Genomic DNA, 57671 nt, shown 5'->3' with positions numbered 1-57671 from the left:
CACGGGCTGGCCATCCGCAACGACATGGACGGGGTCCCGGACGTCACGCAGGCCCCGATCCCGGCGGGGGACGAGTTCGTCTACGACTTCATCCCGCCCGACCCGGGAACGTACTGGTATCACACGCACGGCGATCTCCAGCGCGGCCGCGGGCTGTACGGGGCGCTGATCGTCGACGACCCCGCAGCACCCGCGAACTACGACGCCGAGTTCGTCGTCGTGCTGTCCGACTGGCTGACCGATCGCACGCCGACGCAGGTCTTCGACGAGCTGCGGGGCGGGCGGATGGCGTCCATGCCCGATATGACGTCGGCCGCGCTCGGCGGCGACGCCGGCGACGTCCGGTATCCGGTGTATCTCGTGAACGGCAGAACTCCCGCCGACCCGGTGGTCTTCACCGCCCGAGCGGGGCAACGCGCCCGCATCCGGCTGATCAACGCCGGCGACGACACGGCGTTCCGGGTCGCGCTGGGTGGCCACCGGCTGACCGTCACGGACACGGACGGTTTCCCCGTCGAACCGGTCGACACCGATTCGGTGCTGATCGGCATGGGCGAGCGGTACGACGCCGTCGTCACCCTGCAGGACGGGGTGTTCCCGCTGGTCGCGGTCGCCGAGGGGAAGGGGGCGCAGGGATTCGCGGTGGTCCGCACCGGGGGCGGCGCGGCACCCGCCCCCACTGTGATGCCCGCCGAACTCACGGCACCGCCGCTCACCGTGGCCGACCTGCAGGCCACCGAGGCCGCGCGGCTACCGGTTCTCGACCCGGCCGTCACCCTGGAGGCGTCGCTCGGCGGCGACATGAATGCCTACTCGTGGACCGTGAACGGCCAGGCGTATCCCGACCACACACCCCTGACGGTGCACTCGGATCAGCGGGTACGGCTGGTCTACACGAACAAGACGATGATGTGGCATCCCATGCACCTGCACGGGCACACGTTCGCGGTGGCCCGGATGGACGGCTCCGGACCGCGGAAGGACACCGTGATCGTGCTCCCCGGCCAGACCGTCGCCGCCGACATCGACACGACCAATCCAGGTCAGTGGATCACACACTGCCACAACGACTATCACCTCGCCGCGGGCATGGCGACCATCTTCTCCTACGTCGACTGAGCCCGGGCCGTCAACCCCGGAGCGCCTCCGAGGGCGCCACACCGTACTTGCGGCGGTACGCCGCCGCGAACCGGCCGGTGTGGGTGAAACCCCACCGCATCGCGACTTCGGCGACCGTCTGTGCACCGTTCGCGCGCAGCAGGTCGTCGTGGACGCGTTCGAGTCGCACGTCCAGCAGGTAGTCGCGGGGGCTCACCCCGACATAGTCGCGGAACCCCTCCTGCAACCGGCGCACGCTGACCCCGGCGACCTCGGCCATGTCGGCCGCCGTCCAGGCGCGGGACGGGTCGGCGTGGATCTCGTCGACCACCCGCTTCACGATCCGCGGACGCGCGCATCCCACCCCGGCCCCGTCGTCCGGGACCGCGGCGAGCACCAGCGCGGTGGTGACCGCCCCCGACAACTGCTCCGCGACGAGCGCGTTGTTCAGCACCCCGTCCGACTCCAGCATCTGCTTCAGCAACGACCGCACCAGAGCGAGCCAACTCGCGCCGTTCTCGGTGGTCACGTCGATCTGCGGGGGTAGCTGGATGTCGGGCCGGGCCAGGATCCGCGACATTTCCCGGTGCAGGTGGTCTCGGTCGACGCGGACCCCGATGATCGAGCACTCCTCGCTCCAGTTGGTGATGAGCGTCGACGTGTCGGGCGGGCAGATCGTCCCGGAACCCGGCGCCGACAGCACCTCGTTCCTGCCGGTCACCGACTCGAGGTGCCCCGACAGCGGGACGTTGACGGCGTACGCGCCGGGGTGGTCGGACCGGATCGACACATCCGCACCCCAGCCGATGTGCGTGATCTTCACCGGGCCCAACTCCACGGCCTCCGCGACCGTATTGGTGGCCTTCGACCTGCTCAGCGGCGTGAGGGTGTGCGGAAAGTACACGTCCGACACGACGTGCGACGCCTCGTCCCAGTCCTCGGGGCGGGAAATCTTCGACGTGGCCGACATGGCACCAGTGTGACCGCGCACACTTCGCAATGCAATCGAGGCCCCCGCCTCAACTCGCCGCGCAAAGCGGATCACCTCCGCGCTCAGCGGATCGACGCCCCGTTCCCGCGGTCGTACGTTTCTCCGTACCTCAACAGCGCCCCGGACAGGAAGGGAGGCTCCGAAATGGAGCAGCGCGAACTCCGGAACATTTTCGGGCAGTTTGCCAGCGGAGTCACGGTCATCACGTGCGCCAACTCCGACGGTCTGCCGCACGGAGCGACGGTCACCGCCTTCACCGCCGTCTCGATCGAGCCGAGGCTGTGCCAGATCACCCTGACCCGAAAGTCGAAGGCCTGCAACTACTTGAGCAAGTCGCCGTTCGCCGTCAACATCCTCGCCGCGGACCAGGTGGACACCGCGATGCATTTCGCCGGACGCCCGCAGAACCCCGAACCCGTGTGGGCCGACGGACCGACCGCCCCCGTCCTCTGCGGCGCCGCCGCCACGCTGTCCTGCGAACCGTGGGCGGAGTACGACGGCGGCGACCACATCATCTTCATCGGTGAAATCGTGGCCGCCGAATCGAGCGGCAAGGATCCACTGCTGTTCTACCGGAGCACGTTCCACGACCTCGGTTCCCCGTCGGCGTCGGCCGCGTGGAACGGATCGATGGACGATCCGAACAGCGGATGGTTCGACTCCACCACCTCCTTCGCCCCCTTCCACCTTCAGCCCGTCCACTGACCGCCGAATCCGAAAGGACCCACCATGACCACCACCGAAAGCGCTCCCGAGACCACGCTCGACCCGACGAAGGTCAACCCTGCCGCGGACTGTGAAGCCAACCGCACCGCGAACTTCGCCACCCGCCCGATGACCGGTGACGAGTACATCGAGTCCCTCAAGGACGACCGCGAGATCTGGCTGCACGGCGAGCGCGTCGAGGACGTCACGACGCACCCGGCGTTCCGGAACCCGATCCGGATGACCGCGCGTCTCTACGACTCGATGCACACCGGTGAGCACGTCGACAAGGTCACCACGTCCACCGACACCGGCAACGGCGGCGTCACGATGCCGTTCTTCAAGGCCCCCACCTCCTCGGACGACCTGCTGAAGGAACGCGACGCCATCGCCACCTGGGCGCGGATGACGTACGGCTGGATGGGTCGCTCCCCCGACTACAAGGCCTCCTTCCTCGGTACCCTGCACGCGAACAAGGAGCTGTATTCGCCGTTCCAGGACAACGCCGAGCGCTGGTACAAGGAATCGCAGGAAAAGGTCCTGTACTGGAACCACGCCATCATCAACCCGCCCGTCGACCGGCAGCTCCCGCCGGACGAGGTCGGTGACGTGTTCATGAAGGTGGAGAAGGAGACCGACGCCGGCCTCATCGTCTCCGGCGCGAAGGTCGTGGCCACCGGGTCCGCCATCACCAACTACAACTTCATCGCCCACTACGGGCTGCCGATCAAGAAGAAGGAATTCGCGCTCATCTGCACCGTCCCGATGGACGCGCCGGGCGTGAAGCTGATCTGCCGGTCCTCGTTCACCCAGAACGCGGCCGTGATGGGCTCCCCGTTCGACTACCCGCTGTCGAGCCGGATGGACGAGAACGACACCATCTTCATCTTCGACAAGGTGCTCGTGCCGTGGGAGAACGTCTTCATGTACGGCGACGTCGACAAGATCAACGGCTTCTTCCCGCAGTCCGGGTTCCTGCCCCGCTTCACGTTCCAGGGCTGCACGCGTCTCGCGGTGAAGCTCGACTTCATCGCCGGCATGCTGATGAAGGCCCTCGACGCCACCGGCGCCGGCGGATTCCGCGGTGTGCAGACCCGCGTCGGCGAAGTCATCGGCTGGCGAAACCTGTTCTGGTCACTCACCGAATCGATGGCACGCAACCCCGAGCCGTGGATCGGCGACACCGTCATCCCCAAGCTCGAGTACGGCCTCACGTACCGCATGTTCATGATCCAGGGCTACCCGCGGATCAAGGAGATCATCGAGCAGGACGTCGCGTCCGGCCTGATCTACCTCCCCTCGAGCGCACGCGACTTCAAGAGCCCCGACGTCCGCCCGTACCTCGACAAGTACGTTCGCGGCTCCGACGGCATGACCGCCGTCGAACGCGTCAAGATCATGAAGGCCCTGTGGGATTCGATCGGCAGCGAATTCGGTGGCCGCCACGAACTCTACGAGCGCAACTACTCCGGCAACCACGAAAACGTCAAGGCCGAGCTGCTGTTCGCCGCCGAGAACCGCGGCGACGTCGCCTCCATGAAGGGACTCGCCGAGCAGTGCCTGGCCGAGTACGACCTCGACGGCTGGACGGTGCCCGACCTCATCGGCAACGACGACGTCTCGTACTTCGGCAACAAGTAGCCCCACACACGCGCACTCCCCGTCAGAAGCGAACGAGCTCTGACGGGGATTTGCCGTACCTACGGCGGTACGCGGCGGAGAACCGGCCCGCGTGCGTGAAACCCCATCGGGCAGCGACTTCGGAGACGGTGACACTCGAACCCAGCGCCTTCAAGTCTTCGTGAGCGCGGCTCAGCCGGATGTCGAGGAGGCATTCGGAGGGGCTGCGCCCGACGTACTGGCGGAACCCTTCCTGCAGGCGGCGGACACTGGTGCCCGCCAACTCGGCCATGTCGGCCGCGGTCCACGCCCTTGCCGGATCGTCGTGAAGTCCGTCGAGGACCCGTTTGACGATCCGCGGTCGCGGGGCGCTGGGGTGGGCCTCCTCGTCGGGGGTGACGGCGAGGATGAACGCCGACGTGATCGCGCCGGCGAGTTGCGGGCCGACCACCGGGTTCGCGAGAAGGTCGGCCGGCTCCCGCAGTTGCGCGGTCAGTGAGCGCACCAGACGGAACCAGCTGTTTTCGGCCGCACCGGTGAGATCCAGCTGTGCGGGCAGGCGCAGCCCGGTCCGCAGCTCGGAACCGAGGATCCGGTCGGCCTCCTGTTCGAGGAAGTCGCCGTCGAATTTGACGCCGAGCACCGAGCAGTCGCCGCTCCACCGGGTGATCAGGGTCGGCTCGTCCGCCCGGAAGACGGTGGCCTGCCCCGGCCGCGACACCACCGTGCCTCCCGGCGAACGGGACTCCAGCGAACCGGACAGCGGGATGTTGACCTCGTACGCACCCGGGTAGTCACATTCAATCGACACGTCCGCGCCCCAGCCCAACCTGCCGAGCGTGACGGGACCGAAGTCGACGGTCCGCATCGACAAGGTCATCGCACCGCCCGACGACAGGTCGGTCAGCGTATGGGGAAAGTACGCACCGGCCACCGCTCTCGACGCCGCATCCCAGTCCCGGGTCTCGGTGATCGTCGATGCCATCGTCATGCACCTGCCTCGCTGAAGAATCGATTCCGACCAATTGAAGCTGCGCCGGGACTCCGGGTCGAGGATAACTGAGATGCCGATCACAACTTGTCGCGCACATCGTCCAGACCCCGCGCAGAGTGGCTAGACGACCCGCCGACCTGCGCAATACGTTCTCCCCACGCCGCCACGGCCGCGAAAGTTGTTTCCGAAGAGGAGAATTGACATGACCGCCACGCTGTCCTGGATCGACGAGATCACGATGACGGAGCTCGAGCGCAACCCGTACCCGGTCTACGAACGGCTGCGCGCCGAGGCGCCCCTGGCGTACATTCCGGTTCTCGGGTCGTTCGTCGCGACCACCGCCGACCTGTGCCGCACCATCGCCAACAGCCCCGACTTCGAGGGGATCATCACGAAGGCCGGCGGACGCACGTTCGGCCACCCGGCGGTGATCGGAGTCAACGGTGAAATCCACCGTGACCTGCGGTCGATGGTCGACCCGGCGCTGCAACCGTCGGAGGTGGATCGGTGGGTCGACGGGCTCGTCCGGCCCATCGCGCGGCGCTACGTGGAGCAGTTCGAGAACGACGGCACCGCCGATCTGGTGTCGCAGTACTGCGAGCCGGTCAGTGTGCGCGCACTCGGTGATCTGCTGGGTCTGAACGACGTCAGCTCGGACACGTTGCGCGACTGGTTCCACCGGTTGTCGAACTCCTTCACCAACGCGGGCGTGGACGCGAACGGAGAATTCACGAACCCGGAGGGCTTCGTGCAGGGCGACGAGGCGAAGGCCGAGATCCGGGCCGTCGTCGATCCGCTCATCGACAAGTGGACCGTCGACCCCGACGACAGCGCCATCTCGCACTGGTTGCACGACGGCATGCCCGAGGGGCAGGTCCGCGACCGCGAGTACATCTACCCCACCCTGTTCGTCTACCTGCTGGGCGCGATGCAGGAGCCCGGCCACGGCATGGCGTCGACGCTCGTGGGTCTGTTCACCCGCCCCGAGCAGCTGGAGGCCGTCGTCGACGAGCCGGCGCTGATTCCGCGGGCGATCTCCGAGGGAATGCGCTGGACCTCCCCGATCTGGTCGGCCACCGCCCGCATCAGCACCCGGGACGTCACGCTGGGGGACGTGTTCCTTCCCGAGGGATCCGTGGTGCTGCTGTCCTACGGTTCGGCCAACCACGACACCGCCGTCTACGACGCCCCCACCGACTACGACATGACGCGTCCCCCGCTCCCCCACCTGGCGTTCGGTTCCGGCAACCATGCGTGTGCGGGCATCTACTTCGCCAACCACGTGTGCCGGATCGGCCTGGAGGAGCTGTTCGAGGCGATCCCGAACCTCGAACGCGACGCCGGCGCAGACGTCGAGTTCTGGGGCTGGGGTTTCCGCGGTCCGACCGCTCTGCGGACCACGTGGGAGGTGTAGCCGTGACCTTCACCGTCTCGGTCGGCACCGACAGCGTGGAATGCCGCCCCGACCAGCCGATCCTGGACGCCCTCCTCCGGGGCAGCGTGTGGATGCCGAACTCGTGTAATCAGGGCACGTGCGGGACGTGCAAGCTGCGGGTGGTGTCGGGGTCCGTCGACCACGGGCGCTCGCCCGAGAACACCCTGTCCCCGGCCGAGCGCGAGCAGGGGTTCGCGCTGGCCTGCCAGGCGACCCCGTGCAGCGACACGGTGGTCGAACGCCTGGACGCGTCGCCCGCGGGCGACGTCCACGCACTGCGGGACGTCGTCGGCACCGTGAGCGCGATCGAGGACGTCGCCCGCGACACGAGGCGTGTTCTCGTCACGCTCGACAGCCCGCTCGAATTCTCCGCAGGGCAGTATGTCGAACTGCGGGTCCCCGGCACCGGCCATGGTCGCCAGTACTCGATGGCGAACACGCCGGGCGAGTCGAAACAGCTCGAGTTCCACATCCGCAGGCAACCAGGCGGAGCGGCGACGGACGGCTGGGTGTTCAGCTCGATGTCCGTCGGTGAGCGCGTGGACATGGTGGGCCCGCTCGGCGACTTCCGTCTCGACCCGGAGGACGAAGGTCCCATGATCCTGCTCGGCGGCGGAACCGGTCTCGCCCCGCTGAAATCGATAACTCGCCAGGCACTCACGAAAGAACCGGACCGGGCGGTCCACCTGTATCACGGCGTGCGCGGGGAAGCCGACCTGTACGACGTGGACCTGCTGCGGGAATGGGAGCGGGCGCACCCAGGGTTCCGATACGTTCCGTGCCTGAGTGACGAGGCGTGGTCCGGGCGGTCCGGTTACGTCACCGATGCGTTCGTGGAGGACTTCGACACCTGTCGCGGCCACTCCGGATACCTGTGCGGGCCGCCCGCGATGGTCGACGCCGGGATCAAAGCGTTCAAACGCAGGCGGATGGCTCCGCGGCGCATCTTCCGGGAGAAGTTCACCCCCGCCGGCTGATCACGGGATCGATGCACGCCGGGGCCCCCGAGACCCCGGCGTGCGCATGCCGAACACGTCCTAGCCAGTACTCGGTAAATGCCTAGTGTGATGCAGCGCACAGGCTGCAAGAGTGGAATCCATTGCCGGACCCGGGCGCCCCCGCAGGGCGCAAGCCCCCGGAGATCTTGGAGGATCCCATGACTGAAACCCTGTACTCAGCGCCGTCCGAGGACGTGCGCGCCAAGCTGGCCGACGCACTCATCGAAGACTCGGAAACCGGCCGCTACCAGGTGCGACGAAGCGTCTTCACCGACGAGGACCTGTTCGAACTGGAGATGAAGCACATCTTCGAGGGCAACTGGATCTACCTGGCCCACGAGAGCCAGATCCCGAATGTCGGCGACTACTTCACCACGTACATGGGCCGCCAGCCGATCGTGATCTCCCGCAACAAGGAGGGCGAACTCAACGCCCTGGTGAATGCGTGCAGCCACCGCGGCGCGATGCTCTGCCGGCGCAAGACGGACAACCGGACCACATTCACCTGCCCGTTCCACGGCTGGACGTTCAACAACTCCGGCAAGCTGCTCAAGGTCAAGGACCCGCGCGAGGCCGGCTATCCGGAGCAGTTCAACAAGGATGGCTCCCACGACCTCACCAAGGTCGCGCGGTTCGAGAACTACCGCGGATTCCTGTTCGGCAGCCTCAACGCCGACGTCCCGCCGCTCGAGGAACACCTCGGGGACACCACGAAGATCATCGACATGATCGTCGACCAGTCGCCCGACGGACTCGAGGTGCTGCGCGGTGCGTCCACGTACACCTACGACGGCAACTGGAAGCTGCAGACCGAGAACGGTGCCGACGGCTACCACGTGTCCGCCACCCACTGGAACTACGCGGCGACCACGTCGCGGCGCGAATCCGGTGAGTCCACCAACGCCACGAAGGCGATGGACGCCGGCAAGTGGTCGAAGCAGCAGGGCGGCTACTACTCGTTCGACAACGGCCATCTGCTGCTGTGGACCAAGTGGGCCGACCCCGCCAACCGTCCCCTCAACGAGCGCCGCGACGAACTGGTCGCCGAGTACGGCGAGGACCGCGCCGACTGGATGATCGGGGTGTCCCGCAACCTGTGCCTGTACCCGAACGTGTACCTGATGGACCAGTTCGGTTCGCAGATCCGGCATTTCCGTCCGATCTCCGTCGACAAGACGGAGGTCACCATCTACTGCATCGCCCCCAAGGGTGAGAGCCGGACGGCACGCGCCGCCCGCATCCGCCAGTACGAGGACTTCTTCAACGCCACCGGTATGGCCACCCCGGACGATCTCGAGGAGTTCCGCTCCTGCCAGAAGACGTACCAGGCCGGCGCCGCACCGTTCAACGACCTCAGCCGCGGTGTCACCCATCAACTCCGGGGCCCCGACGAGGACGCGAAGAAGATCGGCATCAACCCCATCTCCAGTGGTGTGAAGACCGAGGACGAGGGCCTCTACCCGATCCAGCACGGCTACTGGGTGCAGACGCTCACCAAGGCGCTCGACGCCGACGTTGCCGCGAACAACCGCTGAGGGAGACGATCACCATGACTGCAGTAGCCGAAAGCACCGTCACCCAGCACGACATCGAGCAGTTCCTCTACCGTGAGGCCCGCTACCTCGACGACCGCGAGTTCGAGAAGTGGATCGAGTGCTATCACCCCGACTCCGAGTTCTGGATGCCGGCGTGGGCCGACGACGGTGAACTGACCACCGACCCGATGACCGAGATCTCCCTGATCTACTACGCCAACCGCGGCGGCATCGAGGACCGGGTGTTCCGCATCAAGACCGACCGGTCGAGCGCGACGAGCCTCCCGGAACCGCGCACCGGGCACAACATCTCGAACGTCGAAGTGATCGAGCGCCGCGGCGACGTCGTGGACATCCGGTTCAACTGGTTCACCCTGTACTTCCGGTACAACACGGTCGACACGTACTTCGGGAACTCCTTCTACACGATCGACTTTTCCGGTGAGCAGCCTCTGATCATGAAGAAGAAGGTCGTGCTCAAGAACGACTACATCCACCACGTGGTCGACATCTATCACATCTGATCTCCTTCCATTCTTCGCGAATCGAGCTGTTTTCCATGACTTTCCAAGTTGCACTGAGTTTCGAGGACGGGATCACCCGCTTCATCAAGTGTGACGGCGACGAGACGGTCGCCGACGCGTCCTACCGCGCACGCATCAACATTCCCCTCGACTGCCGAGACGGGGCGTGCGGCACCTGCAAGTCGCTCTGCGAGTCCGGCACGTATGACGGCGGCGACTACATCGAAGAAGCGCTCACCGACGACGAGGCGGAGCAGGGTTACTGCCTTCCGTGCCAGATGATGCCGGAAAGCGATCTGGTGCTGCAGATCCCGACCACCTCGGATGTCGCCAAGACGGCGGCGGGCACGTTCACGTCGACGATCACGGAGATCCGGAAGTTCTCCGACACCACCATCGGGTTCACCATCGACATCACGAACCGGGACGACCTCGTCTTCCTCCCGGGGCAGTACGTGAACATCACCGTTCCCGGGACCGAGGCGACGCGCTCGTATTCGTTCAGCACCGGACCCACGTCGAAGGAACTGTCGTTCCTGGTCAAGATCACCGACGGCGGCCTGATGTCGGAGTACCTCCGCGACCGCGCACGGGTCGGCGACGCACTCGAGTTCACCGGCCCGATGGGAAGCTTCTTCCTGCGTGAGCAGAAGCGCCGCGCACTGCTGCTCGCCGGCGGCACCGGGCTGGCCCCGCTGCTGTCGATCCTCAACAAGATGCGCGCCGACGCCGTCGACCACCCCGTGCACCTGATCTACGGTGTGTCGTCCGACGCGGACCTGGTGGAACTGGACAAGCTCGAGGAGTACACGAAGTCGCTGCCGCAGTTCACGTTCGACTACTGCGTGTCCGACCCGGCGAGCAGTGCCCCGAACAAGGGGTACGTGACCGGCCTGTTCGAACCCGCGCACCTGAACGACGGCGACGTGGACGTGTACCTGTGCGGCCCGCCGCCCATGGTCGAAGCGGTGCGCGACCACCTGAAGGCGGAGGGCGTCACGCCGGCGAACTTCTACTTCGAGAAGTTCAATAACGCGGCGACACCGAGCGGGTCCGAGCCATCCGCACCGCCGGCGGCGGACGCGGCCCCGGCGGCACCCGGGTACGAGATCGGCGAGGAGCACCAGCCGCTGTCCGAGTCGGATGCGCAGTTCGACGCCCGCATGGCGCTCGAACTCGGCGCGATGGAACTGACCATCGGCCGGATGACGCGGGAACAGCTGTCCGAGTACCGGATCCTCGCCGAGACCTCCTGCGAATCGATCGAGAACGACCACTTCACGGACGCCGGCGCGTTCACCGACACCAACGCCTCGTTCCACGAGTTCCTGTTCCGGTGCACCGCCAACGACGTACTCCTGGAGGCGTACAACCGCCTCGAGGTCACCCAGCTGATGACCAAGGTGCTCCGCACCGCGGACTGGGTGGACGAGCACATCCAGCACGACCACCTTGACATCGTCGCCGCGTTCGAGAGGGGTGACCGCGCCGCCGCCCACGACCTGATCGTCAGCCACAGCGCGCACGCGAAGGCCACCATGTGCCGCGCCATCGAGAGGAGTGCCGTCGCATGAGTGGATTCGTCACTCCGCACCGATTCGACGGCAAGGTGGTCGCGGTTACCGGCGCAGCGCAGGGCATCGGCCTGACGGTCGCCACCCGACTCGCGGCCGAGGGTGCGTCGCTGATCCTGATCGACCGCGCCGACCTCGTACACGACGTCGCGAAGGGCTTGCGGGAGAACGGCACCGAGGCGCACAGCATCACCGCCGACCTGGAGCAGTTCGCCGACGCCGAGGCGGCGATCGACGAGGCGCGGCAGCAGCACGGCCGGCTCGACGTGCTGATCAACAACGTCGGCGGCACCATCTGGGCCAAGCCGTACGAGCACTACACCGCCGAGCAGATCCAGGCGGAGGTGCAGCGCTCGCTGTTCCCGACCCTGTGGACGTGCCGTGCCGTCCTCCCCCACCTCATCGCGCAGCAGTCGGGCACCATCGTCAACGTGTCGTCGGTGGCCACCCGGGGTGTCAACCGCGTGCCCTACGCGGCGTCGAAGGGCGGGGTCAACGCCCTCACCGCCTCCCTCGCGCTCGAAGCGGCGCAGTACGGTATCCGCGTGGTGGCCACCGCTCCCGGCGGCACCGAAGCGCCGGCGCGTCGTGTCCCCCGCGGTCCCGGCGCGGACACCGATCGGGAAAAGGCCTGGTATCAGCAGATCGTCGACCAGACGGTCGACTCGTCCCTGATGAAGCGGTACGGCACTCTCGACGAGCAGGCCGCCGCGATCGTCTTCCTCGCCTCGGGCGAGGCTTCGTACATCACCGGCTCGGTCCTGCCCGTCGCCGGTGGCGACCTCGGCTAACCCCCACAGATCTCGACCGCCTCATCGGCGGGGCGCATTGCACCGTCTCGCCGATGAGGCATTTCTCTACCCGAATTCAACTGTGACACAACGCACTTTCATATAAGACCCGGTTCCCCGTCACACCCACCGAGCGGAGATCACCATGACTCAATCCACCCCCGGCACCTGGGCAAGTCCGAGACACCGAAGCGCCGTCACCTGGATCGTCGCGATCGCCACGATCGCGATCATCTTCGACGGCTACGACCTCGTCGTGTACGGCACCATCCTCCCGACGTTGATGAACGATCCCGGCCAACTCGGCGAGATCTCCGCCCAGCAGGCCGGCGCATTGGGCTCGTACGCGCTGATCGGCGTCATGGTGGGCGCACTCACCGCAGGCGCGGTGGGCGACTACCTCGGCAGGCGCCGGATGATGCTCGTCAACATCGCATGGTTCTCCGTGGGCATGGGACTCGCCGCGCTGGCCACGAACGTCACCATGTTCGGCCTGCTGCGGTTCTTCACCGGCATCGGCGTCGGGGGCCTCGTCGCCACCGCGGGCGCGATGGTGGCGGAGTTCGCCCCTCCCGGAAAGCGGAACCTGTACAACGCGATCGTCTACAGCGGCGTCCCCGCAGGCGGAGTGCTCGCCTCCCTCCTCGCGATCGTCCTGCGCGACACGATCGGGTGGCGCGGGCTCTTCTGGATCGGCGCACTGCCCATCGTGATCCTCCTTCCGTTGGCGCTCGCGAAACTGCCGGAGTCGCCGAAGTGGCTCGTCGCCCGCGGGCAGGAGGACAAGGCCCGTCGCGTCTCCGAACGGACGGGTATCCCGATGCCCGGCGCCGAGGAGATCGCCGCGGAACGGGCGTCGATCGAGAAGGTCGGCTTCGCGGCACTCGCGACGCGCCGTTACGCCTGGGGCACCGCACTTCTCGGCCTGATGAGCTTCTCCGGCCTGCTGCTCACCTACGGCCTCAACACGTGGCTTCCGAAGATCATGGAGGACGCCGGGTTCAACGCGAAGGGTTCGCTGTCATTCCTGCTCGTCCTCAACGGCGGCGCCATCCTCGGCGGCCTGATCGCCTCGAAGGTCGCCGACGGTATCGGACCGCAACGCGTCGTCGCCACCACGTTCGGTCTCGCCGCGCTGGCCCTGATCCTCCTGACGCTCGGCTTCCCGCTTCCGGTGCTCCTCGCGTCCGTCGCCGTCGCCGGAGTCGGCACCATCGGCACCCAGGTCCTGATCTACGGATTCGTCTCCAACTACTACTCGACGTCCGCGCGCGGCGCCGGGGTGGCCTGGTGCGCCGGATTCGGCCGGCTGGGCGGCATCTTCGGCCCGCTGATCGGCGGCGCCCTGATCAGCGCCGGTATCAGCAGCCAGGTGGCGTTCTACGTCTTCGCAGGCATCGCCGTCCTGGGCGGGATCGTGACGTTCTTCGTCCCGCGCCAACGGGATGCGGTTGCGACCACGAGCGAGGAGTCCTACTCCACCGTCCAGGTGTCGTGACCGGTCAGCAACCGCTGCAGCGAACCGTCGTCGACCGGGTCCGTCTCCCGCGCGATCTCGTTCTGCAGGCGCACCATGTCGTCGTACGTGTCCCGCGCGACGCTGCGGAACACACCCGTCACGGTGTGCGTCAGGTCCTGATCGGACAACCTCGACAGAGCGTAGGCGTAGTCGGGGTCGTCGGTGTGGGCGTCGTGCACCACGATCTCGTCCCGGTCGACGTCGTCGGTCGCGACGACCTTCAGACCGAAACCCGATCGGACGACACAGTATTCGCCTGAACCCCCGAACACGATCGGCTCACCGTGGACCAGCGGGATCAGGCGCTGCTCCGAACCGTCCTTGCGCAGGACGTCGAACGAGCCGTCGTTGAAGATCGGGCAGTCCTGGTAGATCTCCACGAAGGACGTGCCGCGGTGGGCCGCCGCCTGCCGCAGCACTTCCGTCAGCCCCTTGCGGTCCGAGTCCATCGCGCGGGCCGCGAACGTCGCCTCGGCGCCCAATGCGAGGGACAGCGTGTTGAACGGGTGGTCCACCGACCCCAGCGGCGTCGACTTGGTGACCTTCCCGACCTCCGACGTCGGCGAGTACTGGCCCTTCGTCAGCCCGTAGATCCTGTTGTTGAACAGCAGGATCGTCAGGTTGACGTTCCTCCGGAGGGCGTGGATGAGATGGTTGCCGCCGATCGACAGCGCGTCGCCGTCGCCGGTCACCACCCACACCGACAGGTCCGGGCGCGTCACCGCGAGGCCCGTCGCGATGGCGGGCGCGCGGCCGTGGATCGAGTGCAGACCGTACGTGTCGAGGTAGTACGGGAACCGGCTCGAGCATCCGATGCCGGAGACGAACATCAGGTTCTCACGCCGAAGTCCCAACTCCGGAAGGAAGCTTCGGATCGTCGCGAGAATGACGTAGTCTCCGCACCCCGGACACCAGCGGACCTCCTGGTCCGACGTGAAGTCCTTGGCCTTCTGCGGTTCGTCGGTCCGGGGCACGTGCGCCGTGGCGCTCAGGCCCAGATCCGTACCAACCCGACTGATCATCCGTGTCACGCCGACTCCTCCTGCCGGGGTCCGGTCGATCGATAGGTCGCCGACGCGAGCGCGTCGGCGGTCTTCGCGAGTTCGTGCTCCCGCAACGTCCCGGCCAGCGCGGAGTCGATCACCTCGTGCAGTTCGTCGCCGAGGAACGCGAGGCCCTTCACCTTGGTCACCGACTGCACGTCGACGAGGAACCGTGAGCGGAGGATCATCGCGAGTTGTCCCAGATTCATCTCCGGGGCGACGACGGTCGCGTAACTGCGCAGCACCGCACCGAGGTTCGCGGGCAGTGGGTTCAGGTTGCGCACGTGCACGTGGGCCACCTTCTTGCCCTCTCGGCGAGCACGCCTGCAGGCCTCGCCGATGGGCCCGTACGAACTTCCCCACCCGACGAGCAGCAGGTCGGCCTCCCCCGACGGGTCGTCGACGACGGCGTCGGGAACGGTGATTCCGTCGATCTTGGCCTGGCGCAACCGGACCATCAGGTCGTGGTTGGCGGGATCGTAGGAGATGTCGCCGCTGCCGTCGGCCTTCTCCAGACCGCCGATGCGGTGTTCGAGCCCAGGAGTTCCCGGCAGCGCCATGGCACGCGCGAGCGTCTCCCGGTCGCGGACGTACGGTGCGAACTCGCCGTCCACCGGCGGTGCCGTGTCGACACCGGGATCGATCCGGTCCAGTGCGGACACGTCCGGGACGGCCCACGGTTCACTTCCGTTCGCGATCGCACCGTCCGACAGCAACAGCACCGGGGTGCGGTACGTGAACGCGATCCGGGCGGCATCGACTGCGGCATCGAAACAGTCCGCGGGTGAGCACGGTGCGATCACGGCCACCGGCGACTCGCCGTTGCGCCCGTACATCGCCTGCAACAGGTCCGACTGCTCGGTCTTCGTCGGAAGACCGGTGGACGGACCACCACGCTGGACGTCGATGACGAGCAGCGGAACCTCCGTCATCACCGCCAGCCCGATCGCTTCGCTCTTGAGCGCCAGCCCAGGCCCGGACGTGCTCGTCACCCCGAGGGCACCGCCGATCGACGCGCCCAGCGCCGCGCCGATCCCGGCGATCTCGTCCTCCGCTTGGAACGTGGTGACGCCGAGATTCCGGTGTTTGCTCAGCTCGTGCAGGATGTCCGACGCCGGGGTGATCGGGTAGGTGCCGAGGAAGACGTCCCGCGAGGCCAGCTGCCCCGCGGTCACCACCCCGTAGGCCAGGGCCGTGTTCCCGGTGACCTGGCGGTACGTGGCCGGTGGGAGCGTCGCCGCCGACACCTCGTACGTCGTCGCGAAACTCTCCGTCGTCTCCCCGTAGTTCCACCCGGCCTTGAACGCGAGCAGGTTGCCCTCCGCGATCTGCGGCTTCTCCGCGAACTTGATCTGCAGGAACCGTTCGATGCCGTGGGTGGGGCGGTTGTACATCCAGGACAGCAGCCCGAGCGCGAACATGTTCTTCGCCCGCTCGCCGTCCTTCCGGCTCAGCCCGGCCGGTTCCACCGCACCCGCCGTCAGCGTCGACATCGCCACCGGATGCACCACGTAGTCCTCGAGGGAGTCGTCGTCGAGCGGGCTCGTGGCGTAACCGACCTTCGCGAGATTGCGCTTGGTGAACTCGTCGGTGTTCACGATGATCATGCCGCCGCGCGGCAGATCGGCCACGTTCGCCTTCAACGCCGCCGGATTCATCGCGACCAGGACGTCCGGGCGATCTCCGGCCGTGAGAATGTCGTAGTCCGCGATCTGGATCTGAAACGACGACACCCCGGGCAGGGTGCCCTGCGGCGCCCGGATCTCGGCGGGGAAGTTGGGCTGGGTGGCGAGGTCGTTGCCGAACGCCGCCGCCTCCGACGTGAACCGGTCGCCGGTCAACTGCATACCGTCGCCCGAGTCTCCGGCAAAGCGGATCGCCACCCGCTCCAGCTTCGTGGAGTTCGCCTCCGTCATGAATTCACCGAATCCTTCGACTCGTGTTCGCTCTGACCAGCAGCTTCTCACCTCACGTTACAAGCGTTCCCAATTTTCGCCAGGAAGACGCCGAAATAGCGCGTCGCGATACGGTGAGTGACGTGAGTGACCCAGGGAATATCGAGTTCGTCGGACGTTCCCGCGAGCTCGCCGAACTCGAGGCGGCCCTGCACGAGACCGCCCAGGGTGTGCCCGTCGTCGTGGTCGTCGAAGGTGTGCCGGGCATCGGCAAGACCACTCTGGTGGAACACTTCCTCGCCGCGCATTCCGACGTGCCCGCGTTCTCCGCGGTGTGTGCCCCGTGGGCGTCGAGCCGCCCCTTCGGAGTCGCCGAACAGCTACTGGGTGCGGCCGTCACGGCGCAGGAACCTCTCGACGTCGCCCGTGAATTCGTCACGGCGGCGGCTCCGCGCGCCGGTGACGCGCCGTTCGTCGTCGTGGTCGACGACGCGCACTGGGCAGATCTGGCGTCGCTGCAGTCGTTGACCTCCGCCGTGCATCTACTCGACCGCCCGGCCGTGATCGTTCTCGTCACGAACCCGGATCCGCCCGACGGTGTTCCCGCGGACGTCCTCGATGTTCTCGACCGGCACAGTCGCCATCGGGTTCGTGTCCGCCCACTCGATGCGTCCGACACTCGCGCCCTCGCGAGCAGCCTCGCGCACGTCGACCTTCCCACCCCGGTCGCGCACCAGCTCGTCCAGCACACGGCCGGGAACCCGCGGCACCTCACGCAACTCCTCCAGGAGGTCGATCCTGTTCTGTGGGGACGCTGGCAGGCGGTCCTCCCGGTGCCGCACACGTTCGCGGCGAAGGTACGGTCGCAGCTGTCCGAGGCCTCACCGCAGGCCCGTGCGCTCGCCGAAGCGGCCGCAGTCCTGGCCGGGGATCCGAGATTCGCCGACGCCTCCGCACTCGCCGGCATCGAACACCCGGTGGACGCGCTCGACGAACTTCACCGGGCAGGCCTCCTCACCGCCGGTGAGCACCGCGGCGTGACCGTGCTGACCTTCCCGTCGCCACTCACCCGCGCCGCCGTGTACCACAGCCTCGGGCCGATCCGACGGCGCGACCTGCACGATCACGCCGCGCGGATCGTCGAGGACGAGGGCAGACGCCTGGACCACCGCGCCGCGGCCGCCCCGTTCGCCGACCCGGCGCTCGCGGACGAACTCGACCGCTACTCCGCGAGCAGGGCGACGGTCGGGGCGTGGTCGGCGGTCGCGGACGCACTGATCAAGTCGAGCCGCCTCACCGCGGACCGGGGGGAACGCGAGCAGCGGCTGATTCGTGCCGTCGACGCCCTCCTCGGCACCGGAAATCTCTCCCAGGCAGTGGCTTTCGCTCCGGAGATCGAGAGTTTCCCGGAGAGCCCGTTGCGCGACGCCGTGCTCGGCTACCTCGCGATCCAACGCGGCCGTCGCGCGGAGGCCGATGCACTGCTCACCCAGTCCTGGACCGCTTGCGACTCGGAGACCGATCCGGCCACCGCCGCCTTGATCTGCCAGCGGCGCGTCCTCGACTCGCTGGCCCGCTGGCACGGACCGGACCTCGTCGAATGGGGTTCCCGGGCAGTCGCTCTCGTCGATTCGGCTGATCCGTCGGCCGTCGAATCAGCGGCGATCATGGGGCTCGGACTTGCAGCCACCGGCCGGATCGCGGAGGCGCGGGCACACTACGACACACTGTCCGCGAAGATCGCCCTCGGCGCCCAGTCCCAGCGTTTCGACATGGCTCGGGGCTGGCTCGACCTGGCGCTGGACGATCCCGAATCGGCGCGCCAGGAACTCGAGAGTGCCGTGCCGACGGCCTTCCGGATGGGCTCCACCCGCATCTCGCTGTGGGCGCAAGCCTGGCTGGCGCGAACACAATTCGCGCTCGGCGATTGGAACGGCGCCATCGCCACGGTCGACCGTGCCGCACACCAACTCGAGGATGCCACGCTCGACCTCCTGCGGCCCCTCGTCCATTGGACCGGCGCGCAGACGCACGCGCTGCGCGGGAATTGGCCCGCCGCACACGAGCATCTCCGCCTCGCCGCCGCGAGTTCGCACGACTACCCGATGATGTTCATCCCGTCCTCACTGGCGCGCGCCCAATGCGCCGAAGTGGAGGCCGACTACGCCGCCGTCATCAGGGCGCTGGAGCCCCTCACCCGCCTGGAACCCCGCGAGGGCGTCGACGAGCCCGGGTTCTGGCAGTGGCCCGACGTCTACGCGAACGCGCTCGTGATGGCCGGGCACGTCGACGACGCGGACGCCTTCCTCACCCCGCACGAGGAACGGGCCGCGGAACGCGGGCACCGGTCCGCGATGGCGCGTCTCGGCTACGCCCGCGGTCGCATCGCCGGTGCGCGCGGCGACATCGACACCGCCAGGGACGTGTTCGAGAACGCGCTGACCCAACTCGACACCCTGCCCCTCCCCTACGACCGCGCCCGGGTGAACTTCGCGTACGGCCAGACCCTGCGCCGGGCAGGCAAACGACGCGAAGCCGACGCCGTCATGCAGGCCGCCCGCGAAGGGTATTCCGCGCTCGGCGCCACCTCCTACGTGCAGCGGTGCGACCGCGAACTGAAGGCAGGCGGCCTCAACGTCAAACGCAGCAGGTTCACGCTCGAGGAACTGACCCCGCAGGAACGGGCGGTGACCGAACTCGTCGCGGGCGGAGCCAGCAACAAGGAGGCCGCGGGCGAGCTGTTCCTGTCCGTCAAGACCGTGCAGTACCACCTGACCCGCGTCTACGCGAAGCTCGGCATCCGCTCGCGCAGCGAACTCGCGGCGCAGTTCCGCGACCAGGAGTGACGTCCCGGGTGGCGGGAACCCACCCCGAGGGTGCCTGTTCCGGGCACCGCCGACCGGCCAGGCTGGATCTCGACCGATGAAGCCGACCCACCGGAGTACCGAGATGGATGACACGATCGACGCAGTACGAGCCGACCGCGACCTGAAGACCAAACACCGCGCCATGTGGGCCCTCGGCGACTACCCCGCCCTGGCCACCGACATCATCGCCGGCCTCGGCCCCGCCCTGGTCCGGGCGAGCCGGGTCAGGCCCGGCGACCGTGTCCTCGACGTCGCGGCCGGTTCCGGCAACGCCGCCATCCCCGTGGCGCTGTCCGGTGCGAGCGTCGTCGCCGGTGACCTCACCCCGGAACTGTTCGACGCCGGACGCCGCCGGGCCGCCGAACTCGGCGCCGAGGTCGAGTGGCGCGAAGCGGACGCCGAGGCCATGCCGTTCGCCGACAACGAATTCGACACCGTGATGTCCTGTGTCGGCGTCATGTTCGCCCCGCACCATCAGGAGAGCGCGGACGAACTCGTCCGTGTCTGCCGGCCGGGCGGGACGATCGGACTGCTCAGCTGGACCCCCGAGGGGTTCATCGGTCAGATGTTCGCGACGATGAAACCGTACGCACCCCCGCCCCCTCCCGGCGCGCAGCCGCCGCCGCTGTGGGGTCGCGAGGACCACGTCCGGGCGTTGTTCGGCCATCGGGTGACCGATGTCGTGGCAAGGCGGCACACCGTCCGCATCGATCAGTTCCGGACGCCCGAAGACTTCCGCGACTACTTCAAGACCCGCTACGGTCCGACCATCGCGGTGTATCGGTACATCGCCGACGACCCCGCCCGGGTGGCCGAGCTGGACCACGAACTCGCCGACCTTGCACGGCGTTTCGACCACGGCACCGGCAGCACCGTGATGAACTGGGAGTACCTCCTGCTCACCGCGCGGAAGTGGTAGCGAGCAACCACGCGCCGGTCAGGCGTGCTGGGTGAATCCGACCTGGCCGGGACGGCGGTTCGGGGCGTAACCGAGCTTGGCGAGGGTCTCGTCGGCGTCGGCGTAGGTCTGACCGATCCGGTAGATGTCGCGGGCCTCCTTACCGGTGGCCACCTCCCGGCCCAGCTCCCCGGCCACCCGGACCAACTGCTCGACCTGCGCGACCGACGTCATCTTCTCGCCCTTGCGACCCCAGATCGTGTCCTCGTTCCCGCACCGCGGATGCAGACCCATCGCGATCGCCATCGCGTTGACCGGCAGCACACTGCGCATCAACGTCTCGAGGGTCAGGCACGCACCGTCCGGCACCCGCTGCACGAAATTCATGATGTTGTACGGATTCGGGCCGTCGAAACCGCCACCGATACCGACCCAGGTCAAATTCAGCGGACCGGTGTACACCCCACGCCGGATCAACCGCTCCACCGTCTCGAGCTGCGGAATGCTCGACAGCTGGAAATGCGGCTGGATCCCGGCCGCCTGCAGACGACGCAGATGCTCCTCCACCCACGCCGGACCGGCCGGGACCGTCATCTCCCGGTACGCCTCGGCCAGCTCGGGCCGCTGCATCGAGGTGCCCGCGATGTCGTCGGCGGTCATCAACTCCATGATGTTCATCTGCGAGGTGTTGATCGCGATCGTCACCTGATCCGGTGCCGGATCGAGGTCGGCGAGCATGTGCCGGGTGTCGTCGGAGAGCCACTTCGCGTCCGCACCCTCACCCTCGGGGGCGAACGAGATCGAACCGCCGACCTGCAGGATCATCTCCGGCACCGCCTGCCGCAGTCCGGCGAGCAGTTCGTTGAACTTCGACAGCCGCTTGGAGCCCTTGCCGTCGAGTTCGCGGACGTGGATGTGCAGCACGGTGGCGCCGGCCTCGTAGCAGTCCACCGCCTTCTGCACGTGCTCGTCCATCGTCAGCGGCAGGTCCTCGCGGAAGTCGTCCGGCTCCCACTCCGGACCGTACGGGGCACACGTGATGACCAGCTTCTCCTGGTTCTCGGGGAAGAGGGCGTCGTCGTGGAAATGCATGGGTGTTCTCCGTTCGAAAAGATTGCGGACGGCGGGACTGTGACTCAGCTGACATAACGGTAGCCACGGGATGCCATCCAGACTTACCCTGACGGGACATATTTGTTTCCTGTTCGGGACACCCAGGCCGAGTGGGACGCCTGCGACGGAAGGTGACGCGAATGGCCAAGCCCCTCGCCCGGTATGCCGCGCTGACCGGCTTCGTCGAACTGGGCCGCACACTCTCACTCGACCCGGTGAAGCTGCTGACGAGCGTCGGACTCGACCCGGCCGGGCTGGACCTGCAGGACCGCTGGGTGCCCGCGTCGTCGGTCGCCCGTCTGCTGGAGTTGTCCGCGGCAACGTCGGGTCGCCAGGACTTCGCCCTGAAGCTGGCCGAGCGGCGGCGCCTGTCCACCCTCGGCCCACTGAGCGTCGGTATCCGGGACGAGCCCGACGCGCGAAGCGCACTCCGGATGCTGATCCGCTTCCAGCACACGTACAACGAGGCGCTACACATCCGGCTGTCCGAGCGCGACGGTCTCGCGACGATACGAATCCGCTTCGATCCCGGCGAACCCGTGCCGGTCCGGCAGTCCGTCGAACTGGCGGTCGCGGTGACCCACCAGCTGTTGCGGCAGCTGCTGGGCGAGCGGTGGCATCCGGTGTCCGTCAGCTTCGAACACGGACGTCCGGCCGACGACTCCACGCACCGGCAAGTTTTCGGCGCGCCACTCCACTTCGACGGCGAGTACTCCGGAATCCTGGTCTACACAGGCGATCTGGACGAGCCGAACAGATTGTCCGACCCGCTGCTGCGGTCCTATGCGCAACAGATCCTCGACACGCTCACCACGCCGGAGGAACCCACCCTCACAAATCGCGTGCGCGAACTCGTCGAACTGCTGCTGCCGAGCGGGCGCTGCTCGATCGAGCAGGTCGCCCGCAGCCTCGGCGTCGACCGCCGGACGGTGCATCGGCACCTCGCGAAATCGGGAGAGACCTTCACCTCGGTCCTCGACTCCACCCGCGCCGAACTCGCGAAACGCATGGTTACCGGGCGGCGCTACTCGTTGACGGAAATCTCCGAGATGCTCGCCTTCTCGACGCCGAGCAGTTTCTCCCGGTGGTTCCATCAGCAGTTCGGCATGAGTCCTCGCGAGTGGCGCAAACAAACCACGGGATAGGTGGCCGTGCGACCGATGTCCCGAAATGCAAAGAATTCCGTCCCGTAGGGGCAACTAATCAACTCACCGGCCACGTAGCGTGATGCAGGCCACTATCGGGTCGGGCCGTAGCCCGCATCACACCCGATTCGTTCTCCGTGAAACGAGCCGCCATGACCGCTGAGCCGATACCCACCCCGACACTCGACCGAATGAAGAGTGCGGGAAGCTGGAATCCTCTGTGGGACACCTTGTCCCAGTGGGATCCGGAGTGGACCGAGCAGTTCATGGCCATGAACGCCACTCCCGTGCAGCGTGGGGTGTTCACGCCCGAGTTCGTCGAACTGCTCAGCATTGCCATCGATGCCGCCGCCACCCACATGTACGCGCCGGGAGTGCGCAGGCACATCCGGGCCGCACTCGAACTCGGTGTGTCCAAGGAGGAGATCCTCACCGTCCTCGAGATGGTGAGCGTCCTCGGGATCCACGCCTGCAATCTCGGTGTACCGATCCTCGCGGAGGAACTCGACGCGTACGAGTCCCGGCGCCCGGCACACTGAACGCCGCTCCCCCACTCTCTCCCTCTCCACCCGCACCCTCAGGAGCATCCATGGGACCGAATCCCACCACGTCCGAACTCGAGATCGCAGTCGCCGCCCCGTCGAGTTCCGTGCCGACCGCCGACCGCCGCACCCGACGCTCCTCGTTCTACCCCTGGCTCGTTTTCGCCCTCGCGTTCGCGTTGCTGCTCTCCGACTACATGTCCCGCCAGGTTCTCAGTGCGGTCTTCCCGTTCCTGAAGGCCGACTGGGCACTGACGGATTCCCAGCTCGCATCCCTCACCAGCATCGTCGCGCTGATGGTCGGGTTGCTCACCCTCCCGCTGTCCCTGCTGGCCGACCGATGGGGGCGCGTGAAGTCCCTGGTGCTGATGGCCACGCTGTGGAGTGTCGCGACCCTGCTGTGCGCGATCGCCTCCAGCTACGAGCAGATGCTCGCCGCGCGCTTCCTCGTCGGTGTCGGCGAGGCCGCGTACGGAAGTGTCGGAATCGCCGTGGTTCTCAGCGTCTTCGCGCCACGGGTCCACTCCACACTCAGCGGCGCGTTCATGGCCGGCGGTTCCTTCGGCTCGGTCGTCGGCGTCTCGCTCGGCGCGGTCATCGCCGTGCACCTGAGCTGGCGCTGGTCGTTCGCCGCGATGGCGGTCCTGGGACTCATCCTGGTCCTGGCATTCCGCACGATTGTCACCGAACGCCGCCTGGCCGAGCACGCTGCGACCGACGACACCGCCGAATCCGCCCGCCCCGACGAACCCGCGATCCGCGTGCCGGTGTCGACACTGTTCACCAACCCGACCGTGTGGTGCGCGTACCTCGGCGGCGGACTGCAGATGTTCAACGCGGCCGTGCTGCTCGCCTGGGCCCCGAGCTACTTCAACCGCTACTACGGCATGGCCCCGGACAAGGCCGGCGCCGTCGCGTCGGGGTTCGTGTTGCTGATCGCCATCGGCATGATCGTCTGCGGCATGATCACAGACCGGGTCGGCCGCAACAACGCGGCCGCGAAGTGGACCAGCGCAATCACCTACTGCACGATCTCGCTGGTCTCGCTCGGAATCGCACTCCAGCTGGAAACCGGTGCGTCCCAGCTGATTCTGCTGGGTATCGGCGCCTTCTTCGCTGCCGGCTCGTCCGGCCCCACCGCCGCCATGGTCGCGGGTTTGACCCACCAGTCGGTGCGGGCCTCGGCCCTCGGCAGCCTGACCGTGACCAACAACGTCCTCGGCCTGGCCACCGGACCCTTCGTCATCGGCATCCTCGCCGACCGCCTCGGCCTGCTCGGCGCACTGCAGCTGGCACCGCTGGTGTACGTGCTGGCGATCGTGGCCCTGTTCCTCGGCAAGCGGATGTACCCGGCCGGGCTCGCGAAGCTCGCGGCGCAGAGCGCCGCCGCCGCGGCGAAGGTCTAGGTTTCGCCGGACCACATCAACTCGGCAAGTCCCGGTGGCAGCCGCCGCCGGGACTTGCCGGATGTCATACACCTCGACGATGCACTGGCCGGTCCCGCGCCCTGGACCACCAGCTGGCGAAACACCGGACCGCGCACCCGTGACCGGTTACATCACGAAGCGCTGGAGGCACCAACTCCACCGGATCATCCAGGTCGAGGATCCGCAGGTCATCGGGCAACGCGAACACCCCCCAGCGCGCGCCGCGAACCCGGCAGCAGCGGGAACGCGAGTCCGACTCCGGGTTGCTTCGGGCTATCCTCGTCGCCGTGAGATCACCCAACCGCGGCGCGCTGGAGGCCATGGTCGCGGAGGCGACGATCGACTGCTACAACGACAGCGAATGCGTCACCGGCTTCTACACCATGCTCGACGAGAACCTCGACCTGCCGTTGCCGGCACCGCCACCCGACGGTGCCGAGTGGATCGAGGCATACCGCCACTGGCTGAGATAGGTGAGGACACGAGCATGAACACCGGCGACACTGCACCCCCGAGCGCGACCGGGGAGCACCGGATACGAATGACCGAACAGGAGGCCATATCGAATCTGCACACGGTGCTGCACCTCTGCGCGGCCGGTGAATTGCGGTGCAGCGAGAAGACCCACCGCCCCTCCGCGGCGACGGTCGCTGCCGTGGGCTCACAGCTCGCGCACGGCGACTTCTACCTCGACGACCCGATCGCGTCGTTCGCGTGGCCGCTGATCATCCAGGCCGGTGGGCTCGCCACGATCGAGAGCGGGCGCCTGCGGCTGACCCCGAAGGGCCGTACCGCCCTGCGTCGGCCGGCGGCCGAGGCCATCTCCCAACTGTGGCGGCGCTGGCTCACCCACGCGGTGATCGACGAGTTCAGCCGAATCGAACAGATCAAGGGTCAGCGCGCACACAACGTCCTCACCTCGGCCCGGACCCGCCGGCAGACCGTCGCTGCGGCTTTGGCCGGCTGCCCACCCGGAGAGTGGATCGGCATGGATTCACTGTTCACGGCAATGCGACGGAAAGGCATGAGCCCCAACGTCGCACGCAGCGAGCGCGCACTGTGGAAGCTCTATCTCGTCGACCCGCAGTACGGCAGTCTCGGCTACGACGGTTACCACCGGTGGGAGATCCTCGAGGGCCGCTACACGATGGCGGTGCTGTTCGAGTACGCCGGCACGCTGGGCCTGCTCGACCTCGACTACCTCCACCCCACCGGCGCACGGTCGGACTTCCACGCCAACTGGGGCGGTGACGACCTGGACGCGCTGAGCAGGTATGACGGACTGCAGGCGATCCGGCTCACCGCCCTGGGCTGCTACACCCTGGGCCTGACCGACACCTACGAGCCGCCCGCCGACAACCCTCCACCCCGGGTTCTGAAGGTCCTGCCCAACCTCGACATCGTCGCCACTGGAACCCTGTCCCCCGGCGATCAGCTACTGCTGTCCGGCTACGCCGAGCACACCGCGGACCGGGTCTGGACCCTCTCCGCCGCGAGCCTGCTGGCCGCGATCGACGGTGGCCACCACCTCGAGGACCTCACTACCTTCCTCGCCGCGCGCACCGACCATGAGCTGCCCGGCACGCTGCGGACCGTCATCGACGACGTCACCCGCCGAGCCACCCAGCTCACCGACCACGGCCACGCCCGGGTGATCGAATGCACCGATGCCGCACTCGCTGCGCTCATCACCCGCGACCGCGCACTCCGCACACTGTGCCGTCCGATCGGCGACCGCCACCTCGCGGTCCCCGTCGAACACGAACCGAAGTTCCGCAGGGCCCTACACAAACTCGGCTACGCCCTGCCCAGGCCGAACACCCCCTGACCGAAGACGTCAACGCCGCGACACACAGGGCCGGGCGGCGGCCTGCGCCGGCGACCGGTGGCCGAATCGACTAGTAGTCAGATCCAGTCGATGTGGACGGAGTCGATGTGGTCGAAGTGGAATCCGAAATTGGTTGCAGTACATGTCGAAGCCCTTGTTCTCGCATCCCTCGTCGGCACCGTTGCGGACCATGACCCGGCTCTTGACCCGGATGACCGCCCTCTTCGGTGTTCCGGGTAGAGCCCGCCAATTCCTCGCCGACAAGGGCATCCGCGTGGGCCGACGGTCAGCGCCTGCCCCTCCGCGGGGGCAGCGCCTGCGATTCGGGTATTGCCCTGCCTCGCGTCTCCAGCTACAATCGAACGTATATTCGAATAACCTTGGGGGAGGTTGGTTGTGGGGGCAATGCTTCTCGAGGAATTGCGCACATTCACGGCGCGACTGCAATGCGCCGAGGCGGCGAGTGGGGATCCGGGGTTGGGCATCGACCTGCTCGATGCGATCGAGACGTTGAAATCGGTCGGGTGCGCGGTACAGGCGGTGATCACCGACGATGTCGCGGCGAGCATCCGTGCGGACCGCAGGGCTCGGAAACGTCCACGATCCGAGTGGGGTCGGGGTATCGCGTCGCAGATTGCGCTGGCGCGCAGAGAATCCCCGAACCGGGGCGGCCGGCATCTGGGGTTCGCGCAGGCGCTGGTGCACGAAATGCCGCATACGTTGGCCATGCTGCAGACCGGTCGGCTGAACGAATGGCGAGCCACTCTGTTGGTCCGGGAGACAGCCTGCCTGTCCGCGACCGATCGGGCTATCGTGGATCGTCGGTTGTGTTCGGACCCATCAACACCCGACGGCGTCGGCGACCGCGGTCTGATCGCGCGGGCCAAAGCCCTGGCGGTCGAACTCGACGCCGCCTCGGCCGTCCGGCGGCATCGCAAGGCCGTGTCCGAGCGTCGGGTCACGACCCGTCCGGCCCCGGATTCGATGGCCTATCTGAGTGCGCTGATGCCGGTGGAGCAAGCGGTGTGCCTGCAGGCCACGCTGGGTCGGGATGCGGACAGTCTCATCGCGACCGGAAAGGGGCGGGGTCTCAGCCGAAATCAGCTGATGGTGGACTTGTTGTTCGAACGCGGCACCGGAGCGTCGGTGGCGTCGGGTGTGCCGGTGACGGTGAACCTGGTGCTCTCGGACGAGACGCTGCTGGCAGGCGGTCACGAGGCGGCGCAGCTTCAGGGGTTCGGGCCGGTGCCGGCCGGGATCGCGCGACAGCTGGTGGCCGACGCCCTCGATGATGACACCGAGACGTCGTTGCAGCGCGTGTATTCGTGCCCGCAGTCGGGGTCGTTGACGGCGATGGAATCGCAGTCCCGGACGTTCCCGAAAGGTCTGCGAAAACTGATCGATCTGCGGGATCAGACGTGCCGCACCCCGTGGTGTGACGCGCCGATCCGACACCACGACCACATCCGCTCACGGCGGCGGCGGGGTGCCACGACGGCGCACAACGGATCCGGCCTCTGCGAGGCCTGCAACTACGCGAAGGAAGGCGACGGTTGGACGGCCCGCCCCGTCCACAGACCCGGCCGCACCCACCTCGTCGACCTGGGCACCCCGACCGGGCACCACTACCGATCTTCGGCACCACCACTCCCGGCCGCCGCGCGGCAATCCGAGGTCGAGGCGGTGCTCATCGCACACGTGCGTGCGTCGTGACAGCACGATCACGCCTGGACGACACCGACCACCGGGACTTGCCGAATCAGCTTCGTGAACGCTTCACAAGTGCCACGCTTGAGACCATGGACAGCATCAATTCGATGAGTGATCGGTAATGGCCCGGCCGGTGCGCGTCGTCGTGCTCGGCGCCGGTTCGTGGGGAACGACGGTGGCCGGTCTCGCCGCCCACAACACACCGACCCTGCTGTGGGCGCGGAATTCGGATACCGCGGACGAGATCAATACGGAGCATCGCAACTCCCGCTACCTCGGCGAGCGGGCACTCCCCGACTCCATGCGCTCGACAGCCGACCTGGTGGAAGCGGCGCAGGAGGCCGACGTTCTCGTGGTCGGGGTGCCGTCGCACGCGGTCCGCAGCACCCTTACTCAGATCGCCAACGAGGTGCGGGCGTGGGTGCCGGTGCTGTCTCTGGCGAAGGGGCTGGAGCCGGGAACACGGTTGCGGCCCACCGAGGTGATCGCCGAGTGCCTGCCGGGGCATCCGGTCGGGCTTCTCGCCGGTCCCAATATTGCGCGGGAGATCGTCGACGGACTTGCGGCGGCGTCGGTCGTCGCCACCCAGGACGTGCGGGTCGCCACCGCGTTGCAGCCGTTGTTCGCGTCCGCGGTGTTCCGCGTGTACCGGAATACCGATGTGCTGGGCTGCGAACTCGGCGGTGTGCTGAAGAACATCGTGGCCATCGCGTCGGGGATGGCCGACGGGCTGGATGTCGGCGACAACACGCGCGCGATGGTCCTCGCACGCGGGCTGGCCGAGATGACCCGGCTGGGTGAGGCGATGGGCGCGAACCCGCGGACGTTCGCCGGGCTCACCGGGGTCGGAGACCTGATCGCCACGTGTATGAGCCCGAGTTCCCGCAACCGGCGGGTGGGCGAGTTCATTGCCCGCGGCATGACCGTCGAGGAGGCTGTCGCCAAGCTGGGGCAGGTGGCCGAGGGCGTCAAGACCGCCCCCACCGTGATGGAGTTGGCCCGCGACTACAACGTGGACATGCCCATCGCCGCGGAGGTCGAGGCGGTCGTCGCCGGACGGCAGACGCCGGAAGGCGCCTACCGTGGCCTGCGGAAAGTCGCTGCCGGCAGTGAGGACGAGGTGGCGTGATCGCACAACTGCAACCGGAAGTAGCACTATCTAGACGTTTCTAAGCAATCTCCTAGAAAACTGGGGCAGACTCCTGAAGGGAGGCACCCCAGCGAGCAGCGTCGTGCGGGGACGGATGCGTGAGAGAAGTCAGCGATGAGTTCACCGACCCCGATTGGTCCCGGAGACTCGCCGGCGCGCGCCTATCCGCTGTCGCCCGCACAGATGGGGATGTGGCTCGCGCAGCGCGTCGACCCTGCCGTTCCCGTGTCGGTCGCCCAGTACGTCGACATCCGCGGCGCGCTGAACCGTAGCGCTCTCGCGTCGGCGTGTGCTCGCGCTGCCGCCGAGTTCGAGTCGTTCTTCCTGCAGATCACCGAGGTCGGCGGTCAGCCGCGGCAATGGGTGGACCCGAGCCTCGACGCGACCGTGGGCTACATCGACTTCCGCGACGTTCCGGATCCCGAGACTTCGGCGCACGCGTGGATGCGCGCCGAGTCCACCGAACCGATCGACCTCCGGCATGACCGCCTGACCGTCTCGTACGTTCTCCACGTCGGGCACGACCACTACTTCTGGTATTCGCGCGCCCACCACGTCGCGATGGACGGTTTCGGGTCCATCACGCTGGTCTACCGGATCGCCGCGCTCTACACGGCAGCGGTGCACGGACTGCCGCCGCCCGCGAGCAGAACCCTCGGCCTGCGACGGATTCACGACCTCGAGATCGACTACCGCGACTCGGCGCGCCGGGACGCCGACCGGGAGTACTGGACCGACACCATGCGTGGCGTCACCCACCCGAGCACCCTCGCGCGCGGCCCCGCGCCTGCGGCCGCCGGTTCCCGGGACGTCAGCGGAATATTGTCCACCGAACTGGTCGATCGGCTCGAGAAATGCGCGGCGGCGCACGGGGTCAATCCTGCGACACTCACGGTCTGCGCGGTCGCCGGCTTTCTGGCGCGCACGACCGGCCAGGACGACGTCACGCTCAGCCTGCCGGTGTCGGCTCGCACGACGGCGGCGCTGCGCCGGTCCGGCGGGATGGTGTCCAATATTGTGCCGCTTCGGATCCCGGGTGCAGGGACGGCGACCGTCGGTGATCTGGTGGCCCGCACGCGTCTCGTGATGTCGGGTGCCCTGCGGCATCAGCGGTACCGGCACGAGGACATCCGCGCCGATGTGGGAGACGCTCTGTCCGGGCCGCGGCTGTTCGGCCCCGCCGTCAACATCATGCTGTTCCCGGAGGAACTCGAACTCGGTTCCCTGCGGAGTCAATTGCACGTGCTGTCTTCGGGTCCGATCGAGGACCTGCTGGTGAACCTGTACCGCTCCGGTCCCCACGGACGCGTGCATCTCGACTTCAAGGCGAATCCGCGACTGTATTCGCAGGACGAGCTGGACGGTCACCACACCAGATTCCTGCGGTATTTCCAGCGCTTCCTAGACGCCGAGACCGCGCACCCGATCGGTGATCTCCCCGTCCTCATGGAAAACGAAACCGCGGCGCTGGTCCCCTGCCCCGGACCGCCGGGCAGTGTGCCGGTCACTCTCGCCGACGTGTTCCGCGCTGCTGCCGCCCGGGACCCGGACGCGACGGCCGTCGTCGACGCCGGCCGGGAGGTCACCTACCGGGAACTCGACGAGTGGTCGGATCGGATCGGATCGACGCTGGCACGGTTCGGCGTCGGGTCCGGCGACGTGGTGGCGCTGGCGTTCCCACGGTCCTTCGACTATCTCTGCGCGGTCTGGGCCGTCGCGAAGACGGGTGCCGCATTCCTGCCGGTGGACCCGACGTACCCGGCGCCGCGTGTTCGGCACATGCTCGACGACTCCCGCGCGGCGATCGGGTTGACCTCCGCGGAGTTCGTCTCCACGTTGCCGGACGGCACCGAGTGGCTGCTGCTCGGCGAGGCCGCCCGCTCCGGAAGCCACGGTTTCCGCACGCCGGCAACACGACTCGACGACGCCGCGTATCTCATCTACACGTCCGGGTCGACCGGCGCCCCCAAGGGGGTGGTGGTCACGCACCGCGGGATCGCGAATCTGGTCTCCGCGCAGCGCACCCGACTGGACCTCGACGGGTCGGCGAGGGTTCTGCACGTCGCGTCGCCGAGTTTCGACGCCTCGGTCTTCGAGATGCTGATGGCCTTCGGTTCCGGTGCCGCACTGGTCGTCGCCCCGCCCGCGGCATACGGCGGATCCCTGCTGGCGCAGCTGATGACCACCGAAACGGTCACCCATGCCGTGCTCACCCCGTCGGTGCTGGCGTCGATGGAGCCCGCCGACGTCGAAGGTCTGCGCACCCTGGTCGTCGCCGGGGAGGCGTGCCCACCGGAACTGGTGTCGCGGTGGGGGTCCCGGTGCCGGATGATCGACGCCTACGGCCCGGCGGAGACCACCGTCATGGCGACCGTCAGCGGTCCCCTCCGCGGCTCCGCACCGGTCACCGTCGGCCGGCCGATCGACGGCGCGAGGGTAGTGGTCCTCGATCACCGGCTGCGCCCGGTTCCCGTCGGCGTGGCGGGCGAACTGTACGTCGCGGGACCGGCCCTCGCCCGCGGGTATCACCGCAGGGCCCGGCAGACGTCGGAACGGTTCGTCGCCGATCCGTACGGACCACCGGGTACCCGCATGTACCGCACCGGCGACACGGTCCGCTGGACCTGCGACCACGAACTCGAGTATCTCGGGCGCAGCGACGCGCAGGTGAACCTGCGGGGCCTGCGCGTCGAGCCTGGGGAGATCGACGCCACGCTCCGCCGGCATCCGGCGGTTCGGTTCGCCGTCACCGTGATTCGCTCGCAGGCCGCCGGTGATCAGCTCGTGTCGTACGTGGGCGCCGACACCGTGACGGAGCGTGAGTTGCTGTCGTTCCTCACCGCCGAGCTGCCCCCGCATCTCGTGCCTGCCGACGTCGTCGTGCTCCCCCACCTTCCGCTGACCCCGTCCGGCAAGCTGGATCGCGCTGCCCTTCCCGAGCCGCACACCCGGTCGGCTACCAGGGTCGCTCCCGAGGGCGCCCGGGAACGGACGCTCCACGCCCTCTACGCCGACATCCTCGGGACGTCCGATTTCGGTGTGGACGAGTCGTTCTTCGCGCTCGGCGGCGACAGCATCATGGCGATTCAGCTCGCCGCCCGGGCGCGGAGCGCCGGAGTGTCGTTCACCCCGCGTGACGTGTTCGAGCAGCGGACAGTGTCCCGACTCGGCGTCGTCGCCGGCGACGACCCGAGTGGACCGACCCTCGAGGAACTCCCCGGCGGCGGGATCGGCGAGATGCCACTCCCCCCGGCTGCCCGGTTCCTCTTCGACCGCGTCGGGGTCGTCGACCGGTACGCACAGGCTGTGGTGGTGGAATTGCCGCGGGGTGTGGACGCGCAGAAACTGCACACGGTGATCGGCGCCGTCGTCGATCGGCACGACGCGCTGCGGGCGCGCCTCGGACGCCACTCCGACGGGACGGCATTCCTCACGGTGAGCCCGGCCGGCGCTCCGCTGCCGGACGGCACGATCACGCGGGTCACGCTGCCCGCCGACGCGGACGCCGACCCCGACCCCGCGCAGCGGACGCGGGGCGAGCACGAGTCGGCGGTTCGACGGTTGAATCCGGTTGCGGGCGTGATGATGCAGTGCGTCTGGCTCGATCCCGGAGCGGAAGAGACCGTGCGTCGTGGACGGCTGCTCTTCGTCGCGCATCACCTGGTGGTCGACGGGGTCTCGTGGCGGATCCTGATCGGCGACCTCGCCGCGGCGTGGGCGCAACTCGAGGTCGGAGCGTCGCCCAGCCTTTCTCCTGTCGGCACGTCCCTGCGCCGGTGGTCACACGGACTGGCCGAGGAGGCGCAGCGCCCCGGCCGCAGGTCCGAACTGTCGTTCTGGCGCGCTATGACGTCGGTCGAGGATCCGCCGCTCGGCACCCGGCCACTCGACCCACGACGTGACATGAATTCGACGGTGGACCGGATCCACACGAGAACATCGGCAACGCACGCGCTGCTCACCGACGTTCCGGCCGCCTTCCGCTGCGAGGTCAACGACGCACTGCTCACCGCCCTCGCCCTCGCTCTCGCGCAGTGGCAACGCCGCCGCGGACGACCGGCCACGGTGCCGGTGATCCGGCTCGAGGGCCACGGCCGCGAGGAGGCGGTGCTGCCCGGCGCCGATCTGTCCCGCACCGTCGGGTGGTTCACCAGTATTTTTCCGATCCGCCTCGACCTGGGGGACCTCGACCTGGACGACGCCGGCACCGCCATCACGGTGGTCAAGGAACAGTTACGGGCGGTGCCCGACAAGGGCATCGGTTACGGCCTGCTGCGTCGTCCGGGGGACGAGACCGGCCAGATCGCGTTCAATTACCTCGGACGGCTCGACAACACTGATTCCGAGCATGATTGGCGGCCGGTGCGGGACGGCCCCGCCGTGTTCTCCTCCGCCGAACCGTCGATGCCGGTCACCGCGCTGATCGACATCACCGCGTTCACCACCCACGGCGCCCTCGACGCCACGTTCGACTTCCCGACGGGTGCGATTGCGGCAGAAGACGTACGGGCTCTGGCCGATCTGTGGGAGCAGGCGCTGACAGCCCTCGCCGCGGTGGCGCGTTCCCCACACACGAGTGGGCTCACGCCGTCCGACCTGTCGCTGGTCGCCGTGGACCGCGAGGACATCGAGGAATGGGAACGCGACCGTCCGGGTCTGCTCGACGTGTGGCCGCTGACACCGTTGCAGTCGGGGCTGCTGTTCCACGCGGCGCTCGCAGGCGCGGAGGGCGATCCCTACGCGATGCAGGTGGTCCTGACCCTGTCCGGGCACCTCGACCGGGACCGGCTCCGAAGCGCGTGCGGCGCCGTCCTCGCGGGGCACGCGAATCTGCGCACCGCCTTCGTGCGCGACGGTCGCGGCGTCCCGGTGCAACTCGTACTCGGCGACGTGCCGCCGCGGTGGCGGCACGTCGACGTCACCGATACCGGTGCCGAGCAGATCCTGCTCGACGACCGCGCCACGCGCTTCGACCTGTCGGCCCCACCGCTGATTCGGTTCACACTGCTGTCGCGGGGTCCGGACCGTGCCGAACTGGCGATCACCGCCCACCACATCGTGCTGGACGGCTGGTCCATGCCGCTGTTGGTGCGTGAACTCCTCACCGCCTACCGAGGCGGTGACTCCCGCACCGAGCGGCCGGATTCGAGCCCCTATCGCGACTTCCTGGAGTGGCTCGCGGCGCGGGACACCGACGCCTCGGCGCGGGCGTGGGTCGCGGCGCTCGACGGCATCACCGAGCCGGCCGCGCCGGCGGACGACACCCCCACCACGTCCGAGTCGGTGCTGGAACTGAGTGAGCAGGACACCCGCAGGCTGACGGCCCGCGCGAGCGAACTCGGAGTCACGCTGAGCACCATCGTCCAGGCGGCCTGGGGAATCGTCCTCGGGCGGGCGACCGGACGCGACGACGTCGTGATCGGCGAGGCCGTCTCCGGCAGGCCCCCGGAACTCGCCGGCGTGGAGAGCGCGGTGGGATTGTTCGTCAACACCGTCCCCGTGCGGATCCCCCTCGATCCCGGCATCGACGTCGCCGCGCTGCTCACCCGCCTGCAGGCCGAGCACGTTCACCTGCTCGAACACCACTGGCTGGGCCTCGCAGACATTCAGCGGGCGGTCGGGGTCGCGCCCCTGTTCGACACACTGGTCGCGTTCGAGTCGTACCCTGTGGACCGCACCGCGCTGCCGGAACCCACGGACGGACTGACCTTGGACGGCGTTCACGCACACGACGCCTCGCACTACGCCGTGACGCTCGCGGTGACGGCGGCCCCGACCCTGCGGCTGACGGCGAAATGCCGGTCACCGCGCTACGACGGCGCGGCCCTGCTCGCACGGGTCGGCCGCGTGCTCGACTGCATGGGCAGGGATCCGCACGTCGCCCTCGGCAGCCTCGACCTTCTCGGTGCGGCGGAGCGGGAGCGGGTGCTGCGCACCTGGAACGCGACGGACGCACCGGTGCCCTCGACCACCCTGGTGGATCTGGTCGACGCGCAGGTCCAGCGTTCGCCCGGTGCCGTGGCGGTGGAGTTCGGCGCGGATCGGTTGACGTACGCGGAGTTCGACGCACGGGTGAACCGGCTGGCCCGGTATCTCGTGGCGAGGGGCGTCGGACCGGAAAGCGTCGTCGGGGTGGCGGTTCCCCGTTCGATTCGGCTTCTCGTCGCGCTGCACGCGGTGCTGAAGGCCGGCGGCGCCTATCTACCCGTGGATCCCGGGCACCCGCCCGGACGGACCGCCCTCGTACTCGACTCGACAGCACTGGTCCTCACGTCCGGTGCCGGGAACGGCACGGTCCCGGACGGAGTCGCTGTCGTGGACCTCGACCGGCTGGACGTCGCCGGGTACGACCCACGACCGATCACCGATTCCGAGAGACGTGCACCGTTGCGCCCGGCGAACGCCGCGTACGTCATCTATACATCCGGTTCCACGGGACGGCCCAAGGGCGTGACGGTAACGCACGAGATGATGGTCAACCAGTTTCGGTGGGCGCAGACGCTGACGCCGCTCGACGGCACCGATGCGGTGCTGCACAAGACCCCGCTCACGTTCGACATCTCCGCGTGGGAACTGCTCTGGCCCTTACACACCGGCGCACGGGTGGTGGTCACCGAACCCGGCGGACACCAGGACCCCGCCTATCTGGCGCGGACCGTCGCGCAGCAGTCGATCACGACGCTCCACGTCGTTCCGTCGATGCTCGACGCCCTCCTGGCGCAGTGCGGGCCGCAGGTGCCCTCGACTGTGCGTCGCGTGTATTCGGCGGGCGAGTCGCTGTCCGCGGCGACGGCAGCACGATTCGCGGAACGCAGTGCGGCTGCGCTGTACAACTGGTACGGCCCGTGCGAGGCCGCGGTGGCGACGTCGGAGTCGATCGACGGCAACGAGATCGGCGCGGCGGTCTCCCTCGGCGGCCCCGTCCACAACGTACGTACGTATGTGCTCGACCGCCGGCTGCGACCGGTGCCGGTCGGGACGAGCGGCGAGTTGTATCTTGCCGGTGCGTACCTGGCGCGCGGTTACGCCGGACGCCCCGACCTGACGGCCGAACGCTTCGTCGCCGAACCGTTCGGCGGAACGGGCGGGCGGATGTATCGCACCGGCGACGTGGTGCGGTGGAACGGGGCGGGCAGGCTCGAGTACCTCGGGCGCAGCGACTTCCAGGTCAAACTTCGCGGCCAGCGCATCGAACCCGGCGAGATCGAAACCGCGTTGACGTCCGACCCGGCGGTGACCCGAGCGGCGGTCACCGTGCACCGCGACCGGGACGCCGGAGACCGGCTGATCGCGTACATCGTGGCCGCGGACGGTGCACCGCCGGACGAGCGGCGGATCGCCGGCCGTCTCGCCGGACTGCTCCCGGCCTACATGATTCCGTCCGCCTTCGTCCCGCTTCCCGAACTGCCCGTCACGTCCAGCGGAAAGCTGGATCGCGCCGCCCTGCCGGAACCCTCGCCCGCGAGGCCTGCGTCCGATCCGCCGGCCACACCCACCGAGGACGTGATCGCGTTCGTGTTCGCGGAGGTGACCGGCACCGCGTCCGTGGGACGGTGCGACAACTTCTTCGCCGCCGGAGGAAACTCGCTGACCGCGGCGCAGGCCGCCGCCCGCGTCGGAGCGGCGCTGGGAACCACCGTCGACCTCCGTGCACTGTTCGACCACCCGACGGTCGCGGAACTGTCGGCGTATCTCGCGGATCGCGCACACGAGACCGCGCAGGCTCCGCTGGTCGCCCGCGCCCCGGCCGCCCACGTGCCGCTGTCCCTCGCCCAGCAACGTCTGTGGTTCCTGAACCGGCTCGACGGACTCTCGGCCACCGACAGCATTCCCGTCGTGCTCCGCCTCACCGGCACCGTGGACGAAACGGCGTTGTGTGCGGCCGTGCGTGACGTGATCGACCGCCACGAACCCCTGCGCACCGTCTATCCCGAGCACGACGGGATACCGTGCCAGCACGTTCTCCCCGCGACCGCCGTTCCGCCGTGCACGGTGTGGAAGACGCCGAACCCGGCCGGCCGGGTGCGGGAACTGCTGTCGGCGGGATTCGACCTCACCGCCGAACCCCCGGTACGCGCCGAACTTCTCACGGTCGGTGCCGGCGAGTGGGTGCTCGCCCTGGTCGTCCATCACATCAGTGCCGACGGGTTCTCGCTGGGACCGCTCGCCCGGGACGTGATGACGGCGTACCGCGCGCGGGTGCAGGGTGGCACACCGGTGTGGACGCCACTGCCGGTCCGTTACGCCGACTACGCCCTCTGGCAGCGTGAACTGCGGGACCGGCAGCCGGGTCTGGCGTACTGGAGACAGACCCTGTCCGGGATGCCCGAACTGCTCACCCTGCCGTTCGACCGTCCCCGCCCGCCGGTCGCGACGCATCGCGGCGCCGACGTCGCGTTCACCCTCGACGCGGAGGCGCACCGGCAGATTCGTGCCCTCGCGCGCACCCACGACGCCACTCCGTTCATGGTCGTGCACGCGGCGCTGGCCGTTCTCGCGGCCAGGCTCGGCGGTACCGCGGACGTCGTGATCGGCACTCCGATCGCGGGGCGCGGGCCGCGCGCACTCGACGACCTCGTCGGGATGTTCGTCAACACCCTGGTGTTGCGGACGAACCTCGCACTCCACGACTCGTTCGCCGGCACCCTCGCCTGCGTGCGGGACGTCGACCTCGCCGCCTACTCCCACTCGGACGTCTCGTTCGAGGAGATCGTGGAGGCGGTCGCGCCGGAGCGGTCGCGTGGTCGCAATCCGCTGTTCCAGCTGGCGCTCGCCTATCACAACACGGCACCGGTCGTGGTCGATCTGCCGGAGGTCACCGCCGCTGTCGTCGAGATCGACACGCACACGGCGAAATTCGACCTCCAGCTCACCGTCTCCGAATCGCTCGACGGCGACGGCGGCCCCGGACCCCTCTCCTGCGTCTTCACCTACGCCACCGACCTGTTCGACGAGGCCACCGTTTCCGGGTTCGCGGACCGGTTCCGGCGGGTGCTCCACACCGCACTCGCCCATCCGCGCGTGGTGATCGGTGACATCGACGTCCGGGGCGGCGAGGAGAAGGCGACACGCCACGCCGGTGCGCCGTCGTTGCCGCCGCGGACGCTGCCCGACCTGATGTCGGCGGCCGCCGAACGGAATCCGGCGGGTCCGGCGCTGACGGCGGACGGGCGGACCATGACGTATCGCGAACTGGATGCCGCGTCGAATCGTCTCGCCCGGGCGCTGATGCGGCGCGGGGCCGGACCCGAGACGATCGTCGCTCTCGCGCTGCCGCGCTCGGCGCTGTCCGTCGTCTCGGTGTGGGCCGTCGCGAAGACGGGGGCCGCGTTCGTGCCCGTGGACCCGCGCTACCCCGCCGCGCGGATCGAGTACCTGCTGGACGACTCCGGCGCCGCACTCGGGCTGACCACCGTCGCGGAGCGCGCGGCCCTGCCGGACGGGACGGACTGGCTGCTGCTCGACTCCCCGGACTTCCGAACCGAATGTCGCGGTTACTCTTCGGCCGCGATCGCGGACTCCGAACGTTCGCGGCCGCTGGAGGTGCGTCACCCCGCATACGTGATCTACACGTCCGGTTCGACGGGAAAACCCAAGGGCGTGGCGGTGACCCACACCGGTCTCGCCGATTTCACGGCGGAACAGCGGGAGCGCTATGCGGTGACGGCGGCCTCGCGGACACTGCATGCGTCGTCCCCCGGCTTCGACGGCGCGGTGCTGGAGATTCTGCTCGCTCTCGGTGCGGGCGCCTGCATGGTGCTCACACCTCCGACGGTGCAGGGCGACGATCCGCTCACGGACGTGCTGGCCGGGGAGCGGGTCAGCCACGTGTTCACCACGCCGACGGTGCTGGCGACGGTCGACCCCCGCGGCCTGCACGACCTGCAGGTGGTCGTGGTGGGCGGCGAACCCTGCCCGCCGGACCTCGTGAAAGTGTGGGCGCCGCTGAGACACATGTCGTTGTTCAACGGATACGGCCCGACCGAGACGACGGTGATGACGACGATCAGCGACCCGTTGGTGGCCGATCAGCCGGTCACCATCGGCCACCCGGTCCGCGGCGCCGCGGTAGTCCTGCTGGATGCGCGTCTGCACCCGGTTCCGACGGGGGTGGCCGGCGAACTCTACATCTGCAGTCCCGGCGTCGCGCGCGGCTACCATCGCAGGCCCGCGCTCACCGCCGCACGGTTCGTCGCCTGCCCGTTCGGCAGCGCCGGGGACCGGATGTACCGGACGGGCGACGTGGGCCGGTGGTGCCGCGACGGGTCGATCGAGTACCTGTACCGCAACGACGCCCAGATCGAACTGCGGGGTGTGCGAATCGAACTCGGCGAGATCGACGCGACCCTCCTCACCCACCCGGGCGTGCGGTTCACGGCGACGGATGTGCGCGAACTGCGCGACGGTGTCGACGCACTCGTCTCGTACGTGCTCCCGGAGCGGGGCGAGACGGTCGATCCGGAGCAGCTGATCCGCTTTGCGTCGACGCGCCTGCCCGCACTACTGGTACCCGCGATCGTGGTCGTCGTGGACGCCGTGCCGCTCACCGTCAACGGGAAACTGGACCGCTCGGCGCTGCCCGACCCCGTTCCGGCCGCAACCGACTTCGAGGCCCCGCACACACCCGCCGAGCGGGTGGTGGCGACAGCGTTCGCCGAGGTCCTCGGGCTCGACCTCGTGGGACGCGACGAGAACTTCTTCGCCCTCGGTGGCACATCGCTGTCCGCGACACGCGCCGTGTCCCGGATCGGTGCCGCGCTGGAGACGTCGGTGCCGGTACGCGCAGTCTTCGACACCCCGACCGTCTCCGCACTCGCGGCGGCCGTCACCGAGCAGACCGACGGCGCGGCGCACGTGCCCCTGACCGTGCGTCCGCGCCCGCCCCGCGTACCGCTGTCGCCTGCGCAGCAACGACTGTGGTTCCTCGCCCGCCTCGCACCCGGCTCCCCCGAATACAACATCCCGATGGCGCTGCGGCTCGACGGAACACTCGACGTCGCCGCCCTCACCGCGGCCGTGGCGGATGTGGTCGGCAGGCACGAACCGCTGCGCACCCTGTATCCCGACAGTGACGGCGTCGCGTACCAGCAGGTGATCCCGGTTGCTCGGGCCACCCCGTCCCTCCGGCCGATATCCGTGGCCAGGGGCGACGTCGCCGCGCGGGTCGCGACGTTCGCGTCGCAGGGTTTCACCCTGGGCGCCGAACCGCCGATCCGCGCCCGGCTGTTCGCTCTCGCCACCGACGAGTGGGTGCTCGCCGTCATGGTCCATCACATCAGCGCGGACGGGTTCTCGGTGGCGCTGCTCGTCCACGATCTGATGACCGCCTACAAGGCCCGGGTCGCGGGCGAGGCGCCGCGGTGGGCCCCACTGCCCGTCCAGTACACGGACTACACCCTGTGGCAGCACGAACTGCTGGGCGAGAGCGACGATCCGCGGTCCGTCGCGGCGCGGGAACTGTCGTACTGGAAGGACACGTTGTCCGGTGCGCCGGAACAGTTGTCGCTACCCACCGACCGGCCGCATCCGGCCATCGCGTCGCACCGCGGCGGCACCGTCGAATTCGCGCTCGACGACGCGCTCTACCGCGCCGTCGAGCACACCGCGTCGACGTGCGCCGTCACCCCGTTCATGGTGGTGCACGCCGTGTTCGCCGTGCTGCTCGCGAAGCTGAGCGGGTCCACGGACATCGTGATCGGTACCCCCGTCGCCGGACGCGGAGATCAGGCGCTCGACGAACTGGTCGGCATGTTCGTCAACAACCTGGTTCTGCGCACCGAGGTGAGTCCCGCGGAAAGCTTCGCGGACCTGCTCGGCCGGGTGCGGGAGGACGACCTCGACGCGTTCGCGCACTCCACCGTCCCGTTCGAGACCGTGGTCGAGGCGCTCGACCCCACCCGGTCACGCGCCCGCAATCCCCTGTTCCAGGTGGCCCTGGCGTTCCAGAACCTCGACCACACCCCGCTCACCCTGCCCGGACTGCGGGTGTCGGCGACGACTCCCCCCACCCGGTCGGCCCGATTCGACCTGCAGCTCACCGTGACCGCCGATCCCGGCCCGTCGACGGAACGCACCCGGCGCACGGCTGTGTTCACCTACGCCACCGACCTGTTCGACCATCACACGGTCGTGGACCTGGGGGAACGATTCCTCCGGACGTTGAGCGAGGCTGTCGCGCAACCGCATCGGGCTGTCGGCGACCTCGCCCTCGTCGATCCGGACCCGGATGTCCCGGTCGCGGCGCCGTCTTCCGGTGAGACCCTCGTCGATCTGTTCGAGCGGCACGTCGCCACGTCGCCGGACGCCGAAGCGGTCGTCGCCGGCGACCGCGTGCTCACCTACGGTGAACTCGACCGTCAGATCAATCGGCTCGCCCGCCACCTGATCCACGCAGGTGCAGGCCCGGAGTCTCTGGTGGGATTGGCGATTCGCCGCTCCGCCGATCTCCTCGTCGCAATGTATGCCGTCGCGAAAACGGGCGCGGCGTACGTGCCGATCGACCCCGACCAGCCCGCGCAGCGCAACGCCCAGATCATCCGCGCCTCGGACGCGCGGGTCGTCCTCACCACCGAACGCGATCGGTTCGACCTCGCCGACGTCCTGCCCGCGGACACACGGCTCGTCGTCGTCGACCGGGTGGACCTGTCCGGGGTCGATCCGTCGCCGATTTCCGACCGCGACCGGACCGCTCCCCTGAGGGCGCAGAACCCCGCGTACGTGATCCACACGTCGGGATCGACGGGCACCCCCAAGGGGGTCGTCGTGACCCATGCGGCCGTCGTGAGCTTCCTGACCTGGCGGCAGGACACCGACCCGCTCGGTGCCGGCGACACGGTGATGCTCAAGCTGCAGTACACGTTCGACGCCTCGGTCCGCGAATTCTGGTGGCCGCTGATCGCCGGTGCGCGGCTGGTGATCGCCCGCCCGGACGGCCACCGCGACCCCCGGCATCTCGCCGAGCTGATCGGTCGGCACCGGGTGACCGCCGGATACTTCCTTCCGCTGATGCTGGCCGAGATCCTCGCGATCCCCGACGCGGATCTCACGTCACTGCGGCAGGTGTCCTGCGGCGGCGAGGTTCTGCCGCCGGACACCGCCCACCGTTTCCACGCACGGTGCCCGGTCACGGTGCTCTACAACGAGTACGGCCCGACCGAGACGGCCGTCGCCGTGACCCGCACGGTCGTCGGTCCTGTCGATACGACCGTCCCGATCGGTGTGCCGCAGAACGGTGTCGGTGCACTCGTGCTGGATTCGCGGCTGCATCCGGTGCCTGCCGGCGTCCCGGGTGAGCTCTACCTGTCGGGCGCCCAGTTGGCCCGTGGGTATCTCGGGCAGCCGGGGACGACGGCCTCCCGATTCCCGGCCAATCCGTGGGGACCGCCCGGTCAGCGGATGTACCGGACCGGCGACGTGGTCAGTCGCCGGCGCGACGGCACGATCGACTACCTCGGCCGGCGGGATCTCCAGGTGAAGATCCGGGGTCAGCGCGTCGAACTCGAGGAGATCGAGACGGCGCTGCGCCGCAACACCACCGTCGCGCAGTCCGCGGCGGCCGTCTACGAATCCCCGGCCACGGGGTCCCGGCTGGTCGGCTACGTCGTGCCGCGTCCGGGCGCGGTCGTGGACACCCGTGCCGTGTCGGCGGAACTGGCGCAGCGACTGCCCCGGTACATGGTGCCCAACCAGATCGTGGTGCTGGAGGCACTGCCGTCGACACCCCACGGCAAACTGGATCGGCGGGCGCTCCCCGATCCGGGTGTGCCACGGGCGCAGCGGTTCCGTCCCCCGACGACCCGCACCGAGAAACTGGTCACCGCGGTGTTCGCGGACGTGCTGGGCACCGGTCTGGTGGGGCTGGACGACAATTTCTTCGAGCTGGGCGGCAACTCGTTGTCCGCGACCAGGGCGGCGTCGCGGCTGCACACATCGACGCACGTCGAGGTCCGCCTCGACTGGTTCTTCACCGACGCGACCGCGGAGAGCATCGCCGCGCGGATCTCGTCGAGTTTCGCCGCCGCCTCCGACGCCTCCGCGGCGCTCGAGGTGCTGCTGCCGCTGCGAGCGGACGGCGAACGGGAGCCGCTGTTCTGCATCCATCCGGCCGTCGGGTTGGCCTGGTGCTATTCGGGATTGACCGCGCATCTGCGCCCCGACCGCGCGGTCTGGGGTGTGCAATCCCCCGCCGTGACCGAAGGCGGCGACCGGTTGACGACGATCACGGATCGCGCCGCTCGCTACGTGCGGGAGATCCGCCGCGTGCAGCCGCGGGGGCCGTACCACCTGCTCGGGTACTCCGTGGGCGGCGTGATCGCGCACGCGATGGCGGTCGAGTTGCGCTCGTGCGGCGAGGACGTGCGTGTGCTGGCGATGATCGACAGCTACGCGTCGGCGGAGCGGGACATCCCGGCACCGACACTGCCGGAACTGCTCGCGGAATTCGGGGGCGGCGCATCGGAACAGCTGGGTCCGGAACAGTTGGCCCGGTTGTACGAGGACTACGTCGACGTTATCGACGCCGCCGCCGACTTCGTGCCCGGGCACTTCGACGGCAGCCTGCTGTTCTTCGGCGCGGCCAGCGACGGCTCCCGGCCCACGGCCGCGTGCGCGACGTGGCGCCCGTGGATCGGCGGGGACGTGATCGCCCACACCGTCGACCGCCCGCACGCGCAGATGACCGACCCGGAGGCGCTGGCCGTCATCGGACCGATCCTGGCCGGCTACCTCGACTGCATCTCAGCCGCCGACGGGACGGAGAATCCACCAGCCACCCAGCGCGAGACAGCTCAGCGTGACGAGTAGGGACAATCCCACCCACACGATGCCGGGAACGTGGGTGAGCCGCGCCAGTTGATCCGCGTCCGACTCCGGGGCCGCGCCGCGGGCCCGTTGACGCTGCAGTTCCAGGACCGGTCTCGGGGCGGCGACGAGCATGAACAGCGTGATCAGATAGGCCGCGGCCACCTGCTGGTCCTGCGTGCCGAACCACACGAGCCCGAACAGCAGCGCCCCGACCACCGTGAGGGAGAACAATCCGTACAGGTTCCGGACGAGGATCAGCATGGCCGCGAGAGCCACGACACCGATCCACAGCACAGCGACCGCGTGCTGGGTGCCCAGCACCCAGGCCGCGCCGAGACCCAGAACGGCGGGACCCACGTAGCCGGCGAACGTCATGAGGACCACGCCGATCCCGGTCGGTTTACCGGACGAGATGGCCACACCCGACGTGTCCGAGTGCAGCCGCACCCCCTTCAACGTGCGACCGAACAGCAGGGCGACCACCAGGTGCGCACCCTCGTGCACGATGGTCACCACATTGCGGGTGATTCGCCAGGCGTGTGGTTCGAGGACGAGTATCACGGCCACCACCGCCGTGAGCTGAACGATCCAGGGAGCCGGCGCGGGGCTGACGGCGCTCATGCGCTCCCACAGCGAGTGAAGTCCATTCATCGGCGCCGAGTTTACGGCGACCGGCTGATCACTCCCTGCGTGCCAGCTGGGGAATTAATCCGCCCGCGAGCACGTCGTCGACCTGACGTGGGGACAGCCGATGACGCACCGGGATCTCCACGTCACGGGTCGAGTCGAACAGGGTCAGATGGGGGCCGGAACGAATGGCCTCCCGCACTCCGTCGAGGACCAGCACGTCGTCCTGCCGGATCGTGTCGTAATCGTCCGGGTTCTCGAATTCGAGCGCAAGCACACCGAAGTTGGCGAGGTTCTGCCAGTGGATACGGGCGAACGAGGTGGCGATCACCGCATGCAATCCGAGGTAGCGCGGGGTGATCGCGGCGTGCTCGCGCGAGGACCCCTGCCCGTAGTTGTCGCCGCCGACGATGAAATGCCCGGTGGTCTTCGCCGTCTCCTCCGCGCGCGCCGGATAGGTCTCGTCGACCTGGGTGAACGTGAACCGGGACAGCTTGGGAATGTTGGAGCGGAACGGCAGGGCCCGTGCCCCGGCCGGAGAGATCTCGTCGGTGGAGATGTTGTCACCGACCTTCAGGAGTACCGGAGCCTCGATGCGCTCGGGCAGGGGTGGAAACTCGGGCAGGGACGAGATGTTGGGTCCCTTCACGAGTTCGACGTGCCGAGCCTCTTCCTCCGGCAGCGGAGCCACCAGCATGGCCGTGTTGACCGTCGCGTGGTCCGGAAGTGTGATCTCCGGGTACGGCATCCCCTCTTTCTCCGCCCAGTCCCGCGGGTCGGTGATCACCCCGGTGAGAGCCGACGCGGCCGCCGTCTCCGGTGAACACAGCCACACGGAATCCTCGCGGGTGCCCGAACGCCCCGGGAAATTGCGGGGCATCGTCCGGAGAGAATTCCGCCCGGTAGCCGGCGCCTGGCCCATGCCGATACAGCCCATGCACCCGGATTGGTGAATTCGCGCGCCTGCTACAACGAGTTCGAGCGTGGCGCCCATCTTGGTCAGATCGGCCAGGATCTCCCGCGAACTCGGATTGACGTCGAAGCTCACGCTCGGATCGGTCTGCCTACCCGACACCATGGCCGCAGCGATCGCGAAGTCGCGCAGTCCGGGATTGGCGGACGACCCGATCACCACCTGGCTGACGTCCTCACCGGCGACCTCCCGGACGGGCACCACGTTTCCCGGCGAAGACGGTTTCGCGATCAGCGGCACGATCGTCGACAGGTCGAGGTACTCGTGTACGTCGTACTCCGCGCCTGCATCGGCGAGCAGTTCCACGAAGTCGTCCTCCCTGCTCTCGGAGCGCAGGAAATCGCGGACGGCGTCGTCTGCGGGAAAGATAGACGTCGTGGCGCCCAGTTCGGCGCCCATGTTCGCGATGACGTGACGATCCATCGCCGTCAACGTCGCAAGCCCCTCCCCGTGGTATTCGATGATCCTGTTCAGCCCACCCTTCACCCCATGGCGGCGGAGCATCTCGAGGATGACGTCTTTCGCCGAACTCCAGTCGGGGAGCCTGCCGGTCAACTCCACACCCCAGATCTGAGGCATCCGCAGGTGCAGGGGCTGACCCGCGATCGCCATGGCGACCTCGAGCCCACCGACGCCGATCGCGAGCATGCCCAGCGATCCGGCTGCCGGGGTGTGCGAGTCGGAACCGATCATCGTCTTGCCGGGAACACCGAAGCGCTGCATGTGGGTGGGATGAGAGACCCCGTTGCCCGGCTTCGAGAACCACAGCCCGTACCGCAGGGCGGCGGTGCGGAGGAACTCGTGGTCCTCGGCGTTCTTCTCGTCGGCCTGCAGCAGATTGTGGTCGACGTACTGCGCGCTCAACTCGGTCTTGATGCGATCGAGGTGGAGCGCCTCGAGTTCCTGCATCACCAGGGTTCCGGTGGCGTCCTGGGTGAGGGTCTGATCGATCCGAATCGAGATCTCCTCTCCCGGTTCCATCCGGCCGTCGAGGAGGTGTGCACCGATGACCTTGCGGGCGACAGTGTCCGACATCGCTGATCCCTTCGTCGTACCTCCAGCATGCGCCGGAGCCACGGCGAGGGCCAGCGCCCGAACCACACGTCCGGGACTCGACAGGACAATCTTCGATTCTCTACTGAAATCCGTAGAGAGAGCTAGATTCTGCTAGTCGTTCTGCGCACGCAGATATCTGCCGAAGTGCGGCACGGTGAATCCGATCGACCCGCGCTCGGCCGAATAGATCAGGCCCTTCTTGATCAGCCCGTCCCGCGCCGGTGACAGCGACGCGGGTTTGCGGCCTAGTTCGGACGCGATCGCCGCCGTCGCGACCGGGCCGTCGTCCCCGGAGAGGTCGGCCATCGCACGCATGTACTCCCGCTCGGCCGGCGTCGCGCGCTCGTACCGCGAACCGAAGAACCCGACCGCCAGTTCTTCCTCCGCGGTCGGCTCGGCCACCCGCACGTCCTCCTCCGTGATCGGCGTCGCCGCGGCCACGTCCCACGTCGCCTTGCCGTACGCCTGGACGAAGTAGGGGTAGCCGTCGGCCGCCGCGTACAACGCGTCGAGCGCCTCGTCGGTGAACTTCACGTCCTCGCGCTCGGCGGGCGCGATCAGCGCCCGGTCCGCGGACACCCGGTCCAGCCGGTCGATGCGGTGGTAGCTGAACAACCGCTCCGAATAGCTCTTGGACGCCGACAGCACCGCGGGCAGGTGCGGCAGTCCGGCGCCGACCACGATCAGCGGGGCCGCGTCCTGGCTGAGTTCGTGGCAGGCCCCGCACACCGCGGAGACGTCCGCGGCGCCGAGGTCCTGCATCTCGTCGATGAACAGTGCGATCCCGACCCCGACGTCGCGGGCCAGGGACGACGCGTCCAGCAGCAATTCCACCAGGTCGATCTCGATGTCCCCGGAATCGGCGCGACCCTTCACCGCGGGCGCGTCGATCCCCGGTTGCCACCGCTCCCGCATGCCCTTGTCGGCTGTCGCACGCAGGGCGAACGACTTCAGGATTCCGAGGAACTCCTCCACCCGGTCGGGGTCGCGGTGCGAGCCCGCGATCTCCCGAATCGCCATGTGCAACGCCGAAGACAGCGGCCGCCGCAAATCCTGATCCGGGCGCGCCTCGATCTTCCCGGTTCCCCACCGCCGAGAGATGGCCGCCGACCGCAGGTGGTTCAGCAGGACTGTCTTCCCGACCCCGCGCAGACCCGTCAGCATCACACTGCGCTCCGGGCGGCCGCGCGCGATCCGCTCGAGCACCACGTCGAACGCGTCGAGCTGCCGGGTTCGTCCCGCGAGCTCCGGCGGGCGTTGCCCCGCGCCGGGTGCATAGGGGTTACGGACAGGGTCCATGGCCACGAAGGTAACAACCTCTGTTGCCGAATCTGCGCTCATCTAGCGCGTGTCCTAGATCCCGCTATGAAGTCGTAGCGGGGGTGGTGACTTCCGCACCCTGCGGTGCCTATCGACGATCGCGTGTTCCCCCGAGGCTGGATGCAGCCGCAGGAACAGGGAGAACACCATGATCGAATTGGACGCCAGAGCCGAGTTGGAACGACTCGCGCCGTACGCAGCGACGGGCGACGAAGACGCCGTCGAAGAGGTTCTCCGCATTGCGCACCCGCTCGTGCACCGCTACTGCACGACCCGGCTCGAATCGGTGGATCACCCGCACACGACCGCCGACGACGTCACCCAGGACGTGTGCCTCGCGTTGATGAGCGCCCTGCGGACGTATCAGAACCAGGGAAAGTCGTTGCTGTCGTTCATCTTCGGCATCGCCGCGCACAAGGTGTCCGACGCGCGGCGACGCGCCACCCGGATGTCCGTACCGCCGACCGCACGCGCCGCCGCGGCGCATCACGTGGTGGACGTCGAGGACGGCCCCGAGCATCACGTTCTGCGCGACGAACTGCGCGGCGAGATGGGACTGCTCGTCGAGACCCTCCCGGTCCGGCACCAGCAGATCCTTTTCATGCGCGTCATCGTGGGAATGTCGGCGGAACAGACCGCGCGAGTCCTGGACACCACACCGGGCGCCGTCCGCGTCGCGCAGCACCGGGCGCTGAGCCACCTGCGGGCGCGGATCGGGCACGGACCCTCGCGCTGAGAGGTTCCCGCCCGGTCGTTGCCATCCGGCGGACCGAGTGGTCCGATGGATTCATGAGCGCAGCCGACATCGTCCTGCTCGCGATCGGAACGAAGAAGGGCCTGTGGCTCGCCACCAGCCGCGACCGCGACACCTGGTCGCTGTCAGGCCCGCATTTCCTGATGAACGAGATTCCGAGCATCGGGATCGACACACGGAGTGGACGCACCCGCATCCTGGTCGGGGTCCGGTCCGAACACTGGGGTCCGACCGTCGCACATTCCGACGATCTGGGCGCCACCTGGACCGAACCGGACCACGGCGCCATCCACTTCGGCGACGGCGACGGCGCCGCACTCGAGCGGGTGTGGCAGATCCGGCCCGACACGGACGACCGTCCCGGTGTCGTGTGGGCGGGGTGTGAGCCCATCTCGGTGTGGCGGTCGGTCGACGACGGCGAGCATTTCGACCTCGAACGCGGACTGTGGGACCATCCGCACCGGCCCGAGTGGGGGGCCGGATACGGCGGCGCCGCAGCGCATTCCGTCGTCCCGCATCCGCAGGACGAGAACACCGTGCACGTCGCGATGAGCACCGGAGGCGTGTACCGCACCACGGACGGGGGTGTGTCCTGGGAGCCGCGCAACACCGGGATCACCGCCTACTTCCTCCCGGACCCGAACCCGGAGTTCGGCCAGTGCGTCCACAAGATCGCCCGCGACGGCGTCGTCCCCGACCGGTTGTACGCCCAGAACCATCACGGGGTCTACCGCTCCGACGACAGCGGCGACACGTGGAAGTCGATCGCGGACGGACTGCCGACGGACTTCGGGTTCGTGATGCTCACCCATCCCCGCCGCGAGGGAACGGTGTGGGTGGTTCCGATCAAGGCGGACGGTGAACGCATCCCGCCCGACGGCCGGCCGGCCGTCTACCGGAGCGACGACGCCGGGAACAGCTGGACGCGCCTCGACAGCGGGCTGCCGGACCGCGACTACAACGTGGTGCTCCGCGACGCCGCCGCCGTGGACACCGCCGACCCGGTCGGCGTGTATTTCGGCACGCGCGGCGGCGAGGTCTACGGGAGCGCCGACGAGGGCGCAACCTTCCGCACGGTGGCGGCGCACCTGCCCGACGTGCTGTGCGTGCGGGCCGCGGTGATCGAATCATGAGCGAGGGTGTCACCGTTCGGGTTCCGCGGGCGCTGGCGTCGATCGTCGGCGGGGAGCGCTCCGTGCACGTGCCCCTCGACTCCGCTTCGACGGTCTCCCAGGTGCTCGACGTCCTGGCGGGAGAGTTCCCGATTCTCGGCCGCCGGATTCGGGACGAGACCGGCGCCCTGCGGCGGTACGTCAACGTCTACGTGGACGGCGAGGACGTCCGGCTCCTCGGCGGCGTCGGCACCGCGGTGACCCCCGGGCAGGAACTGCAGATTCTGCAGTCCGTCGCCGGTGGTTGAGCACGTTAGTCGGCCAGGTGCATCGCCACGGCCCGGGTGGGGGCTCCGTCGCCGGCCTCGAGGGAGATCGGTAGGAGGCTGACGAGCGGGTCGGGGAAGTCGATCCGGTCGAGCCGGCACAGGTTCTCGCCGATCACGCCGCCTGCGTCGGCGATCAGATGGTGAACCGGATATCCGGCATCGGTGTGCTCGTCGTCCGGTGTCTCGTCGACGCTCGGGGCGTCGAGGCAGAACGTCCGCACTCCCCGGTCGAGCAGCAGTGCGCACAGCGCGGGGTCCAGGAACGGATGCGTGTAATAGGCATCCGTGCCGTAAAGGCGAGACCACCCGGTATGGAACACGGCGATGTCGCCCGGCCGCACGTCGTCCGTCCGGGACCCGATCAGGTCCGGGGTGATCCGCTGCCGCGCACCGACCCCGCGCACGTCGAACACGACGCCGCGGCCGACGAACAACTCCGGCGCCAGCAGGTCGATGGTCGCCGCCCCCGCCTTCAGATGCGCCGGGGCGTCGACGTGCGTCCCGGACTGCGAACCGATCCGGACGTCCAGGACGTTGTAGCCGTCGCGCTCGAGGGTGCAGTGCCGGATCAGGGTCGGCACCGGGTCGCCGGGATACACCTGCATCCCGGGCCCGATGGTGTGGGACAGATCCACGACTTTCCGCACGTGTGGCATCGCTCGATTGTCCGGCCTCGGCGTCACCCCTGCCGCGATATGCTCGATGGCGAGCGAAGAGGTGGTGGCATGACCGATTTCGACCCGCTCGCCACCCAGCGTGAGTCGGTGTCTGCGACCTTCACGGCCGAGCTGTCCGCGGTCGGGCTGGAGGACGCCAAGGAGATCGGGCACGGTGGGTTCGGGGTGGTATATCGGTGCGCGCAACCGGAACTCGACCGCACGGTGGCGGTCAAGGTTCTCACCTCCGCGCTCGACGCCGAGAACCTCGAGCGCTTCCTGCGGGAGCAGCGCGCCATGGGCAGGCTGAGCGGCCACCCGCACATCGTCAACATCATGCAGGTCGGGACCACCGACACCGGCAGGCCGTACATCGTGATGCAGTACCACCCCCACGATTCGCTGGACGCGCAGATCCGGCGGCGCGGTCCCATCCCCTGGAGCGACGCCGTGCGCATCGGGGTGAAACTCGCCGGCGCCCTCGAAACGGCGCACCGGGTCGGCATTCTCCACCGGGACGTCAAACCGGGAAACATCCTGCTCACGGAGTACGGCGAACCCCAACTCACCGATTTCGGGATCGCCCGGATGTCGGGGGCGTTCGAGACGACGGCGGGCACCGTCACCGGGTCCCCCGCGTTCACCGCGCCGGAGGTGCTGTCGGGGCGGACCCCGACCGCCGCGTCCGACGTGTACAGCCTCGGCGCGACCCTGTTCAGCGCGATCACCGGGCACGCCGCGTTCGAACGGCACAACGGCGAGGAGGTGATCGCGCAGTTCCTGCGCATCACCACCCAGCCCGTCCCGGACCTGCGCAGCGAGGGATTCCCCGAGGACCTCAGCGCCGTGATCCAGCGGGCGATGGCCGGGAAACCGGAAGATCGCCCCGCGTCCGCCGCCGCCTTCGGAGACGAACTGCGGGAGGTCGAGCGCCACCACGGTCTGGCCGTGGACGAGATGGCGATGCCCGTCGACCCCGGTGTCCATCACGGCGAGGACTCCTCGCACGGCACGGTCTCGACCGTCTCCGGTCCGTTCCGGACCTCCACGACCGGAAGGGCGAAATATACGTCGACGCCGCCGCCCGCACCTGCCACCCGGTTCCGGCCGCCCGCCGCGACCCGGCAACTCGTGGAGCGCGGCCGGCTGATCGACCTGCTGCGGGCCGGCCGCCGTCGCCTGCTGACCGTGATCCACGGTCCCACCGGATTCGGCAAGAGCACCCTCGCCGCCCAGTGGCGGAACGTCCTCGCCGACGAGGGGGTCGCGGTCGCGTGGCTGACCGTCGACAGCGACGACGACAACGTGGTGTGGTTCGTCGCGCACCTCATCGAGGCGATCCGCCGCGTGCGCCCCAACCTGGCGAAGGAACTCGGCCAAGTCCTCGAGGAGCACGACGACGAGGCCGAACGGTACGTGCTCACCTCGCTCGTCAACCAGATCCACGAGAGCGGCGAACGGATCGCCCTGATCATCGACGACTGGCAGCGGGTGTCGGAACCCGCGACGATCGCCGCCCTGGAGTTCCTCCTCGACAACGGATGCCACCACCTTCAGGTCGTGGTGACGAGCCGGACCCGGGCCGGGTTGCCGATGAGCCGGATGCGGGTCAAGGACGAACTCGTCGAAATCGATTATTCGGAACTGCGTTTCGACGATTCCGAGGCACAGTCGTTCCTCGTCGACCTCGGCGGCCTGCCCCTCGACAGCGAGGACGTCACCGAACTCCGCGACTCCACGGACGGCTGGGTGGCGGCGCTGCAACTGGCGTCGCTGTCGCTGCGCGGGCGGGCCGATCCGTCGGAGCTGATCGCCGGACTGTCCGGGCGCCACCACGCGATCGGCGAATTCCTCGCCGAGAACGTCCTCGATACCCTCGAACCCGAGATGCTCGACTTCCTGCTGGCCACCTCGATCACCGAACGCACGTGCGGCAGTCTCGCGGGCACGCTCGCAGGCACCGCCCGTGGGCAGGCGTTGCTCGAGGCGGCCGAGGACCGGGACCTGTTCCTGCGCCACATCGACGACGAGCGAACGTGGTTCCGCTACCACACCCTGTTCGCCGAGTTCCTGCGCCGCAGGCTCGAACGCGACCAGCCCGACCGCATCCGGGAACTGCACCGCGCCGCGTCCCGCTGGTTCTGCGACCACAGCCTGCTCCGCGAAGCCGTCGAGCACGCCCTCGCCGGCGGCGAAGAGCAACGTGCCGTGGAACTCGTCGAGGCCGACGGGTTGTTGCTGCTCGAGCAGTCGCAGTCGGCGACGTTGTCCGCGGTGGTCGACATGCTGCCGCCGGGTCTCGTCGCCGCGAGCGCCCGGCTGCAGGTCACGACGGCGTGGGCGAACGCGATGGCGAACCGGACCACGGCCGCCGAACGGGCCCTCGAACGAGCCGAACGGGCGCTCGCCCACGGCGACGCGAGCGCGGGCGACACGGCGGATCTGCGGGCGGAGGCGGGCGTCGTGCGTGCCGTGGCGGAACTGCGCAACGACCGCACCGAACGGATCGACGAACTCGTCGGCGACTGCCTCGCCCGGCCGGAGTCGCTGCACCCGTGGGTGGTGTGCGCCGCGTTCAACGTCACCACGTTCGCCGCCGTGTACCGCTTCGACTTCGCGGAAGTGCGCAGGATCCAGGAGGTCGCGCGGCCCTTCTACGAGCGGAACAAGGGACCGCACAACGTCGTTCACGGCCAGAGCTATCTGGGTGTCGCATCGTACGAGCAACTCGACATCGACGACGCCGTCGACCGTTTCCGGCGCGCCCGCCGCGCAGGCCGGAAACTGGGCGGGCCGCGCGCACCGTCCGCGCGGCTCGCGGGGTCGCTGCTCGGTGAGGTGCTCTACGAACGCGGGGACGTCGAGGAGGCGGAGCGTCTCCTCGACGACGGATACACCCTGGCTATCGAGACCGGCGGGGTGGACTTCAAGGTCGCCCGCTTCGTCACCGGAGCGCACGTCAAGGCGCTGCGCGGCGACCGGGAGGAAGCGACGAAACGCCTCCACGCCGGACTCGAGGTGGCCGGGACCTTCTCCCTCGCCCGCCTGCGGGCCCGCGTCGAGAACGAACGCCGGCGACTCGGGATCGCCCCGCATCCGACCCTCGGCGCACCGGACCCGGTCCGCTACGAGAACCGGCGGCGCCCGGTCGCGGGCATCGACGAGATCGTCGCGCAGGTGGAGGAGGCCACCGCGGTCCGGATGCTGCTCGCCACCGGGGCCCGCGAGAACATCGAGACGGCGTGCGAGTGGACGCAGGAGTGGACCGACCGGCTGGCAGGCACCGGCCGCAACCGCGGCCACCTGCTGGCCGAACGCCTCCGGGTGGCGTGCCTCGCCGCGGCGGGCCGCGAAGACGAGGCGAAGCAGGCACTCGCGTCCATCGCCTCGATCTGCGCGGCGCGCGGACTCCACCGGGTACTTCCCGACGGCGGGCCCTTCGTCGTCGCACTGGTCGCGGATCTGCGGGCCGATCAACTGGCCGGCGACTGGCCCCCGGACCGGCCGACGGTCCCCTCCGACTTCCTGGAGGAACTGCAGAACTCGACGTCTCCGTACACGATGTGACCGGCGGTCAGGTCGGGGTGGGCGCCTCCTCCCGGATCAGCCCCGCGGCGCGCAGGTCTTGCCAGAATTCGGCCGGGATCGGGTGTTCGAGCCAGGCCGCGTTCTGCCGCAACTGGTCGCAGTTCCTGGCGCCCAGCAGGAGTTCCCGCACCGCGGGATGCGCGGCCGCGAACTGAATCGACGCGGCCGCCAACGGAACCCCGTGGCGCGCGCAGAACTTCTCGAAGTCGCGTACCCGGCCGAGCACCTCTTCCGGCGCCGGCTGGTAGTTGAACTTGGCGCCGGCGACCGCGCCGGTGGCCAGGACACCCGAGTTGAACACACCGCCGAGCACGATTGCGACGTCGCGTTCCGCGGCGAGGGGCAGCAGGCCCTTCACCGGATCCTGCTCGAGCAGTGTGTATCTGCCCGCGAGGAGGACGCAGTCGAGGTCGACGCGTTCGAGGGCGTCGACGCAGACGTCGGCCTCGTTGACCCCGATACCGATCGCCCGGACCACGCCCTCGTCCCGCAACCGGATCAGCGCGGGAAACGCACCCGCGAGCGCCTCCGCGAACCGCGCGGGCTGGGCGTCGCCGTGCGTGTACCGGTCGACGTCGTGCACGTAGAGGATGTCGAACCGGTCCTGGCACATGCGCTGCAGACTGTCCTCCACCTGCCGCAGCACGGCGTCGTACGAGTAGTCGAAGTCGGCCCGGAACGGCGGGGTGTCCACCCAGATCCCGGTGTCGAACGACCCACGCGCCGCGGGTGTCAGCGTGCGCCCGACCTTCGTGGACAACACGTAGCCTTCGCGGTCCTGCGTCAGCAGTGCGTGGCCCAATCGGTGCTCGGACAGTCCGTGCCCGTACATGGGTGCGGTGTCGAACGACCGCACACCCATGTTCCACGCCTCGGCGATCTGCGCCTGGGCGTCCACCTCGGGGATCGGCCGGAAGATGTTGCCGATGGGCGCACCGCCGTAGCCGAGGAGGGTGACGTCGAAGCCGGCGCGCCCGAATCTCCGAGTGTCGTTCACCTTCATGGATTCTCACTTCCGTTGCCGAGGAACAGGGTGCCCGGGTCGCGCAGCACGGCGTCCATCTCGCGGAGGCACACCACCTTGATCGCCGAAACGACGAGCTCCGAGTAGAACTGGTCGTGGAACCACTTGTCGCCGCTGTACGCCACGACGAGCCCGCCCTCGCCCACGGCGCTGCCACCCCATTTGGTCCACCCCTGCTGGTAGAGGTACGGGTGCAGCTGCTGCACGGCGTGCGAGGGCAGTCCGGTGGTCCAGCTGATCCGCGCCTTCGACTCGGCGATCGCGTCGTACGGCCCGCGCCAGTCCTTCCTCTCACCCCAGCTGCGGCGGTAGATGACGGGCAACTCCGCATCGGCGGACGGGGCGACGCCCGGCCGGAGCACGACGAGGTGCCCCGGGCTTCCGTGGGAGAGGTTCTCGATCGACGGGAGGGCGAGTTCGACGGCCTCACTGGCGACGTCCGCGGTCAGTCCGGAAAAAGTGGTCATCCGGTCATCCTTCCCCACGGATCAGATCGACGGCCTTCTCGGCGATCATCACCGTGGGAGCCTGCGTGTTGGAGCTGACGATCCGCGGCATGACGGACGAGTCGACCACCCGCAGGCCCTCGATGCCCCTCACCTTCAGTTCCGGTGAGACCACGGCGTCGTCGCCGACACCCATCGCGCACGTACCGACCGGGTGGTACGAGGTACGGCCGTACGCGCGAACGAACTTCACGTAGTCGTCCTTCGTGTTCACCGACAGGCCGCCTGCCAGGTGCTCCGCCTTGATGTGCCGGGCCATCGACGACTGCGCCATGATCTCCCGGCTCTGCCGCAGCCCCTCGATGCTCGACTCGAGGTCGAAGTCGGTGGCGAGGAAGTTCGGGTCGATCAGCGGCTGGGCGGTGGGATCGTTGGACCTGATCTTCACCGAACCGCGGCTCTCCGGCCGCAGCGCGTACGAGTTCAGGGTGCAGCCGTATCCCGGCCGGACCGCCGCGACGCCGGCCTCGACGCCGGCGGCGGGCAGGAAGTGGAACTGCAGGTCCGGGATCGACTCCTGCGCGTGCCCGAAGCTGAACCCACCGGCCTCGACGACCGTCGACGCCAGCGGGCCCCGCCGGAAGGCGGCGTACTCGAGTCCCGCCTTGGCCGTGGCCGGACGGATCAGGTTCAGGCGGTCGAGACTCTGGTACTCGCGGAGTTCGTAGATGACGTCGAGATCGCAGTGATCGTGCAGGTTCCGGCCGACCCCCGGAAGGGCATGGGCCACCTCGACATTCGCGTCCCGCAGATCGTCCGGGTGCCCGATCCCGGACAGCTGCAGGATCTTCGGCGATCCGAACGCGCCGGCGGCGACGAGCACCTCGCGCGACGCGCGGAACGTCTCCACACCGTGCGGGGTGAGCACCTCGATCCCGGTGGCGCGTCCGCCGTCGAGCAGAACCCGCGACACGGCGACGTTCTCCCGCACCGTCAGGTTGGGACGCTTCCTGGCGGGTGCGAGGTACCCGACCGCGGCGCTGCACCGGCGGGCGTTCTTCGTGGTCGTCTGGTAGAGGCCGACACCGTGCTGGTGATCGCCGTTGAAGTCGCCGTTGAACGGCAGGCCGAATTCCTGCCCCGCCTGGACGAACGACTTCGACAGCGGGTGCGGGTTGATCGGGTCGGACACTCCGAGCGGCCCGTCGGTCCCGTGGTACGGCGCCGACAGTCGTTCGTTGTCCTCGGACCGGAGGAAGTACTTCTGGATCTCGTCGAACGACCATCCGGCGCAACCGTATTTCAGCGCCCACTCGTCGTAGTCCTCGTGCGCGCCGCGGGTGAACACCTGGGCGTTGATCGAGCCGCCCCCGCCGATGACCTTGCCCTGAGCGAGCGGGATGACGCGCCCGTTGCAATGCTCCTGGGGGACACTCGAGAATCCCCAGTCGTATTTGCTCGCGGTCAGTTTCGCGAATCCCGCGGGCACGTGGATGAACGGATGCCGGTCGTTGCCGCCGGCCTCGAGCAGGAGAACCCGAACCGTCGGATCCTCGGTCAGCCGCCCGGCGAGCACACAGCC

The 57671-nt window shown here is 68.6% G+C and carries 36 protein-coding genes (2 of these 36 only partly in view); 24 read left to right on the top strand and 12 right to left on the bottom strand.

Annotated features, from left to right (window positions below; all coding sequences use genetic code 11):
* Positions 1–1119 carry the 3' portion of a multicopper oxidase family protein gene (locus tag BLV94_RS34990; protein WP_072947622.1) on the top strand. 366 nt of this gene lie to the left of the window's left edge, so the window shows 1119 of its 1485 coding nt (coding positions 367–1485); its start codon lies off the left edge, out of view; it ends in the stop codon at positions 1117–1119.
* A gap of 10 nt (positions 1120–1129) precedes the next feature.
* Here BLV94_RS34990 and BLV94_RS34985 read toward each other — a convergent pair whose 3' ends face one another.
* A complete protein-coding gene (locus BLV94_RS34985; RefSeq protein WP_072947619.1) occupies positions 1130–2068 on the bottom strand; it encodes an AraC family transcriptional regulator in 939 nt (312 codons plus the stop codon).
* A gap of 165 nt (positions 2069–2233) precedes the next feature.
* On the opposite strand from BLV94_RS34985, the gene BLV94_RS34980 reads away from it, so the two are divergent.
* Together BLV94_RS34980 and BLV94_RS34975 are read left to right on the top strand one after the other, a co-directional pair.
* Positions 2234–2794 carry a flavin reductase family protein gene (locus BLV94_RS34980; RefSeq protein WP_072947617.1) on the top strand — a complete coding sequence of 187 codons (561 nt, stop codon included), beginning with the start codon at positions 2234–2236 and terminating at the stop codon, positions 2792–2794.
* A gap of 24 nt (positions 2795–2818) precedes the next feature.
* Entirely contained in the window at positions 2819–4435 is a 1617-nt protein-coding gene (locus BLV94_RS34975; RefSeq protein ID WP_072947615.1) for a 4-hydroxyphenylacetate 3-hydroxylase family protein, read from the top strand.
* A 22-nt stretch (positions 4436–4457) separates the two neighbouring features.
* On the opposite strand, the gene BLV94_RS34970 is transcribed toward BLV94_RS34975, so the two are convergent.
* Complete coding sequence (locus BLV94_RS34970) at positions 4458–5405, bottom strand: AraC family transcriptional regulator (RefSeq protein ID WP_072947612.1); 948 nt, start codon at positions 5403–5405, stop codon at positions 4458–4460.
* Positions 5406–5610: 205 nt separating this feature from the next.
* Between BLV94_RS34970 and BLV94_RS34965 the strand changes: the two genes are divergently transcribed.
* The 7 genes from BLV94_RS34965 (at position 5611) to BLV94_RS34935 (ending at position 13763) form a co-directional block, all read left to right on the top strand.
* The gene (locus BLV94_RS34965) at positions 5611–6822 is read left to right on the top strand and encodes a cytochrome P450 (protein ID WP_072947610.1); all 1212 of its coding nucleotides are present in this window, start codon (positions 5611–5613) and stop codon (positions 6820–6822) included.
* A 2-nt stretch (positions 6823–6824) separates the two neighbouring features.
* Positions 6825–7820 (top strand): 2Fe-2S iron-sulfur cluster-binding protein, encoded by a 996-nt coding sequence (locus BLV94_RS34960; RefSeq protein ID WP_072947608.1) that lies wholly within the window; start codon positions 6825–6827, stop codon positions 7818–7820.
* Between the two features lie 179 nt (positions 7821–7999).
* Positions 8000–9376 (top strand): benzoate 1,2-dioxygenase large subunit, encoded by a 1377-nt coding sequence (benA, locus tag BLV94_RS34955; protein ID WP_072947606.1) that lies wholly within the window; start codon positions 8000–8002, stop codon positions 9374–9376.
* 14 nt (positions 9377–9390) lie between these two features.
* Positions 9391–9900, top strand: a complete 510-nt coding sequence (gene benB / locus BLV94_RS34950; protein ID WP_072947603.1) for a benzoate 1,2-dioxygenase small subunit — start codon at positions 9391–9393, stop codon at positions 9898–9900.
* A 35-nt stretch (positions 9901–9935) separates the two neighbouring features.
* Positions 9936–11474 carry a benzoate 1,2-dioxygenase electron transfer component BenC gene (gene benC, locus BLV94_RS34945; RefSeq protein WP_072947600.1) on the top strand — a complete coding sequence of 513 codons (1539 nt, stop codon included), beginning with the start codon at positions 9936–9938 and terminating at the stop codon, positions 11472–11474.
* Positions 11471–12265, top strand: a complete 795-nt coding sequence (locus BLV94_RS34940) for a 1,6-dihydroxycyclohexa-2,4-diene-1-carboxylate dehydrogenase (RefSeq protein ID WP_072947597.1) — start codon at positions 11471–11473, stop codon at positions 12263–12265. Before benC ends, BLV94_RS34940 begins: the two co-directional genes overlap by 4 nt.
* 145 nt (positions 12266–12410) lie before the next feature.
* Positions 12411–13763 carry an MFS transporter gene (locus BLV94_RS34935; protein ID WP_072947595.1) on the top strand — a complete coding sequence of 451 codons (1353 nt, stop codon included), beginning with the start codon at positions 12411–12413 and terminating at the stop codon, positions 13761–13763.
* On the opposite strand, the gene BLV94_RS34930 is transcribed toward BLV94_RS34935, so the two are convergent.
* Complete coding sequence (locus BLV94_RS34930) at positions 13739–14806, bottom strand: 2-oxoacid:ferredoxin oxidoreductase subunit beta (RefSeq protein ID WP_072947656.1); 1068 nt, start codon at positions 14804–14806, stop codon at positions 13739–13741. The genes BLV94_RS34935 and BLV94_RS34930 overlap by 25 nt on opposite strands.
* A gap of 5 nt (positions 14807–14811) precedes the next feature.
* On the bottom strand, positions 14812–16743 hold the full coding sequence (locus tag BLV94_RS34925) for a 2-oxoacid:acceptor oxidoreductase subunit alpha (protein ID WP_072947593.1): 1932 nt from the start codon (positions 16741–16743) through the stop codon (positions 14812–14814).
* Positions 16744–16865: 122 nt separating this feature from the next.
* On the opposite strand from BLV94_RS34925, the gene BLV94_RS34920 reads away from it, so the two are divergent.
* Positions 16866–19568 (top strand): helix-turn-helix transcriptional regulator, encoded by a 2703-nt coding sequence (locus BLV94_RS34920; protein WP_072947654.1) that lies wholly within the window; start codon positions 16866–16868, stop codon positions 19566–19568.
* A gap of 103 nt (positions 19569–19671) precedes the next feature.
* Positions 19672–20508, top strand: coding sequence for a class I SAM-dependent methyltransferase (locus BLV94_RS34915; protein ID WP_072947652.1), 837 nt, complete (start codon positions 19672–19674; stop codon positions 20506–20508).
* A gap of 18 nt (positions 20509–20526) precedes the next feature.
* On the opposite strand, the gene BLV94_RS34910 is transcribed toward BLV94_RS34915, so the two are convergent.
* A complete protein-coding gene (locus BLV94_RS34910; RefSeq protein WP_072943797.1) occupies positions 20527–21579 on the bottom strand; it encodes a beta-keto acid cleavage family enzyme in 1053 nt (350 codons plus the stop codon).
* Between the two features lie 161 nt (positions 21580–21740).
* On the opposite strand from BLV94_RS34910, the gene BLV94_RS34905 reads away from it, so the two are divergent.
* The 8 genes from BLV94_RS34905 to BLV94_RS34870 all read left to right on the top strand — a co-directional run bounded on the left by BLV94_RS34905 (position 21741) and on the right by BLV94_RS34870 (position 44204).
* On the top strand, positions 21741–22745 hold the full coding sequence (locus BLV94_RS34905; RefSeq protein ID WP_072946304.1) for an AraC family transcriptional regulator: 1005 nt from the start codon (positions 21741–21743) through the stop codon (positions 22743–22745).
* Between the two features lie 152 nt (positions 22746–22897).
* Positions 22898–23284 carry a carboxymuconolactone decarboxylase family protein gene (locus tag BLV94_RS34900; protein ID WP_072946305.1) on the top strand — a complete coding sequence of 129 codons (387 nt, stop codon included), beginning with the start codon at positions 22898–22900 and terminating at the stop codon, positions 23282–23284.
* A gap of 50 nt (positions 23285–23334) precedes the next feature.
* Complete coding sequence (locus BLV94_RS34895) at positions 23335–24693, top strand: MFS transporter (RefSeq protein WP_072946306.1); 1359 nt, start codon at positions 23335–23337, stop codon at positions 24691–24693.
* A gap of 308 nt (positions 24694–25001) precedes the next feature.
* On the top strand, positions 25002–25187 hold the full coding sequence (locus BLV94_RS34890; protein WP_072946307.1) for a hypothetical protein: 186 nt from the start codon (positions 25002–25004) through the stop codon (positions 25185–25187).
* A gap of 14 nt (positions 25188–25201) precedes the next feature.
* Complete coding sequence (locus BLV94_RS34885; protein WP_072946308.1) at positions 25202–26542, top strand: helicase-associated domain-containing protein; 1341 nt, start codon at positions 25202–25204, stop codon at positions 26540–26542.
* A gap of 396 nt (positions 26543–26938) precedes the next feature.
* On the top strand, positions 26939–28255 hold the full coding sequence (locus BLV94_RS34880) for an HNH endonuclease (protein WP_072946309.1): 1317 nt from the start codon (positions 26939–26941) through the stop codon (positions 28253–28255).
* 118 nt (positions 28256–28373) lie between these two features.
* The gene (locus BLV94_RS34875; protein WP_072946310.1) at positions 28374–29381 is read left to right on the top strand and encodes an NAD(P)H-dependent glycerol-3-phosphate dehydrogenase; all 1008 of its coding nucleotides are present in this window, start codon (positions 28374–28376) and stop codon (positions 29379–29381) included.
* A gap of 135 nt (positions 29382–29516) precedes the next feature.
* Positions 29517–44204 carry a non-ribosomal peptide synthetase gene (locus BLV94_RS34870; RefSeq protein ID WP_072946311.1) on the top strand — a complete coding sequence of 4896 codons (14688 nt, stop codon included), beginning with the start codon at positions 29517–29519 and terminating at the stop codon, positions 44202–44204.
* Here the strand turns inward: BLV94_RS34870 and BLV94_RS34865 are convergent.
* The 3 genes from BLV94_RS34865 to BLV94_RS34855 all read right to left on the bottom strand — a co-directional run bounded on the left by BLV94_RS34865 (position 44139) and on the right by BLV94_RS34855 (position 48159).
* Positions 44139–44855: a M50 family metallopeptidase gene (locus BLV94_RS34865; RefSeq protein WP_072946312.1), complete on the bottom strand. Its 717-nt coding sequence runs from the start codon at positions 44853–44855 to the stop codon at positions 44139–44141. The genes BLV94_RS34870 and BLV94_RS34865 overlap by 66 nt on opposite strands.
* Positions 44856–44883: 28 nt before the next feature.
* Complete coding sequence (locus BLV94_RS34860; protein ID WP_072946313.1) at positions 44884–46839, bottom strand: aconitate hydratase; 1956 nt, start codon at positions 46837–46839, stop codon at positions 44884–44886.
* 132 nt (positions 46840–46971) lie between these two features.
* Entirely contained in the window at positions 46972–48159 is a 1188-nt protein-coding gene (locus BLV94_RS34855; protein WP_072946314.1) for an AAA family ATPase, read from the bottom strand.
* 169 nt (positions 48160–48328) lie between these two features.
* Here BLV94_RS34855 and BLV94_RS34850 point away from each other — a divergent pair, with 169 nt between their 5' ends.
* The 3 genes from BLV94_RS34850 to BLV94_RS34840 are packed head-to-tail and all read left to right on the top strand — an operon-like array spanning position 48329 to position 50354.
* A complete protein-coding gene (locus BLV94_RS34850; RefSeq protein WP_072946315.1) occupies positions 48329–48916 on the top strand; it encodes a sigma-70 family RNA polymerase sigma factor in 588 nt (195 codons plus the stop codon).
* A gap of 53 nt (positions 48917–48969) precedes the next feature.
* The gene (locus BLV94_RS34845) at positions 48970–50067 is read left to right on the top strand and encodes a WD40/YVTN/BNR-like repeat-containing protein (protein WP_072946316.1); all 1098 of its coding nucleotides are present in this window, start codon (positions 48970–48972) and stop codon (positions 50065–50067) included.
* A complete protein-coding gene (locus tag BLV94_RS34840; protein ID WP_072946317.1) occupies positions 50064–50354 on the top strand; it encodes a MoaD/ThiS family protein in 291 nt (96 codons plus the stop codon). Before BLV94_RS34845 ends, BLV94_RS34840 begins: the two co-directional genes overlap by 4 nt.
* A gap of 5 nt (positions 50355–50359) precedes the next feature.
* On the opposite strand, the gene BLV94_RS34835 is transcribed toward BLV94_RS34840, so the two are convergent.
* A complete protein-coding gene (locus BLV94_RS34835) occupies positions 50360–51031 on the bottom strand; it encodes a cyclase family protein (RefSeq protein ID WP_072946318.1) in 672 nt (223 codons plus the stop codon).
* A 69-nt stretch (positions 51032–51100) separates the two neighbouring features.
* Here BLV94_RS34835 and BLV94_RS34830 point away from each other — a divergent pair, with 69 nt between their 5' ends.
* Positions 51101–54598: a serine/threonine-protein kinase gene (locus tag BLV94_RS34830; protein ID WP_072946319.1), complete on the top strand. Its 3498-nt coding sequence runs from the start codon at positions 51101–51103 to the stop codon at positions 54596–54598.
* Between the two features lie 7 nt (positions 54599–54605).
* Here BLV94_RS34830 and BLV94_RS34825 read toward each other — a convergent pair whose 3' ends face one another.
* The 3 genes in view from BLV94_RS34825 to BLV94_RS34815 are tightly spaced (at most 4 nt apart) and all read right to left on the bottom strand, a layout consistent with a single transcriptional unit that may run on beyond the window.
* A complete protein-coding gene (locus BLV94_RS34825) occupies positions 54606–55622 on the bottom strand; it encodes an aldo/keto reductase (RefSeq protein WP_072946320.1) in 1017 nt (338 codons plus the stop codon).
* Positions 55619–56110, bottom strand: coding sequence for a hypothetical protein (locus tag BLV94_RS34820; RefSeq protein WP_072946321.1), 492 nt, complete (start codon positions 56108–56110; stop codon positions 55619–55621). Before BLV94_RS34820 ends, BLV94_RS34825 begins: the two co-directional genes overlap by 4 nt.
* A gap of 4 nt (positions 56111–56114) precedes the next feature.
* A protein-coding gene (locus BLV94_RS34815; protein WP_072946322.1) for a GMC family oxidoreductase crosses the window boundary here: on the bottom strand, positions 56115–57671 show its 3' portion. It continues 48 nt past the right edge of the window; only the last 1557 of its 1605 coding nucleotides appear in the window; its start codon lies beyond the right edge, outside the window — the gene reads right to left on this strand; it ends in the stop codon at positions 56115–56117.

This window comes from Rhodococcus koreensis (genome assembly GCF_900105905.1).
Classification (GTDB): Bacteria; Actinomycetota; Actinomycetes; order Mycobacteriales; family Mycobacteriaceae; genus Rhodococcus_F; species Rhodococcus_F koreensis.
The sequence above is the reverse complement of the archived record's forward strand: the minus strand, read 5'-3'. Positions and strand labels throughout refer to the sequence as shown.

Excerpts from the sequence above, each read along its gene's own strand:
- BLV94_RS34985 (WP_072947619.1), bottom strand. The coding sequence starts at position 2,068 with ATGTCGGCCACGTCGAAGATTTCCCGCCCCGAGGACTGGGACGAGGCG.
- BLV94_RS34980 (WP_072947617.1), top strand. The coding sequence starts at position 2,234 with ATGGAGCAGCGCGAACTCCGGAACATTTTCGGGCAGTTTGCCAGCGGA.
- BLV94_RS34975 (WP_072947615.1), top strand. The coding sequence starts at position 2,819 with ATGACCACCACCGAAAGCGCTCCCGAGACCACGCTCGACCCGACGAAG.
- BLV94_RS34970 (WP_072947612.1), bottom strand. The coding sequence starts at position 5,405 with ATGACGATGGCATCGACGATCACCGAGACCCGGGACTGGGATGCGGCG.
- BLV94_RS34965 (WP_072947610.1), top strand. The coding sequence starts at position 5,611 with ATGACCGCCACGCTGTCCTGGATCGACGAGATCACGATGACGGAGCTC.
- benA (WP_072947606.1), top strand. The coding sequence starts at position 8,000 with ATGACTGAAACCCTGTACTCAGCGCCGTCCGAGGACGTGCGCGCCAAG.
- benB (WP_072947603.1), top strand. The coding sequence starts at position 9,391 with ATGACTGCAGTAGCCGAAAGCACCGTCACCCAGCACGACATCGAGCAG.
- benC (WP_072947600.1), top strand. The coding sequence starts at position 9,936 with ATGACTTTCCAAGTTGCACTGAGTTTCGAGGACGGGATCACCCGCTTC.
- BLV94_RS34940 (WP_072947597.1), top strand. The coding sequence starts at position 11,471 with ATGAGTGGATTCGTCACTCCGCACCGATTCGACGGCAAGGTGGTCGCG.
- BLV94_RS34935 (WP_072947595.1), top strand. The coding sequence starts at position 12,411 with ATGACTCAATCCACCCCCGGCACCTGGGCAAGTCCGAGACACCGAAGC.
- BLV94_RS34930 (WP_072947656.1), bottom strand. The coding sequence starts at position 14,806 with ATGATCAGTCGGGTTGGTACGGATCTGGGCCTGAGCGCCACGGCGCAC.
- BLV94_RS34925 (WP_072947593.1), bottom strand. The coding sequence starts at position 16,743 with ATGACGGAGGCGAACTCCACGAAGCTGGAGCGGGTGGCGATCCGCTTT.
- BLV94_RS34915 (WP_072947652.1), top strand. The coding sequence starts at position 19,672 with ATGGATGACACGATCGACGCAGTACGAGCCGACCGCGACCTGAAGACC.
- BLV94_RS34910 (WP_072943797.1), bottom strand. The coding sequence starts at position 21,579 with ATGCATTTCCACGACGACGCCCTCTTCCCCGAGAACCAGGAGAAGCTG.
- BLV94_RS34905 (WP_072946304.1), top strand. The coding sequence starts at position 21,741 with ATGGCCAAGCCCCTCGCCCGGTATGCCGCGCTGACCGGCTTCGTCGAA.
- BLV94_RS34900 (WP_072946305.1), top strand. The coding sequence starts at position 22,898 with ATGACCGCTGAGCCGATACCCACCCCGACACTCGACCGAATGAAGAGT.
- BLV94_RS34895 (WP_072946306.1), top strand. The coding sequence starts at position 23,335 with ATGGGACCGAATCCCACCACGTCCGAACTCGAGATCGCAGTCGCCGCC.
- BLV94_RS34885 (WP_072946308.1), top strand. The coding sequence starts at position 25,202 with ATGAACACCGGCGACACTGCACCCCCGAGCGCGACCGGGGAGCACCGG.
- BLV94_RS34875 (WP_072946310.1), top strand. The coding sequence starts at position 28,374 with ATGGCCCGGCCGGTGCGCGTCGTCGTGCTCGGCGCCGGTTCGTGGGGA.
- BLV94_RS34870 (WP_072946311.1), top strand. The coding sequence starts at position 29,517 with ATGAGTTCACCGACCCCGATTGGTCCCGGAGACTCGCCGGCGCGCGCC.
- BLV94_RS34865 (WP_072946312.1), bottom strand. The coding sequence starts at position 44,855 with ATGAATGGACTTCACTCGCTGTGGGAGCGCATGAGCGCCGTCAGCCCC.
- BLV94_RS34860 (WP_072946313.1), bottom strand. The coding sequence starts at position 46,839 with ATGTCGGACACTGTCGCCCGCAAGGTCATCGGTGCACACCTCCTCGAC.
- BLV94_RS34855 (WP_072946314.1), bottom strand. The coding sequence starts at position 48,159 with ATGGACCCTGTCCGTAACCCCTATGCACCCGGCGCGGGGCAACGCCCG.
- BLV94_RS34850 (WP_072946315.1), top strand. The coding sequence starts at position 48,329 with ATGATCGAATTGGACGCCAGAGCCGAGTTGGAACGACTCGCGCCGTAC.
- BLV94_RS34845 (WP_072946316.1), top strand. The coding sequence starts at position 48,970 with ATGAGCGCAGCCGACATCGTCCTGCTCGCGATCGGAACGAAGAAGGGC.
- BLV94_RS34840 (WP_072946317.1), top strand. The coding sequence starts at position 50,064 with ATGAGCGAGGGTGTCACCGTTCGGGTTCCGCGGGCGCTGGCGTCGATC.
- BLV94_RS34835 (WP_072946318.1), bottom strand. The coding sequence starts at position 51,031 with ATGCCACACGTGCGGAAAGTCGTGGATCTGTCCCACACCATCGGGCCC.
- BLV94_RS34830 (WP_072946319.1), top strand. The coding sequence starts at position 51,101 with ATGACCGATTTCGACCCGCTCGCCACCCAGCGTGAGTCGGTGTCTGCG.
- BLV94_RS34825 (WP_072946320.1), bottom strand. The coding sequence starts at position 55,622 with ATGAAGGTGAACGACACTCGGAGATTCGGGCGCGCCGGCTTCGACGTC.
- BLV94_RS34820 (WP_072946321.1), bottom strand. The coding sequence starts at position 56,110 with ATGACCACTTTTTCCGGACTGACCGCGGACGTCGCCAGTGAGGCCGTC.